At 68.1% G+C, this 47,524-nt stretch carries 36 protein-coding genes, 1 tRNA gene and 3 pseudogenes; 32 read left to right on the top strand and 8 right to left on the bottom strand.

The window, feature by feature from the left end:
* A pseudogene (locus tag MTQ12_RS14205) lies at positions 1-197 on the top strand (cytochrome ubiquinol oxidase subunit I); the annotation flags it as partial.
* On the opposite strand, the gene MTQ12_RS14200 reads toward MTQ12_RS14205, so the two are convergent.
* The gene (locus MTQ12_RS14200) at positions 143-868 is read right to left on the bottom strand and encodes a vitamin K epoxide reductase family protein (protein WP_247619143.1); all 726 of its coding nucleotides are present in this window, start codon (positions 866-868) and stop codon (positions 143-145) included. The pseudogene MTQ12_RS14205 and the gene MTQ12_RS14200 overlap by 55 nt on opposite strands.
* Positions 869-1,211: 343 nt before the next feature.
* Here MTQ12_RS14200 and MTQ12_RS14195 point away from each other — a divergent pair, with 343 nt between their 5' ends.
* The 14 genes from MTQ12_RS14195 to MTQ12_RS14130 all read left to right on the top strand — a co-directional run bounded on the left by MTQ12_RS14195 (position 1,212) and on the right by MTQ12_RS14130 (position 17,504).
* Positions 1,212-4,550 (top strand): Rne/Rng family ribonuclease, encoded by a 3,339-nt coding sequence (locus MTQ12_RS14195; RefSeq protein ID WP_247619142.1) that lies wholly within the window; start codon positions 1,212-1,214, stop codon positions 4,548-4,550.
* A 235-nt stretch (positions 4,551-4,785) separates the two neighbouring features.
* Entirely contained in the window at positions 4,786-6,360 is a 1,575-nt protein-coding gene (locus MTQ12_RS14190) for an alanine/glycine:cation symporter family protein (protein ID WP_137319463.1), read from the top strand.
* A 114-nt stretch (positions 6,361-6,474) separates the two neighbouring features.
* A complete protein-coding gene (malQ, locus tag MTQ12_RS14185; RefSeq protein ID WP_247619141.1) occupies positions 6,475-8,922 on the top strand; it encodes a 4-alpha-glucanotransferase in 2,448 nt (815 codons plus the stop codon).
* On the top strand, positions 8,912-9,217 hold the full coding sequence (locus MTQ12_RS14180) for a chorismate mutase (RefSeq protein WP_137319465.1): 306 nt from the start codon (positions 8,912-8,914) through the stop codon (positions 9,215-9,217). Before malQ ends, MTQ12_RS14180 begins: the two co-directional genes overlap by 11 nt.
* A gap of 221 nt (positions 9,218-9,438) precedes the next feature.
* The gene (gene rplU / locus MTQ12_RS14175) at positions 9,439-9,747 is read left to right on the top strand and encodes a 50S ribosomal protein L21 (RefSeq protein WP_137319466.1); all 309 of its coding nucleotides are present in this window, start codon (positions 9,439-9,441) and stop codon (positions 9,745-9,747) included.
* 36 nt (positions 9,748-9,783) lie between these two features.
* Positions 9,784-10,035, top strand: a complete 252-nt coding sequence (gene rpmA / locus MTQ12_RS14170) for a 50S ribosomal protein L27 (protein ID WP_137319467.1) — start codon at positions 9,784-9,786, stop codon at positions 10,033-10,035.
* 133 nt (positions 10,036-10,168) lie between these two features.
* Entirely contained in the window at positions 10,169-11,695 is a 1,527-nt protein-coding gene (gene obgE / locus MTQ12_RS14165) for a GTPase ObgE (protein ID WP_247619140.1), read from the top strand.
* Positions 11,692-12,852, top strand: a complete 1,161-nt coding sequence (gene proB / locus MTQ12_RS14160; protein WP_247619139.1) for a glutamate 5-kinase — start codon at positions 11,692-11,694, stop codon at positions 12,850-12,852. The genes obgE and proB overlap by 4 nt, the downstream gene beginning before the upstream one ends.
* 12 nt (positions 12,853-12,864) lie before the next feature.
* Complete coding sequence (locus MTQ12_RS14155) at positions 12,865-14,166, top strand: glutamate-5-semialdehyde dehydrogenase (protein ID WP_247619138.1); 1,302 nt, start codon at positions 12,865-12,867, stop codon at positions 14,164-14,166.
* Positions 14,167-14,276: 110 nt separating this feature from the next.
* Positions 14,277-14,435 (top strand): hypothetical protein, encoded by a 159-nt coding sequence (locus tag MTQ12_RS14150; RefSeq protein WP_247619137.1) that lies wholly within the window; start codon positions 14,277-14,279, stop codon positions 14,433-14,435.
* Position 14,436: 1 nt separating this feature from the next.
* Positions 14,437-15,042: a nicotinate-nucleotide adenylyltransferase gene (nadD, locus tag MTQ12_RS14145; RefSeq protein WP_247619136.1), complete on the top strand. Its 606-nt coding sequence runs from the start codon at positions 14,437-14,439 to the stop codon at positions 15,040-15,042.
* Positions 15,035-16,417 carry a hypothetical protein gene (locus tag MTQ12_RS14140; RefSeq protein WP_247619135.1) on the top strand — a complete coding sequence of 461 codons (1,383 nt, stop codon included), beginning with the start codon at positions 15,035-15,037 and terminating at the stop codon, positions 16,415-16,417. The genes nadD and MTQ12_RS14140 overlap by 8 nt, the downstream gene beginning before the upstream one ends.
* A gap of 55 nt (positions 16,418-16,472) precedes the next feature.
* Positions 16,473-16,880 (top strand): ribosome silencing factor, encoded by a 408-nt coding sequence (gene rsfS, locus MTQ12_RS14135; protein ID WP_137319473.1) that lies wholly within the window; start codon positions 16,473-16,475, stop codon positions 16,878-16,880.
* Between the two features lie 3 nt (positions 16,881-16,883).
* Positions 16,884-17,504, top strand: coding sequence for a histidine phosphatase family protein (locus MTQ12_RS14130; protein ID WP_247619134.1), 621 nt, complete (start codon positions 16,884-16,886; stop codon positions 17,502-17,504).
* Between the two features lie 12 nt (positions 17,505-17,516).
* Here the strand turns inward: MTQ12_RS14130 and MTQ12_RS14125 are convergent, their stop codons facing one another.
* Entirely contained in the window at positions 17,517-18,614 is a 1,098-nt protein-coding gene (locus MTQ12_RS14125) for a glycosyltransferase family 1 protein (RefSeq protein WP_247619133.1), read from the bottom strand.
* A 201-nt stretch (positions 18,615-18,815) separates the two neighbouring features.
* Here MTQ12_RS14125 and MTQ12_RS14120 point away from each other — a divergent pair, with 201 nt between their 5' ends.
* The 6 genes from MTQ12_RS14120 to MTQ12_RS14095 are packed head-to-tail and all read left to right on the top strand — an operon-like array spanning position 18,816 to position 24,843.
* Complete coding sequence (locus MTQ12_RS14120; RefSeq protein ID WP_247619132.1) at positions 18,816-21,866, top strand: DUF4040 family protein; 3,051 nt, start codon at positions 18,816-18,818, stop codon at positions 21,864-21,866.
* A complete protein-coding gene (locus MTQ12_RS14115) occupies positions 21,863-22,195 on the top strand; it encodes a cation:proton antiporter subunit C (protein ID WP_137319477.1) in 333 nt (110 codons plus the stop codon). The genes MTQ12_RS14120 and MTQ12_RS14115 overlap by 4 nt, the downstream gene beginning before the upstream one ends.
* A complete protein-coding gene (locus MTQ12_RS14110; protein ID WP_137319478.1) occupies positions 22,192-23,709 on the top strand; it encodes a monovalent cation/H+ antiporter subunit D family protein in 1,518 nt (505 codons plus the stop codon). Before MTQ12_RS14115 ends, MTQ12_RS14110 begins: the two co-directional genes overlap by 4 nt.
* Positions 23,706-24,161: a Na+/H+ antiporter subunit E gene (locus tag MTQ12_RS14105; RefSeq protein ID WP_247619131.1), complete on the top strand. Its 456-nt coding sequence runs from the start codon at positions 23,706-23,708 to the stop codon at positions 24,159-24,161. Before MTQ12_RS14110 ends, MTQ12_RS14105 begins: the two co-directional genes overlap by 4 nt.
* Positions 24,158-24,418 (top strand): transporter, encoded by a 261-nt coding sequence (locus MTQ12_RS14100; protein ID WP_137319480.1) that lies wholly within the window; start codon positions 24,158-24,160, stop codon positions 24,416-24,418. Before MTQ12_RS14105 ends, MTQ12_RS14100 begins: the two co-directional genes overlap by 4 nt.
* Before the next feature lie 11 nt (positions 24,419-24,429).
* Positions 24,430-24,843, top strand: coding sequence for a monovalent cation/H(+) antiporter subunit G (locus MTQ12_RS14095; RefSeq protein WP_247619130.1), 414 nt, complete (start codon positions 24,430-24,432; stop codon positions 24,841-24,843).
* A 63-nt stretch (positions 24,844-24,906) separates the two neighbouring features.
* Here the strand turns inward: MTQ12_RS14095 and MTQ12_RS14090 are convergent, their stop codons facing one another.
* The 3 genes from MTQ12_RS14090 to MTQ12_RS14080 all read right to left on the bottom strand — a co-directional run bounded on the left by MTQ12_RS14090 (position 24,907) and on the right by MTQ12_RS14080 (position 27,089).
* On the bottom strand, positions 24,907-25,545 hold the full coding sequence (locus tag MTQ12_RS14090) for a pyridoxal 5'-phosphate synthase (RefSeq protein ID WP_247619129.1): 639 nt from the start codon (positions 25,543-25,545) through the stop codon (positions 24,907-24,909).
* A gap of 91 nt (positions 25,546-25,636) precedes the next feature.
* Positions 25,637-26,134: a GNAT family N-acetyltransferase gene (locus MTQ12_RS14085; RefSeq protein ID WP_247619128.1), complete on the bottom strand. Its 498-nt coding sequence runs from the start codon at positions 26,132-26,134 to the stop codon at positions 25,637-25,639.
* A 31-nt stretch (positions 26,135-26,165) separates the two neighbouring features.
* Positions 26,166-27,089, bottom strand: a complete 924-nt coding sequence (locus MTQ12_RS14080; protein ID WP_247619127.1) for an alpha/beta hydrolase — start codon at positions 27,087-27,089, stop codon at positions 26,166-26,168.
* Positions 27,090-27,262: 173 nt separating this feature from the next.
* On the opposite strand from MTQ12_RS14080, the gene MTQ12_RS14075 reads away from it, so the two are divergent.
* Positions 27,263-27,335, top strand: a tRNA-Ala gene (locus MTQ12_RS14075).
* A gap of 604 nt (positions 27,336-27,939) precedes the next feature.
* Here the strand turns inward: MTQ12_RS14075 and MTQ12_RS14070 are convergent.
* Positions 27,940-28,992: pseudogene (locus MTQ12_RS14070) on the bottom strand (recombinase family protein); the annotation flags it as partial.
* A gap of 396 nt (positions 28,993-29,388) precedes the next feature.
* Here MTQ12_RS14070 and MTQ12_RS14065 point away from each other — a divergent pair.
* From MTQ12_RS14065 to MTQ12_RS14020, 10 genes and pseudogenes are all read left to right on the top strand, one after another.
* The gene (locus MTQ12_RS14065) at positions 29,389-30,087 is read left to right on the top strand and encodes a hypothetical protein (protein ID WP_247619126.1); all 699 of its coding nucleotides are present in this window, start codon (positions 29,389-29,391) and stop codon (positions 30,085-30,087) included.
* Positions 30,088-30,235: 148 nt separating this feature from the next.
* Positions 30,236-30,532: a protein-tyrosine phosphatase family protein gene (locus MTQ12_RS14060; protein WP_247619125.1), complete on the top strand. Its 297-nt coding sequence runs from the start codon at positions 30,236-30,238 to the stop codon at positions 30,530-30,532.
* Positions 30,533-30,697: 165 nt separating this feature from the next.
* Positions 30,698-34,177 (top strand): MobF family relaxase, encoded by a 3,480-nt coding sequence (gene mobF / locus MTQ12_RS14055; protein ID WP_247619124.1) that lies wholly within the window; start codon positions 30,698-30,700, stop codon positions 34,175-34,177.
* Between the two features lie 168 nt (positions 34,178-34,345).
* A pseudogene (locus tag MTQ12_RS15295) lies at positions 34,346-34,516 on the top strand (helix-turn-helix domain-containing protein); the annotation flags it as partial.
* Between the two features lie 89 nt (positions 34,517-34,605).
* A complete protein-coding gene (locus MTQ12_RS14045) occupies positions 34,606-35,250 on the top strand; it encodes an N-6 DNA methylase (protein ID WP_247619122.1) in 645 nt (214 codons plus the stop codon).
* The gene (locus MTQ12_RS14040) at positions 35,247-36,923 is read left to right on the top strand and encodes an Eco57I restriction-modification methylase domain-containing protein (protein ID WP_247619121.1); all 1,677 of its coding nucleotides are present in this window, start codon (positions 35,247-35,249) and stop codon (positions 36,921-36,923) included. The genes MTQ12_RS14045 and MTQ12_RS14040 overlap by 4 nt, the downstream gene beginning before the upstream one ends.
* Positions 36,916-39,489, top strand: coding sequence for a DEAD/DEAH box helicase family protein (locus MTQ12_RS14035; RefSeq protein ID WP_282599410.1), 2,574 nt, complete (start codon positions 36,916-36,918; stop codon positions 39,487-39,489). The genes MTQ12_RS14040 and MTQ12_RS14035 overlap by 8 nt, the downstream gene beginning before the upstream one ends.
* Complete coding sequence (locus tag MTQ12_RS14030) at positions 39,482-40,498, top strand: virulence RhuM family protein (RefSeq protein ID WP_247619119.1); 1,017 nt, start codon at positions 39,482-39,484, stop codon at positions 40,496-40,498. Before MTQ12_RS14035 ends, MTQ12_RS14030 begins: the two co-directional genes overlap by 8 nt.
* Complete coding sequence (locus MTQ12_RS14025) at positions 40,495-42,441, top strand: AAA family ATPase (protein ID WP_247619118.1); 1,947 nt, start codon at positions 40,495-40,497, stop codon at positions 42,439-42,441. The genes MTQ12_RS14030 and MTQ12_RS14025 overlap by 4 nt, the downstream gene beginning before the upstream one ends.
* Before the next feature lie 52 nt (positions 42,442-42,493).
* Entirely contained in the window at positions 42,494-45,334 is a 2,841-nt protein-coding gene (locus MTQ12_RS14020) for a TrlF family AAA-like ATPase (protein WP_247619117.1), read from the top strand.
* 69 nt (positions 45,335-45,403) lie between these two features.
* On the opposite strand, the gene MTQ12_RS14015 is transcribed toward MTQ12_RS14020, so the two are convergent.
* A complete protein-coding gene (locus MTQ12_RS14015) occupies positions 45,404-46,216 on the bottom strand; it encodes a hypothetical protein (RefSeq protein WP_247619116.1) in 813 nt (270 codons plus the stop codon).
* Positions 46,104-47,282 carry a recombinase family protein gene (locus tag MTQ12_RS14010; protein ID WP_247619115.1) on the bottom strand — a complete coding sequence of 393 codons (1,179 nt, stop codon included), beginning with the start codon at positions 47,280-47,282 and terminating at the stop codon, positions 46,104-46,106. Before MTQ12_RS14010 ends, MTQ12_RS14015 begins: the two co-directional genes overlap by 113 nt.
* Between the last annotated feature and the right edge of the window lie 242 nt (positions 47,283-47,524).

The raw sequence follows: 47,524 nt of genomic DNA, 5'->3' as shown, positions 1-47,524 counted from the left end.
GGGGCTACGGCTCCTCCCTCGAGTGGGCGACCTCGTGCCCGCCGCCGCGCCACAACTTCACCTCGCTGCCCCGGATCCGCTCCGAGCGCCCTGCGTTCGACGCGAACCACCCGGAGCTGCTCGAGCTCCTGGAGCTCTCCCGTCAGCCGACGAGCGAGCCGAAGAACACCCAGAAGCGGAACACGATGGACGCATAGACGAGGATCAGCCAGAGCACGGCGATGATGAGCGCGGTGCCGGCGATCGCCCGCACGACCCCGTTGTCGCGCAGCCCGGCGCCGAGGTTCCCGGCGATGACGTTGTAACCGGTGACCACGCAGAACAGCGGGATCGTCACGGTCCACACGACGATGCACCACGGGCAGCCGATCCCGATGACGAAGATCGAGGAGTAGTAGAGGTACATCACGAGCACGGTGCCGGCGAGCAGGCCGAGATTCAGGCCGACCATCACCCAGCCGGGGACCCGGGTGCGGGTGATGAGGAGGACACCGAGCAGGAGCGGGAAGATGAACGCCGCGATCCCGAGGAACTGATTGGGGAACCCGAAGATCTGCGACTGCTCGAACGCCATGACGCTGCCGCAGGAGAAGAACGGATTGAAGTCGCACGACAGCGTCGCCGAGGGGTTCTCGAGCAGCCGGACCTTGTCGATCGAGAGTTCGAAGGACGCGAGGAAGCCGATGACCGAGCTCACGACGAGGAAGACCCCGAGCTTGACCTCGTCCATGAACCAGGGCCCCCGGGAACGCGCCCCGGGGTCGAGGTGTCCTTCGCCGTCGTCGAACCGGGTGCCGTCGGACCCGGAATCGCCGAATTCCGCGTCGTCGTGCTCGTGGCCGGTGGTGGAGGAATGCGATGCGCTCACCCCGCCAGAATGCACCTGCTCGGTGCGCGGGCACAAGCGCGGGCATGCGGCACCCGCCGTCCCGCGGCCCGTTCGACGGTCTGCCGGGGTGCCTGTGACATAATGTTCATGGCGACCCGCCATTCACACCAAGCGGGTCTCCCGCTTCCACCGAGCCTGGCTCTCCCGCCGGCAGGTAACAAGACGAAGCGGCATGGGCCTGGCCACCGCGCCGACACTATCGCGCGAGCCGCCCCTGTACGCCACAGGTTTTTGGATCCGGGTACGCACCCGGACACCGGTCGAACCGCAGCGCAGGCGAGTCGGTGTGCCGCCCGCCGCTCGGTGTTAGGAGCAGTGCACCATGACGAACACCCCAGAGGACCAGCAGGATCCCACCGCCGGGATCCTCGCGGATCTCGAGAACCTCCGCGCAGAGCACGAATCCCGGACGGACGGATCCGGTCAGGTCGATGAGGACACCCGCGCCCGCCTCGACTCACTGGCCGATGCGGCCGGTTCGCTCCGCGAGCCCGCCGCACCGCCGGTGCGCCGCGACTCCGGGAACCCGGACGAGGCCGAGGCGCCCCGCACCGCCCGGGACGAGTCGGCACCGCGCTCGGCGCGTTCCGCCGTCGCCAACCGCGGACTGATCTTCGAGTCCGCCGTGAGCGGTGCGGACGAGTCCGACGACCATGACGATCCCGCCCCCGTACAGGCCGCCGCCCCCGCGCAGGTGGACCTCCGCAATCCCTTCGCCTTCAACCAGGCGTTCTCCGCCCCTGAGGAGCCGGTGACCTTCGAAGCCGCCCCGATCCCCACCGGCGGAGGACTGCTGTTCCAGCCGCCCCAGCCCGAGCTCGCCGAGCAGGTCGACTCGGAGTGGGACGAGGACGACGTGGACGAGTTCGACGACGACTCCGCGGACGACGACACCGACAATCGTGACGACTCCGAGGATTCCGACGACTCCGGGGACGAGGGCGACAGCGACGACGACCGCGGCCGCCGCGACGGCCGCCGCTCGCGCTCCCGCGGATCCGGCCGCCGCTCCCGCCGGCGTTCGGACGGCTCGGGGAACGGGGATTCCGGCGACGGCGATTCCGCTGACGACTCCCGGGACGATGCCCGCGACACCGACGACTCCGACGACGACTCGGACGACTCCGACTCCCAGCCGCGCCGCCGCCGGCGCGGCGGTCGCGGCCGGCGGTCGCGCAACCGCGACCAGCAGGACGACTCCGACGCGTCGAACGGGCAGGACTCCGATGACGACTCGGAGGACACCGAGGACTCCGGCAGCGGTGGCTCGAACCGGTCCCGCCGCCGCTCCGGACGCGGTTCGGGCCGCGGTTCGCAGCAGGACCAGGATCGCAGGGGCGGCCAGGACGATTCCGGCCGCGGCGATGACTCCGCCGACGACGACACCGAGGACGGCTCGAACGGCCGCCGTCGCCGCCGCACCCGCAGCCGCAGGCCCGCGGGCGGAGGGTCCGACGACAGCCAGGTCACCGGTCTCAAGGGCTCGACCCGGCTCGAGGCCAAGCGCCAGCGCCGGCGCGAGGGACGCGAGGCCGGTCGCCGTCGGCCCGTCATCACCGAGGCGGAGTTCCTCGCCCGCCGCGAATCCGTCGAGCGCACCATGCTCGTGCGCGAGACCGAGGGCCGCACACAGCTCGTCGTGCTCGAGGACGGCATCGCCGTCGAGCACTACCTCAGCGAGGCGAAGGCCCACGCCTCGATCATCGGCAACGTCTACCTCGGCAAGGTGCAGAACGTGCTCCCGAGCATGGAGGCCGCGTTCGTCGACATCGGCAAGGGCCGCAACGCGGTCCTCTACGCCGGGGAGGTCAACTGGGACGTCCTCGGGATGGAGGGCAAGCCGCGCCGCATCGAGGTCGCGCTCAACCCCGGGGATCCCGTGCTCGTCCAGGTCACCAAGGACCCGATCGGCCACAAGGGCGCCCGGCTCACCAGCCAGGTCTCGCTGCCCGGTCGCTTCCTCGTCTACGTGCCCGGCAATTCGATGACCGGGATCTCGCGCAAGCTGCCCGATACCGAGCGCCAACGGCTCAAGAAGGTGCTCAAGGAGCTCGTGCCCGGCTCGTCCGGCGTCATCGTCCGCACCGCCGCCGAGGGCGCCTCGGAGTCGGAGCTCGGGCGCGACGTCGAACGGCTGTCGAAGCGCTGGGAGTCGATCGAGAAGAAGTCGAAGTCGACCAAGGTGCAGGCCCCGCAGCTGCTCTACAGCGAGCCCGACATGACCGTCCGGATCATCCGCGACGTGTTCAACGAGGACTTCTCCGCCCTCGTCGTCGACGGCGACAAGGTGTGGGAGACCATCCGCGAGTACGTCGAGGCCGTCGCGCCCGACCTCCTCGACCGGGTGAGCCGGTACGAGGCGGACGGCGACATCTTCGAGCACTACCGGGTGGCCGAGCAGATCGAGAAGGCGCTCGATCGCAAGGTCAACCTGCCCTCGGGCGGCTCCCTCGTCATCGACCGCACCGAGGCGATGACGGTCATCGACGTCAACACGGGCAAGTTCACCGGTTCCGGGGGCAACCTCGAGGAGACGGTGACGAAGAACAACCTCGAGGCGGCCGAAGAGGTCATCCGCCAGCTGCGGCTGCGCGACATCGGCGGCATCATCGTCGTCGACTTCATCGACATGGTCCTCGAGTCGAACCGCGACCTCGTGGTCCGGCGCCTCATCGAGTGCTTGGGCCGGGACCGCACCAAGCACCAGGTCGCCGAGGTGACCTCGCTAGGACTCGTGCAGATGACCCGCAAGCGGATCGGAACCGGTCTGGCCGAGTCGCTCGCCCAGGCGGGCGAGGACTTCACCGGGCGCGGCCTGCTGCTCCCGGGCACCGAGCCGGAGCAATCCGGGCGCGGCCAGTCGCAGGGCCGCTCCTCGCGCCGCCGGAAGGGGCAGGACTCCGCCAAGGACTCCCGCCAGGACCAGCGCCGGAACGACTCCGAGCCGATCGACGAGGAGAAGCAGGACGCCTCGCGCTCGGCGGTCGCCGCGATCGCCAAGGCCACCCTCAAGAAGGACGAGGACGCGGCGGAGGCCTCGGCCGCGGACGCCGAGGAGGTGCCCGGGGACGGGACCGCGGCCGGGACACCCGCAGCGGACGAGTCCGGCGAGGGATCCCGCACGGGCGGGTCGGGTGATCCCGATCCCGGCTCGGACGGCTCCGAGGAGAAGACCGCGGGTCGCCGCTCGAGCCGCCGCGGCCGTGGCCGGGGGAGCAGGCGGGGCGGCGCACAGAGCGACGACTCCCGGAGCGAGGACACCCGGAGCGAGGACGCACCCGCGACCGCGGTGCAGTCCGAGCCCGCACGGTCCGACTCCGGCACCGAGGACTCCCAGCCTGCCGACTCCGGGGCAACCGGCACCGTGCCCGGAACTGCGCCTGCCGAGGACGCCGAGCCGGCGGAGCCGAAGCGCGCCGCCCGGAAGCCGCGTGCCAAGCGCACACCGACGAAGCCCACCGGCCCGGCGCCGCTGATGATCGGCGCGGACAGCGCGACCCGTGTCCAGCAGGCGCCGCAGGTGCAGGAGAAGCCGGAGCCGGCACCGCAGGCATCGGAGTCGAAGCCGGTCGAGAAGCCGGCGGACACCAAGCCGGCGGAGACGAAGCCTGCGGAGACGAAGGCGGCGCTGCCGGTGCTCATGATCGGCATGGACGGCTGAGCGCGCGACGCGGCTGAGATCAGCCGGATTCGGAGCGCACAGGACGTGCCAGCGGCGGCCGGGGACCTTGGGTCCCCGGCCGCCGTTGTCGTCCGTCCGACCTGGGCCGAGGCTGGGCCGAAAGGAGTGTGGTGCGCGTCACCTGCTGTGACCGAGGTAACAGTTGAGTAACCAAACCGGGCGCCACCCTGTCCTGGCTTGATTCAGGTCACATTCTCGTGGAGTTTAGTGAACCATGAGTAGAACATCGATACAGGCTGACATCCTTGCGGCCGAACTGTCCCCGATCGAGCAGCGGGTCGACTCGGTCCTGTCCCCGTTCGTCACCGCGTTCTCGAACATCATCTTCTTCCCGATCACCATCGGCGGCGTGAGCTTCCCGATCGTCGTCGCCTGGCTCATCATCGGTGCCCTGGTGTTCACGATCTACACGGGATTCATCCAGTTCCGCGGCTTCGGCGTCGCGCTCGAGGTGGTGCGCGGCAAGTACTCCTCGAAGGACGACCCGGGTGAGGTCACCCACTTCCAGGCCCTGTCCTCGGCGCTGTCCGGCACCGTCGGCCTCGGCAACATCGCCGGCGTCGGCGCCGCGATCGCCATGGGCGGCCCCGGCGCGACCTTCTGGATGATCGTCGCCGGTCTGCTCGGCATGGCGACGAAGTTCGTCGAGTGCACACTCGGCGTCAAGTACCGCACCATCGACTCCGACGGCGTCGTCCACGGCGGTCCCTTCAAGTACCTGCCCGTCGCCTTCCGCAAGTTCTCCACCCCGGTCGCCACCGTGCTCACCGGCGTGTTCGCCATCGCCATCCTCCTCTTCGGCGTCGCCGGCGGCGGCATGTTCCAGGCCAACCAGACCTTCGCGCAGCTGAAGAACGTCACCGGCGGCAGCGAGGGGGTGCTCGGCGGCCAGTGGGCCGGCCTCATCGTCGGCATCATCATCGCCGTCCTCGTCGGCCTCGTCATCATCGGCGGCATCAAGTCGATCGGTCGGGTCACCGACAAGCTCGTCCCGGGCATGGGCATCCTTTACGTCGTGTCCTGCCTCATCGTGCTCATCGGCAACTTCGGTCACATCCCGGCGGCCTTCGGCGAGATCGTCTCCGGCGCCTTCAGCCCGCAGGGCATCGCCGGCGGCTTCCTCGGCGTCATGATCGTCGGCTTCCAGCGTGCGGCCTTCTCCAACGAGGCCGGCATCGGCTCGGCTCCGATCGCCCACTCGGCGGTGAAGACCCGTCGTCCGGTCTCCGAGGGCTTCGTCGCCCTGCTCGAGCCCTTCATCGACACCGTCGTCGTGTGTACCATGACCGCGCTGACGATCATCATCGCCGACCAGGCCTCCTACTCGCAGGCGCAGCAGGACTACGCCGCGGAGGGTGTGTCGCCCGACGGCGTCACGCTGGTCTCCGACGCGTTCACCACGATCGCCGGCTGGTGGCCCATCCTGCTCGCGATCGCCGTCACCCTGTTCGCCTTCTCCACCCTCATCACCTGGGCGTACTACGGCGAGAAGGCCTGGCACTACCTGTTCGGCCGCCGCAAGGCCACGGACATCGTGTTCCGCCTCATCCTCATGGCGTTCATCATCATCGGCTGTGTCGCGACCTTCGGCCAGGTCATCAACTTCGCCGATGCCGCGCTGTTCATGTGCGCCTTCATCAACATCCTCGGCCTGTACATGCTCATGCCGGTCGTCAAGCGCGAGATGAAGAAGTACCTCGCGGACCGCAGGGCGGGCACCCTGCACGAGCTCGGTGCCGAGGACGAGCAGGAGCTCGTCGAGATCCGCCAGGAGCAGGGCAACCTGTGATCCCACGGAAGCTCTTCCGCGACTGAGCTGCACCTGCGGAGGCCGGAACCCCTGGGGTTCCGGCCTCCGTCGTGCGCGCACCGGATCGCCCCGCCGTCCGACTAAGCTGGGAGCATGGCAGAGCAGTCCTCCTCATCCGCAGCGCCCCATTTCGTCACCGACATGACCGGGCCCCTCCACCGGCTCGCACAGGCGCTCGGCGTCCAGCCCGAGTACCGCTCCGCCGAGGGCGAGACCGTGCAGATCCCCGACCGCACGCTCGCTGCCGTGCTCACCGCGCTCGGTGCGCGCTGCGAGACGCGTGCGCAGGTCGAGGACGGGCTCCGTGCCCTCGACGACGCGCGATTCGCGCGGCCCCTGCCGGCGTTCGCCCACCAGTTCGCCGGAAACTCCGCGCGGATCCCGTTCACCCTGCCGGAGGGGGAGCGCTTCGGCCTGTCGCTCATGACCGAGTCCGGCACCCGCGTCCCGCTCACCGAGGTCGGGCCGGTGACGGAGACGCGCACCGTGATGACCGAGGGCGCGCCGGTGCTGCGACAGGTGCGCACGGTGGCGATCCCCGCCGACCTGCCGCTCGGCGAGCACACGATCACCCTGACGAGCGGTCACCGCGCGGACACCATGCCGTTCATCGTCGCTCCGCGCACCGTCCCCACCGTCGAGGACGTCACCGCCGCCGCGATGGCGGCATCCGACAGCCACCGTCGCCCCTGGGGGATCACCGTGCAGCTCTACTCGCTGCGCTCGCGCATCTCGTGGGGGACCGGCGATTTCGGCGACCTCCGCGACCTCATGGCGATCAGTGCCGAACAGGGCGCGGACTTCGTGCTCATCAACCCCATCCATGCGCAGGCGCCGGTGCCGCCGGTGGAGAACTCCCCGTACCTCCCGTCGAGCCGCCAGGCGATCGACCCGATCTACATCCGGATCGAGGACGTCCCCGAGGCCGCCTACATCGACACCGACCAGCGGCTGGCGATCCAGTCGCTCGCCCGGCGCTGGGGGAAGCCGGCGATCACCGCCGATCCGATCGACCGCGACCGGATCATCGCGGACAAGATCGCCGCCCTCGAGCTCCTCTACAAGGTCCCCGTGGGCGCCGCCCGGCGGGCGAAGTTCCGCCGTTTCGTCGAGCGCGCACCGCAGGGGATGCGCGACTGGGCGGTCTTCAACGCGATCTACCGCCACGCGAGCAGCGGCGGGGCCAAGGCGAAGCGCGCCGCGAAGTCCCTGCAGAAGGACAGCGCACGCTCCGGTAAGGACACGGTGCGCATCCTCGCCACCGGCGTCGCCTGGCCGCAGGAGATGACCGGTCCGCGCGCCGAGGCGGTGCGCGAGTTCGAGGCCGAGCACGCCGGGGACATCGAGTTCTGGATGTGGACGCAGTTCATCGCCGCCGAGCAGCTGCGCCGGGCCCAGCGCACCGCGCGCGAGCTCGGGATGCGGATCGGTCTCGTCACCGACCTCGCCGTCGGCGTGTCCGCGGGCGGGGCCGACTCCTGGACCCTCGACACGTTCCTCGCCACCGACGCCACCGTCGGTGCGCCCGCCGACTTCTACAACCAGCAGGGCCAGGACTGGTCGCAGCCGCCGTGGCACCCTCGGCGTCTCGCCGACGCCGGCTACGCCCCGCTGCGCGACCTGTTCCGCACCGCCTTCACCGGTGCCGGCGGCATCCGCATCGACCACATCATGGGCCTGTTCCGACTGTGGTGGGTGCCGCGCGGCAACGCTCCCAAGGACGGCGCCTACGTCTCCTACGACTCCGAGGCGATCCTCGCCGTGCTTGCGCTCGAGGCGCACCGGGCCGGCGTGCTCGTCATCGGCGAGGACCTCGGCACCGTCGGCCCCGGGGTGCGCGAGCGGCTCACGGAGCTGGGGGTGCTCGGCACCTCGGTGCTGTGGTTCGAGCAGACCGAGTCGGGACTCACCGACCCCCGGGACTACCGCTCGCTCAGCCTGGCGACCCTCAACACCCACGACATGCATCCGACCGCCGGGTACCTCAACCTCGCCGACATCGAGCTGTCCGAGGAGCTCGGGCTGCTCGATGCCGACCCCCGCGAGGTCTACACCGGGGAGCGCAGCAACCGGCAGGACGCCCTCAAGACCATCGCGGAGGCCGGCGGCCTCGAGCCGACCGACACCATGGTGGGCACGATCGACGACGTGTGGCCGGTGACGGTGGGCCTCCACGCCTACCTCGCCCGCACCTCGGCCCAGCTCGTCGGGATCGCGCTCGCCGATGTCGTGGGGGAGACGCGGGCGCAGAACAAACCGGGCACCTCCGAGGAGTACCCCAACTGGACGCTGCCGCTCACCGACGGCACCGGCGCGCCGGTGGTGCTCGACGACCTCGACGGCGGGGACCGGCTGCCGGTCATCGCCCGGATCATGAACGCCTCCGCCCACGAGGTCGCCGCGGACCGGCCGGTGGCCCCCGCTACCATGGACGAGGAGCGGCCTGTCGGACCCGAGCCCGCAGCCGTCGCGGAGTCCGGGACGCGGCCGTCGGACGCCGCCACCACCGCCCCCGACACCGAGGACGACGATGAGCGCTGAGATCCCCGCCGAGCTCGCCCGGCTGCGCGGCAGCATCGACAACGTCGACGCCGCCCTCCTCCACATCCTCGCCGAGCGCTTCAAGCTCACCGAGCGGGTGGGCGAGCTCAAGGCGCGCCACGACCTGCCCGCCGCCGACCCGGCCCGGGAGTCACGGCAGGTCGAGCGGCTGCGGCGGCTCGCCGCGGAGGCCAACCTCGACCCCGAGTTCGCGGAGAAGTTCCTCGCGTTCATCGTCGCCGAGGTGATCCGCCATCACGAGCGGATCGCCGAAGAGCACCGCGACGGGCGCTGAGACCGCCGCCGCCGTGCCCCCTGTGCGATTTGTCCCCGGGGTCGGATCGACGGTACGATGGTGCGTCGGTGCACAAGCGCCACGGTGGGTTCTTCCTTCCAATGGGCAGCGCGGATCATGGGCAGGCGCCCGAATCCCGTTCGGCCAAGGGAGAGCTGCCGTCACAGCAGACGTGAGCAGCCCGGAGCTGTCCGCGCAGAACACATGAGAAGAGGTTCGACATGGTCTATGCCATCGTCCGTGCCGGCGGCCATCAGGAGAAGGTCAGCGTCGGCGACATCATCACCGTCAATCGTATGAAGGCGGCCGCAGGCGACACCGTCGAGCTCGCCGCTGTTCTGCACGTGGACGGCGACACCGTCACCCATGACGCCGACAAGCTCGCCCAGGTGAAGGTCTCCGCCGAGGTCGTCGACGAGCTCCGCGGTCCGAAGATCGTGATCCAGAAGTACAAGAACAAGACCGGGTACAAGAAGCGGCAGGGCCACCGTCAGGACCTCACCCGCCTCAAGATCACCGACATCAAGTAAGACCGACACCGACTTTTCTTTCGCAGGAGAATAACCATGGCAACTAAAAAGGGAGCGAGCTCGACTCGCAACGGTCGTGACTCCAACGCCAAGCGCCTCGGAGTGAAGCGTTTCGGGGGCCAGGTCGTCAGCGCCGGTGAGATCCTCGTCCGGCAGCGCGGCACCCGTTTCCACCCCGGTCAGAACGTCGGCCGCGGCGGCGACGACACCCTCTTCGCCCTCGCGGCGGGCACCGTGGAGTTCGGTGCCAAGAGCGGCCGCAAGGTCGTCAACATCATCGCCGGCTGAGACGCCGAGCGACCGGCAGCACCGGTCGGCTCGTGGGCACGCGCCCGCTGAGCACGTTCCGCACGTGGATGGGGTGAGCCCGCTGGGCTCGCCCCATTCCCGTACCCGCACCATCCGAACGCAAAGGACGGCCATGGCCACGGAGTTCATCGATCGCGTCACCCTGCACGTGTCCGCAGGCGACGGCGGCAACGGCTGCGCCTCGATCCGCCGGGAGAAGTTCAAGCCGCTCGGCGGCCCGGACGGTGCGAACGGGGGCGACGGCGGCGACGTGGTGCTCCTCGTCGACGACCAGACGACCACCCTGCTGCCCTACCACCGCAACCCGCACCGCTCCGCCCCCAACGGCGGGATCGGCAAGGGCGATCTGCACCACGGCGCCGACGGCGAGACCCTCGTGCTCCCGGTGCCGGTGGGCACCGTGGTCAAGAGCATCGCCGGCGAGGTCATCGCCGACCTCGTCGAGCCCGGCACGGAGTTCGTCGCCGCCGCCGGTGGGCGCGGGGGGCTCGGCAACGCCGCCCTCGCCTCGACCAAGCGCAAGGCCCCGGGATTCGCCCTCCTCGGCGAGCCCGGCGAGACCCGCGACCTCGTGCTCGAGCTCAAGTCCGTCGCGGACATCGCGCTCATCGGCTTCCCGTCGGCCGGGAAGTCGAGCCTCATCGCCGCGCTGTCCGCCGCCCGACCCAAGATCGCGGAGTACCCGTTCACCACGCTCGTCCCCAACCTCGGCGTCGTCGAGGCCGGGGACGTCCGCTTCACCGTCGCCGACGTCCCGGGACTCATCCCGGGCGCATCCGAGGGCCGCGGCCTGGGACTCGAGTTCCTCCGCCACGTCGAGCGCTGCGCCGCACTCGTCCACGTCATCGACATGGCGACGTGGGAGCCCGGCCGCGACCCGGTGTCCGACCTCGCGACGATCGAGGCCGAGCTCGCGCAGTACGCCGTCGACATCGCCCATGACGGCGGCGACCTGCTCCCGCTCACCGAGCGCCCCACCCTCGTCGCGCTCAACAAGATCGACATCCCTGACGGGCAGGACCTCGCCGATATCGTCCGCGCCGACCTCGAGGCCGCCGGCTACCGCGTGTTCGACGTGTCCGCCGTGTCCCACCGCGGCCTGCGCGAGCTGTCCTTCGCGATGGCCGAGCTCGTCGCCGCCGAGCGCGCCCGCCGCGAGGCCGAGCCCGCCGTGCCCGAACGGATCGTCATCCGGCCCCGGGCCGTCGACGACGCCGGCTTCCGGGTGACGGTCGAGGAGACCGCCGACGGGCCGGTGTTCCGGATCCTCGGCGACAAGCCCGAGCGCTGGATCGTGCAGACCGACTTCGCCAACGACGAGGCCGTCGGCTACCTCGGCGACCGGCTCGAGCGCCTCGGCGTCGAGGAGGAGCTGTTCAAGGCCGGTGCCGTGCCCGGCTCCACCGTGGTCATCGGCCCCGGGGCCGGCGTCGTCTTCGACTGGGACCCGACGATGGTCGGCGGGGCGGAGCTGCTCGGCCAGCGCGGGACCGACCTGCGCCTCGAGGAGACCGGGCGCGCCTCCCGCAAGGAGCGCAAGGCCGCCTTCCACGAGCGGATGGATGCCAAGGCCGAGGCGCGCGCCGTGCTCGAGGCCGAGCGCCTCGCGGAGAAGCGCGCCCGGGAGTCCGGCGCGTGACCGCTCCGGCCGGGGCGGGGGCCGATCTCGCCGCAGTGCGTACGGCGGTGTCCGGCGCCAAGCGGGTCGTTGTCAAGATCGGCTCGTCCTCGCTCACCTCCGTGGCCGGCGGGCTCGACCACGCCCACCTGCACGCGCTCACTGCGGCACTCGCCGCCCACCGCGCCGCTGGGCACGAGGTCATCCTCGTGTCCTCCGGCGCGATCGCCGCCGGGCTCGAGCCGATGGGGATCTCCCGGCGCCCCAAGGACCTCGCCACCCAGCAGGCCGCGGCGGGCGTGGGCCAGAGCCTCCTCATGGCCGCCTACACCCATGCCCTGGCCGGGCACGGGGTGGTCCCCGGCCAGGTGCTGCTCACCGCTGACGACCTCATCCGACGCTCGCACTACCGCAACGCGCAGCGGGCGGTCGACCGGCTGCTCGCACTCGGCATCATGCCGATCGTCAACGAGAACGACACCGTCGCCACCCGGGAGATCCGGTTCGGCGACAACGACCGGCTCGCCGCCCTCGTCGCCCATCTCGCCCACGCCGATGCGCTCGTCCTGCTCTCCGACGTCGATGCTCTCTACACCGCGCCGCCCGGCACCCCCGGGGCCGTCCACGTGCCCTTCGTCGCCGGATCCGACGACCTCGCGGCGGTGGGGATCGGCGGGGTCGGCGAGGCCGGCGTCGGGACCGGCGGCATGCTCACCAAGGTCCAGGCCGCGACGATGGCCGCCGACTCCGGCATCCCCACCGTCCTCACCTCCGCACCGCAGGTCGCACAAGCGCTCGCCGGCGCGGATCTCGGCACGTACTTCGGCGTCACCCACCGGCGCCGGCAGACCCGCCTGCTGTGGCTCGCCCACCTCGCGGAGACCCACGGCTCCGTCCACGTCGACGCCGGCGCGGCGCGGGCGCTGCTGCGGCGCGGCACCTCGCTGCTGGCCGCCGGCGTGACCGCGGTGAGCGGCGAGTTCGAGGCAGGGGACCCTGTCGACGTGCGCGATCCGGCCGGGGACCTCATCGCGCGCGGGATGGTGAATTTCGCCTCCCACGAGCTGCCGGGCATGTTCGGGATGTCGATCGACGCACTTGGCGACAGGTTCGGCGGCGACTACCGTAAAGAGGTCATCCATCGCAACGACCTCGTCCTCACGGATGCGGTGTTCTAGGAAAGCAACGCTATGACCGACATTCCCACGCCCACGCCCGACATCGACCAGAAGACCGTGCGCGGAGTCACCCGGACGGTGCGCGCGGCCAAGGCGGCCTCCTTCGCGCTGGCTGCCGCGTCCACGACGGACAAGAACTCCGCGCTCGAGGCGATCGCCCGCATCCTCGAGGAGAACACCGAGGACATCCGGGCGGCCAACGCCGAGGACATCGAGACCGCCCGGAAGAAGGACACCCCGGAGGCGATGATCGACCGCCTCACGCTCACCGACGAGCGGATCGCGCAGATCGCCGCCGCGGTGCGCGAGGTCGTCGCCCTGCCGGATCCGGTGGGCGACGTCGTGGTCGGTCGGACCCTGCCCAACGGCATCCTGCTGCGCCAGGAGCGCGTGCCGATGGGCGTCGTCGGCGCGATCTACGAGGCCCGCCCCAACGTCACCGTCGACATCGCGGTGCTCGCACTCAAGAGCGGCAACGCGGTGGTGCTGCGCGGCGGCTCCGCGGCGCGCTCCTCGAACACCCTGCTCATCGAGCTGCTGCGCCGCGCGGTCGCCTCGACCGGGCTGCCCGCCGACGCCGTGCAGGGGATCGACGAGTACGGCCGCGCCGGAGCCAAGGTGCTCATGCAGGCGCGCGACCACGTCGACCTGCTGATCCCGCGCGGGGGAGCGGAGCTGATCTCCGCAGTCGTGCGCGAATCGATCGTGCCGGTGATCGAGACCGGGGTGGGCAATGTCCACATGTTCCTCGATGCGAGCGCTCCCGTGGGCATGGCCGGCGACCTCGTGATCAACTCGAAGACGCAGCGGCCGAGCGTGTGCAATGCGCTCGAGACCCTGCTCGTCCACGAGAAGGCCGCCAAGAGGGTGCTGCCCCGGGTGCTCGCCCGCCTCGACGAGGCCGGGGTCGTCGTCCACGCCGACTCCGACGTCGCGCAGCACGCGCCCGAGGGCATGCGCACCAAGCGGGTGACCCGCCGCGACTGGGCCAAGGAATACCTCCAGCTCGAGCTCGCGGTGAAGATCGTCGCCGGGCTCGACGAGGCGATCGAGCACATCCGCGCCTACTCCTCGGGTCACACCGAGGTCATCGTGACCAACGAGCTCGACAAGGCGGAGCGGTTCGTCGCGGCGATCGATTCCGCGGCGGTCGGGATCAACGTGTCGACCCGCTTCACCGACGGCGGCGAGTTCGGGCTCGGGGCGGAGGTGGGGATCTCCACCCAGAAGCTCCACGCGCGCGGCCCCATGGGACTGGCCCAGCTCACCACCACCAAGTGGATCATGCGCGGCAGCGGGCAGGTCCGCGGCTGACACGATCCCCGTCCCACGGCACGTTGCGTGGGGCACCTGCGTACAATGCATGAGAAACTGTTGAGGACCATCACCCCGACCGCACGCGGTCGTGAGACAAGGAGCACTCCGTGACGACGTCCATCCTGCTGGCCCAGGCCGAAGAGGCCCATCACACCGTGGTGGACCTGCCGATGCACCCGATCTTCTTCGGCCTCATCGCGTTCGCGGCGCTCATGCTGCTGATGTTCATCACCATGTCGTGGAAGGGCATCTCGCACCGCCACTGATATGAGTCTCTCCTCACGCCGGGTCGGTGTCATGGGCGGCACCTTCGACCCGATCCATCACGGACACCTGGTCGCCGCCAGCGAGGTGGCGACCAAGTTCGCGCTCGACGAGGTGGTCTTCGTGCCGACCGGCCGCCCGTACCAGAAGAGCACGCGGGAGGTGACGCCCCCGGAGCACCGCTACCTCATGACGGTGATCGCGACGGCGTCGAACCCGCGCTTCACGGTGTCGCGCGTCGACGTCGACCGGCCGGGGGACACGTACACCATCGACACCCTGCGCGACCTCCGCGCGGAGTACGGGGAGTCCACGGAGCTGTTCTTCATCACCGGGGCCGACGCCCTGGCGCAGATCATGACGTGGAAGGACCTCGACGAGCTGTTCTCGATGGCGCACTTCGTCGGCGTCACCCGGCCCGGCCACGAGCTCGTGGTCGACGGCCTGCCGGCGGAGGGCCTGAGCCTGCTGCAGATCCCGGCCCTGGCGATCTCCTCGACGGACTGCCGGGCGCGGGTGAAGGACGATCTGCCGGTCTGGTACCTCGTGCCGGACGGCGTTGTACAGTACATCGCAAAACACGAGTTGTACAGGAGTGAGCATGGCTGAGCAGTTCATGACGCGCAAGGAACGCCGGGAGGCGGAACGGCGCGCGGCTGCTGCCGGTGCCGTACAGACGGAGTCCTCTCCCCAGCAGGGAGATCCCGCTCGGACCGAGGCCCCGACCCAGCAGCCATCGACCCAGCAGGCGCCTCCGGCCGCCCGCGCGGAGTCTGCGTCTTCGGCGCCGACCCCGCAGTCGGAGATCCCGGCCTTCGAAGACACACCGTTCGAGCCCGACCGGCACGAACGCGGACCGCTGGCGTCGGACCACCCCCAGCGAGAGGCCGCTCCGCGCGACGCAGCGAGTTCCGTCAACCTCCGGAACCTCCCGGGAGGCACGGGTCGGCCCGGCGTCGGCGCCGATGACATCCCGCACTTCGCCACTCGTGCCGAGCGGAAGCGCTACCTGCGCGAGCACGGGCTCGAGCCGCCCCCGGTCGACGCGGAGGACGGCCCCTCGAGCGGCGAGCAGGATGCCGAGCCCGCTCGGGAGGACGGTGAGCCGCGCAACGGCCCCGGTGCTGCTCCGGAGCACTCGTCCGCTGCGTCCGCACCCGCCGCACCCCCTGCGGCGCCGTCGCCGGCGCCTCCGCCCGCTTCTGCGGAAGAACCGGTCCCCGTACGCCCGGACGCTCCGGCCCGGGACACCGCGGGCCATGATCTCACCGCCCGTCGCCAGGCCGCGGCACGCCCGCAGATCAGCACCGCTACGGCGTCTGCCGCAGACCCGGCCGGACTCGACTTCGGCGGGCCGGACGACTCCGCGGCGAACGGCGCGGCGGCCTCCCGCGCCCGTCGCACCCCGGTGGTGCATCCGCCCACATCGCAGAGCATCCGGGTGGTGACCGGCGCGACCTCGCTCGCCCGCACCCAGGCCGCGATGGACGCCGCCCGCCGCGCCGAGCTCGAGGAGCAGTCCGGGTCCGCTGGGTCCGACTCCGGTCGAGACACCGCCGGGCCCGCTGCCCGGACCGCACCGAGCGGGTCCGCGAAGACGGGCGGAACGCAGACCGGAGCCGGAGCACGGCCCGCGACGTCGACGGACGAGGAGCCGATCGTCTCCCGGCCCGCCGCCGAGCACACCTCGGACGACGAGCAGGTGCGTCGGGCCGCGGCGCACCCGCCCACCCAGCCGATCTCCTCGGTCGACGCCGACGAGGACGGCGAGTCCGACGGACCGGTGTGGGATCTGCCCAACGCGGAGGTGGGCGAGGAGATCGAGAACCCTCCCGCGTCGCCGCTGAGCGCACGCAACGTCACCGGCCAGGACGGCGACATCCTCATCGGGGAGCGTCCTTCGAAGGTGCCCTACGTCCTGCTCGGGGTGTCTGCGGCGATCGCGCTCGTCCTCGTCGTCATCGCGCTCCTGCTCATCTTCTGATTCCCGACCCGCTCGCTCCCGCCCTCTGCATCCCGATGCCCCCGAAAGGACATGCGTGACGGCCACTCCCGCAGCCACCGCACTCGCCCGCACCGCCGCCGCAGCCGCCGCCGACAAGCTCGGGACCGACATCGTCGGCCTCGACGTCAGCGCCCAGCTCGCGCTCACCGACGTCTTCGTCATCGCCTCCGCGACCAACGAGCGCCAGGTCAAGGCCATCGTCGACGGCGTGGAGGAGGCGCTCCTCAAGGAGCACGACGTCAAGCGCGTGCGGCGTGAGAACGGCGACGGGAACTGGGTGCTCATCGACTTCGACGACATCGTCGTCCACGTGTTCACCGAGGAGGACCGGCAGTTCTACGCCCTCGAGCGGCTGTGGAGCGACTGCCCGGTCGTCGACCTCGACCTGCCTGCCGTCGCCGGTGCTGACGCCGCGGAGACCCGCGGCACCGCGGAGGCCTGAGCCGTGGTCGCCTCGCTCATCCTGCTGCGCCACGGGCAGACGGACTACAACGCCGAAGGACGATTCCAGGGTCAAGCGGACATCCCGCTCAACGAGCTCGGCCGCTCCCAGGCCCGCGCGGCCGCCGAGGCGCTCGCCGGCTCCGGCATCGACCGGATCGTGTCCTCCGACCTCGCCCGTGCCTACGAGACCGCCCAGGCCCTGGCGGCCCGGACCGGCGCCGGGCTCGAGGCGGACCCGCTGCTCCGCGAGATCTCCGTCGGGGAATGGCAGGGTCGCACCCGGGCGGAGATCGCGGAGATCTGGCCCGACCAGCTCGCCGCCTGGCAGTCCGGCGTGGACATGCGGCCGCCGGGCGGGGAGAGCCGCAGGGAGTCCTCGGCCCGCGTCGTCGCAGCGATCCGCGAGATCGTCGCCGGCGCCGGAGCGGAGGAGACGCTCGCCGTCGTCGCCCACGGCGCTGTGCTCCGCGGGGCCGCTGAGGAGCTCCTCGGCCTGGGCCGCGAGGGCGCCGGGTACCTCGGCGTCATGGCGAACTGCGGCTACGGCGTGCTCACCCCGCGCCGCGACATCTGGGTGCTGCGCTCCTGGGGCGCGAGCTCCGACCCCGCCGCCATCGCCTGATCCGGCGCCGGATCAGCGTCGCGTCCGCTCGGCGTGGAGGGAACGGGCGAGGTCGAGGAGCACCTCGGCGGACGATTCCCAGGAGAACTCCGCGGCCCTGACCTGCGCCGCCTGGGCGCGGGCGGCCCACACCTCGGGCACGGATAGCGCGGAGACGGCGTGCGCGATGTCGGCGGGATCGTGCGGGTCGAAGAACTCCGCGACCCCGTCGGCGAGCTCCCGGAAGATCGGCAGCTCGCTCACCGCGACCGGCACCCCGCGCGCCATCGCCTCGACGACGGGGAGCCCGAAGCCCTCATCGAGCGAGGCCGTGACGAGCGCGGTCGCCGAATCGAGGAGCGCGGCGTATTCCTCGTCGCTCACCCCGCGGTGGAACACGACGCGCGCCCGGTCGGGGACGAGCGCCCGCAGCTCCCGCTCGCGGGCCGGGGTGATCCGGCTCGGCAGGTGGAGCGTCCAGCCCGGCAGGTGCGCGAGCGCGCGGATGAGCGCCTCGACGTTCTTGTAGGGGAGGAACGCCCCCATGTAGACGAGCGAGCGGGCGTCGTGGCCGGGCGCGCGGGCAGGCAGCTCCGGCGGGGGAGCGACGGCATTGGGCACGACGTGCACCGGCCGCGAGGTGAGCGCATGCTCGGCGACGAGCCGGGCCGTCGTGCGGCTCACCACTGCGACGGCGTCCGCGCGGTCGAGCATCAGCCGCTGCGGCCAGTACGCCCGGTGGTAGAGCCGCCACGCCCCGCGCACCACCGCCGGCAGGTCCGTCGGCGGCTGCGGGTGCGCGTAGTAGATGAGGTCGTGGAGGGTGAGGACGAGCGCGTGGTCGCGGCCCCAGGAGCCCATCACCTGCATCGTCGAGAACACGACATCGGCACCCAGGGCGTCGAGCCGTTTGGCGATGGTCAGCTCGGCCGGGGACGTCGGATGGTTGAGGACGACGTACGGGGTGTCGGGCAGCAGCGCGAGCTGCGCCTCGTCGTGGATGATCGCGATGACCTCGACCTCGGTCCCGCAGGTGACCTCGAGGAGTGCGGCGAGCAGGCACGAGCCGTAGCGGGAGATCCCGTCGTGGCGATCGGTGCGGGTGAACCGGGCATCGAAGAACAGCTTCATGGTGCATCAGCCTAGAGGAGTGCGCCGCTGCCTCCTTGGGCCGAGCCGATGAGCGTTCGGACCGGTTTGTCGACTTTCCGTCGGCTCTCACCATTTTGCTGAGGATCGTACAGTTTCGCTAGGATCGACAACCATGAAGTCAATGGTCGGGACCCGGATGTCCTCGTGTGCATCGCGTGGCAGGACGGGAGCCGTCGACACATGACGATCCTCGTGACCGTGGGCATCCTCGCAGCCCTCCTCGTCCTCACCCCGCTCGTCACCGCCGGGCTCGGACGCCATGCCGGGTGGGTGCTGGGAGTCGCGTATCTGGCCGCGGCCGCGGCCTTCCTGCCCGCTGTCACCGAGGTCCTCGCCGGCGGCACCGTCGAAGCCGCCTGGGAATGGGTCCCGAGCCTCGACGTCGCCCTGGCCTTCCGGGTCGACGGGATCGGCGTGGTCTTCACCCTCATCGCCCTCGTCATCGGCGCGTTCGTGCTCTTCTACTCGACGGCCTACCTGTCGCCGGGCCCGAACCTCAGCTTCTACTGGCTCATGGCGACATTCACCTTCGCGATGGTCGTGCTCGTCCTCACCGACGACCTGCTCGTGCTCTTCATCGCGTGGGAGGTCACCTCGCTCGCGTCGTTCATGCTCATCGCCCGGTCCGGCGCCGCCGCCCACCCGGCGTCGCTGCGCACGATGTTCATCACCTTCATCGGCGGTCTCGGCCTGCTCGTGGCGATCGGCTTCATCATCGCCCGCACCGGCACGACCTCGATCCACGCCGCGCTCACCGACGAGGTGTGGGGCGCCGATCCGGCATTCACCACGACGGTCGCACTGCTCGTCGCGCTCGCCGCGATGACGAAGTCCGCGCAGTTCCCGTTCCACTCCTGGCTGCCCGACGCGATGGCCGCCGCCACCCCGGTGAGCGCCTATCTCCACGCCGCGGCGGTCGTCAAGGCCGGCATCTTCCTCCTCATCCGGTTCAGCCCGGCCTTCCACTCCACCCCGGCGTGGAATGCGGTGCTCATCGTCGCCGGACTCATCACCACCGCGATCGGCGGCTGGTTCGCCCTCAACCAGGTCGACCTCAAGAAGCTCATGGCCTACTCGACGGTGAGCCAGCTCGGCCTCATCGTCGCCGCGATCGGCGTCGGCACCGAGCTCGCGCTCTCTGCCGCCGTGCTCCACGTCATCGCCCATGCCCTGTTCAAGTCCGGCCTGTTCATGATGGTCGGCGTCGTCGACCACATCGGCCACACCCGCGACTTCGGGAAGATTCCGCAGCTCTTCCGCGTGTCCCCGCTCGCCTTCGTCGTCACGATCATCGGCACCGCCTCGATGGCCGGCATCCCGCCGCTGCTCGGCTTCGCCTCGAAGGAGACCGTGTTCATGGGACTCGGCGAGGCGCCGGGTGCGGCGTGGACCGGCTGGGCCGCGCTCATCGCCGCGGCCGCGGCCTCCGTGCTCACCTTCGCCTACTGCGCCAAGGTCGTGTTCGGCGCGTTCGTCGACGGTCCGGCCCCGGACCGGGAGCGGCTCGGACGCACCGACGGCGTCATGCTCACCTTCGCAGCGCTGCCGATCCTCGCCTCTGTGCCGCTGGCCTTCATGCTCCCGACGGTCGAGCGCCTCGTCGTCCCCGCGGCCGCTGCCGCACTGCCCGGCACCGACCCCCACCCGCACCTCGCGCTGTGGCACGGGATCTCCCCGGAGCTCATCGCCTCGATCCTCATCATCGCCGCCGGCATCGCCATCATCCTCGCCCGCCGCACGGTGTTCCCGTTCTTCATGCGTGCCCGCCTGCCGTTCGACGGCGCCGATGTCATCAGCGGCATCACCCGCGGCCTCGAGTCCGCCGGCCGCGGCGCCAGCGGACTCGTCGCCCCGGTCCGCGCCGCGCCGCACGTGCGCGCGATCCTCGGACTGCTCTCCCTCGTGATCTTCGGCGGCACCCTGGCGATCGCGCTCGGCCCCGGTCTGCCGCCGGTGCAGCCGGACCTGTCGCGCCCGATCGACCTCGTCCTCCTCGTCCTCATCGGCTTCTCCGTGCTCGCCGTGTGCTTCGCACGCTCGCGGATGACCGCGACGGTCGCGCTGTCGGCCGTCGGCATCCTCGCGACCGTGCAGATCATGGCGCTCGGCGCCCCCGACGTCACACTCACCCAGCTGCTCGTCGAGGCGATGACGATCATCGTCATCATGCTCGTCCTGCAGAAGCTCCCGCGCACCTTCTGGCGGTACCGCAAGCGCACGCAGACCCGGCGCGGGATCTTCGCCGTGTTCGTCGGCGTCGCCGTCGGCACCGCGGTGTGGGTGATGACCGGTCGCCGGGAGCGCTCCGAGATCGCGCTCTACTACCTCCACGAGGCCCCGGAGATCAGCGGCGGCTCGAACATCGTCAACACGATCCTCGTGGAGTTCCGTGCACTCGATACGCTCGGCGAGCTCACCGTGCTCGGGATGGCCGGGATCGCGATCGTCGCGGTGCTGTCCTCGGTCCGCGACAAGTTCATCGACCCGCCCGCCGCGGACATCCCCGAGGTGCCGCGCACCCCGTGGCTCAGCCTGCGACCGCGCGGCTCGGTCGCCCATCGCGCGGTCATGGTCGCCTGGCCCAACGTCATCCCGATGCAGCTCATGGTGCGCGTCCTCGGCCCGATCCTCGCGATCGCCTCCGCGCTGATCTTCTGGCGCGGCCACAACGAGCCCGGCGGCGGCTTCATCGCCGCGCTCGTCGGCTCCGCGATCGTCGGCCTGCTCTACATGTCGACCTCGAAGGACCGCGCGATCGGTCCGCCGCGCGCCCCGCTCATCCTCATCGGCGGCGGCGTCATGGTCGCCGTCCTCACCGGGTTCGTCGGCCTGATCTTCGCCGGCTCGTTCCTCGAACCGATCCACGGGTACATCTTCGGCGAGCACTTCACCACCTCGCTGCTGTTCGACGTCGGCGTGTACATGGCCGTGGTGGGACTCATCCTCGTGTCCTTCAACCTGCTCGGCACCTCGGACTCGGCGTTCACCCCGGCCGGCGACGACGTCCTCACCGACGGGCAGATGCAGCGCGACGTCGACGCGCTGCCGTTCGAGGGCACGCGCGAGCGCGCGGACGAGATGATGTACGGCGAGCTCCACGGCCCGCTCGACGCGACCCGGGGTGAGCGCCCGCAGGCCGGTGCGCTCGTCAAGCCCCAGCGGAGGAGTCGGCTCGGCGTGCGGTCGAAGCACATGTCCACCGGCGAGCAGCACCAGGAGCGTGGCGAATGATCCTCGCAGTGACCGTCGGAATCCTCGTCGCCGGAGGCGTCTACCTGCTGCTGCAGCGCTCCATGGTGCGCGCGGTGTTCGGACTCACGCTGATCTCCCACGCGGCGAACTTCGCGCTGCTCGCCTCCGGTGTGACGGCATGGCGCGGCGAGCCGCTCGAAGGGCGCACCGACCCCTCGATCGCCGCGGACCCGCTGCCCCAGGCGTTCGTGCTCACCGCGATCGTCATCACCCTCGCGATCACGATCTTCATGCTCGCGATGGCCGTGCTCGGCCACGACGACGACCAGCACACGCCGCCGAACACGGGGGAGGCCCGCGAACAGTGAACTCCGCTCTCCTCCTGCTCATCATCGCGATCCCGCTCGGCGCCTCGGCGCTGTCGACGATCGTCCGCTCCCGGCTCCTCGACCGGATCCTCCTCATCGGCATCCCCGCCCTCATCACGGCGGCGGGCCTGTACCTGCTCGCGGTGCACACCCGGGAGCCGGTGATCGCGCATTCCGTGGGCGGCTTCGTGGACGGACTGGCGATTCCGTTCGTGTCCGACACCTTCGCCGCGCTGCTGCTCACCGTCACCTCGGTCGCCGCGCTCGTGTGCTCGTGGTTCCTCATCGCCACCGGCGAGGACCAGTACCGATTCATGCCCGCGCTCATCCTCATGATGCTCACCGGTGTGTACGGTGCGATCCTCACCGGTGATCTCTTCAACCTCTTCGTCTTCGTCGAGGTCATGGTGCTGCCGTCCTACGCGCTCATCGCGGTGACCGGCACCTGGCGGCGGCTCGGGGTGGGCCGGATGTTCGTCATGGTCAACCTCCTGACCTCGACGATCCTCCTCATCGGAGTCGGCTTCGTCTACGGCTCGCTCGGCACGGTCAACCTCGCGCTCATCGCGGAGATGGAGGAGATCCCACCGGCCGGGCAGCTCGCGATCGGCGTCGTGCTCACCGCGCTGTTCGTCAAGGCCGGTGCCGCGCCGGTGCACGGCTGGCTCGTCCGCAGCTACCCGAACACCTCCGCCGGCATGATGGCGCTGTTCTCCGGTCTCCACACCAAGGTCGCGCTCTATGCGATCTACCGGGTCTACTCCTCGGTGTTCGTCGAGCCCCCGGTCTGGTCGTGGGTCGTCGCGGTCATCGTCGTCGTCACCATCCTGCTGGCGGTGCTCTCCGCGTTCGGCGAGATCCGCGTGCGCAACGTGCTCGCCTTCCAGATGGTGTCCGGTGTCGGCCACATCCTCATCGGCGTCGTCCTCATGAGTGCCGCCGCGCTGTCCGCCGGCACGTTCTACCTCACCCACCACATCATCACCATGGCGGGACTGCTGCTGACCATGGGTGCCGTCGAGCAGACCTACGGCACGGGCGCGTTCAAGAAGCTCTCCGGGGTCGCTGGGCGCGAGAAATGGGCGACCGTGCTCATGGTGGTCGGCCTGTTCTCCCTCATCGGCCTGCCCCCGACCTCCGGCGTGTGGGGCAAGATCGGGCTCATCCGGGCCTCGGCGGCGGACGAGTCCGTACTCGGCCCCGTGCTCATCGGCGCGGTGATCCTCGGGTCGCTCATCAGCATCCTCGCCCTGCAGCGGCTGTGGGCGAACTCCTTCTGGGGTGAGCCGATGACGCACTACCACCCGGACTCGCTGAGCACCGGGCGAGCCGCGCTCACCGAGCTGCCGGACTCCGTACGGATCCGCACGCGCCTGCTCCTGCCGGGCACGGTGATGATCGCGCTGTCCGTCGGTCTGTTCCTGTTCCCTGATCTGCTGTTCGCGGTGACCGAGCGGGCCGCGGAGGACCTCCTGCACACGGTCCCCTACATCGAGGCGGTGCGCACACGATGATGAATCCGTTCCGGGCGATCGGCTACAGCCTGTGGATCGGCAAGGAGATCGTCACCGGCACTGTCGATGTCCTCACGGGGATCTTCAAGGCGGGGGAGTACGGTCGGCCGATGATCGTCGAGCTCCCGCTGCGCTGCGAGACGGACGTCGAGATCACCCTCATGGCCTCCTCGATCACCATCACTCCGGGCACGCTCGTCGTCGCCTCGGCTGCGGCGGACGAGCGGTCGCGTGCGACGCTCTTCGTCCATGCGCTGTTCGGGGAGTCCGAGGCGGACGTGCTCGAGGGCCTGTACGAGATGGAGGACCGGCTGCTGCACATGACGCGCGGACGGAAGCCCGAGCCGATCAGCAGCTGGACCGCCGTCCAGAGGCCGAGCGGTGACGCCGGCTCGCCGGGAGAATCCGGGACGACCGGTGAAGCCGGATCGACGGAGAGGAGTGCCCAGTGACCATCGTGCTGTGGATCTGCATCGGCCTGCTCGCGCTGGCGATCGTGGTGGGCCTCTGCCGGGTGCTCACCGCCAAGGACATGGGCTCGCGGGCGATCGTCGGCGACCTCGTGTACTTCTCCGCGATCGGCATCCTCACGTTCATCGCGATGCTCGTCGACCTCTCGATCGTGCTCGACGTGATCTTCCTGTCGTCGATGCTCGGCATCCTCGCCACCGTGGCCCTGTCCCGCATCCAGACGAGAGGCCACCGCTGATGATCCCGGACGTGCTCGCCATCACCCTCGTCGGGGTCTTCGGGATCACCGGCAGCCTCATCGTGCTGTTCTGCGCGATCGCGATGTTCCGCGCGAACGATGCGCTGTCGCGGATCAACGTGTTCTCACCGGCGACGGGACTGGCGATGCCGCTCATCCTGCTCGCCGCCTACATCTACACGCTGTGGCACGACGGTTTCAGCCTCACCCGCCTCTTCATGGCGGTCGCCGGCTTCCTCGCGCTCATCGTCGTGTCCTCGGTCGCGTCGAACGTGCTCTCGCGCTCGACCTTCGCCGGGGGTGCTCCGGTGTGGCGTCATACCTCGCCCAACCGCCTGTCCGAGGCGCCCGGGGAGGAGGACGCCGGCCTCACCGAGTACGAGTCGACCCTCGCCGACTTCGACATCGACGACTCCGAGCACTGAGGTCACCGAGGGCCGGCGACTCCGTGCGCTGACGATTCCGAGTGCTCAGCGTCGCCCCGGCACTCAGGGCTGGAGGCGGCGCGTGGTCCAGGCGGCCGTGGGTTCCGGGCGGGAGTACTCGAGCCGCCGGTGGAGGCGGTCGGGGCTGCCGTGCCAGAACTCGATCCGCTCGGGTACGAGGACGAAGGCATGCCAGTGCTCGGGACGGGGGATCGGCGCCGCGGACTCCTCGAGCTCCCGCGCGGCCGTGGAGAGCGCGGACTCCTCGGTGAGCTCGGCGCTCTGGTAGGAGTGCGAGGAGGTGGCGCGGGCGCCTCGGGGGCGGTCCTCCCAGATCGCGTCGGAGACGGCGTCGGGGAGCGCGCGCACCACTCCCTCGACGGTGATCTGCTGGAGCGTCTCGCGCCAGTAGAAGTTGAGCGCTGCGTGCGGGTTCGCCGTGAGGTGGGCGCCCTTGCGGCTGCGCGCGGTGAAGCTCAGCTCCGGCCCGTCGTCGCCGATCCCCTTGAGGAGCACCGTGCGCAGGGCGACCCGCCCATCTGCTGCAGCGGTGGCGAGGGCGGCGGCGTGCGGCTCGCGCACATCGCGGTCCTCTGCGTCGCCGATCCACTGTCGGAGCAGGGCGAGCGGGTCCGCGGGCGGGGAGTCGAACTCCGGCAGATGCAGCGTCGCATCGCCGCTGAGCGTGCGCGGTTCCTTCATGCTCGCAGTGTAGACGACCGACTGCCGGCGGTCAGCGGGTGCCGGTGGCGCAGCGTGCGGTGTTCACGCGGGGTCTGCCGGATGTTCGTGCTCAGCGCACCAGGCGGACCTCGGCAAGGTCCTCGAGGTCGTCCTCCACCCGGTGCGCGCCGTCCCGGGCGAACCCGTTGCGGGCGTAGAAGCGCCGGGCGCGGGGATTCTCCTCAGCGACCCACAGGGAAGCCGGCGCATCGCCGATCGCCGAGTCGAGCAGCGCCTGGCCTGCTCCGGTGCCGTGGTGAGCGGCGAGGACGTAGAGCGTGAACAGCTCCAGCGGGCGCACCGGCGGGGTGTCCCGGGACGGCCCGTGGATCGCGAAACCCACCGGGCGCCCGTCGACCCGGGCGACGCGGATCCGCTCTGCGGCATCAGGGTGGGAGAGCGAGGAGCGCCACATGTCCTCCCGCTTCCGCAGGGCCTCATCGCCGAAGAACCGGGCGGGCAGGAGAGAGCTGTAGGTCTCCCGCCAGGCCTGCACGTGGATCCGGGCGAGGTCCGCCCAGTCGGAGGGACGCGGCTGTGCCACGGTGAACGGGGTCGGATCCTCCATGGAGGCACCCTATCCGGGTGCGGAGCCGCGGTCAGCGACCGGGGTGCCGGTCGGCGAAGTCCTCGAGGAGCCGGGCCGTGGGTTCGGGCCGTTCGTAGTGGACGAGGTGCCCGACGCCGTCGAACACATGCGAGCGGGCATCGGGCAGCGCGTCGACGAAGGCGCGGGTGGGAGCGGGCGGTGCGATCGAATCGGCGCCCCCGGAGATCACGAGCACGGGCATGGTGAGGGCTGGGGCCGCCTCGGCGGCGGTGTGGGACACGGACATGTCGAACGCCTGGGCGAGGGAATCCCGGTCGCTGTACGTCGAGAAGTACCGGCGGTGCTGATCGTGGATGTAGCGGCGCAGACCGGGGTCCCGGGTGGTCGCCATGACCTCGCTCATCCCGCGCACGATGAGCGGGTGCCCGAGCACGGCATCGCCGGCCCGCTCCGGCAGCCGGGCGGAGAGCGCGTAGTAGACGCGGGCGAGGTGCGAGGCGAGGCGCGACGGCCCCTCGAGCGCGGGCGAGGTGATCGGGTTGATGAGTGCGAGCGCGTCGAGCGGATGGTTCTGCCGAGCGAGGCGGTCGGCGAGGTGGGCGACGAGGATCGAGCCGAAGGAGTGACCGACGACGAGCGGCCGGGTGCCGAACCGCTGTTCGACTACGCCGAGGAGCCCGTCGAGGAAGCCGACGTAGGAGCCGAGGGTGAGTCCGCCGGGCAGGGGAGCGGTCGCCCCGAAGCCGGGGAGGTCGGGGACGACGACCGGGCGGCGGCGGACGTGGTGGGCGATGATGTCCATGCCGTGGTGATCGCCGCGGAAGCCGTGGACGAGGAGCAGCGGGCGGGCCGGTGCGCCGGTCGGATCCGCCGGCGCGGCGGTGCGTGCCGGGTGCTCCCAGACCGCGGTCGGGTGGACCCCGCCGGGTACCGGCACGTCGAGGTCCGCGCGGGAGGAATCGATCCAGCTCATGGGGGCCAGCCTAGCGAGCGCGAGCAGCTGCTCGGTGGGTGCCGGGTCGTGTCCACCTGGCCGCGTGGCGGTCCTCGCCGGGGTCCCTGCGGCGACGGCCGCGCCGATTTTGCAAACGGTCCGGGACTGAGTACTATGGTTCGAGTCGCCCGGAGTTCCGGGAGACACCTTTCGGGGGTATGGCGCAGTTGGTAGCGCGTCTCCATGGCATGGAGAAGGTCAGGGGTTCGAATCCCCTTACCTCCACCCAAAGTGTCTTACGGGAACACGCGACATCGAAAAATGTGGTGTGTTCCCGTAAGGGTTCCTCTCCCTCGTCGCTGGGGGTCTTGCTCTCGCGGATGATGGTGGCGAACGGCTCGGCCAGGCGCGGACGTAGTTGCTCGTCATCGGTGATGTCGAGGCGGGTGTAGAACGCCTGGTTCGCCAGCCGCCGGTCGGCATCACCTGAACGAGCGTAGGCACGGTGCGCGTCGGTGAGCAGCCGCAGCGAGTCGTGCAGGAACGCGCGTCCGCCGGTGTGGTGCTCATCGTGCTCGGCAAGGCGCTGGTTCACGTCGGACAGGCCCGCCCGGATGCGGTCTTGATGCCGCTTCAAGGTCGGCAGGTCAATCGCGTCGGCGAAGTGCGCGGCCAGCAGCTTGTCGCTCTCCGACTCCAACTTGGCCCGGTTCGCCATGAGGTCGGCGATCTCCTGGTCGCGGCCCGCCATGCGCTTGTCGAACGCCGCGTCCACCCGCTTGGCGAGGTCGCGGTAGGTGTCGTCGCTGATCGTGATGGAGGCGTAGGAGTCCGCGACGAGACGTTCCGCGACCGCGACCGGAACCGCCCGCCTCGTGCAGCTCGTCTTCTTGGCGGCGCGGCCGGAGCAGACGAAGTAGGCGTAGGTGGTGCCGCGCGGGTTGGTGGCGAAGTCGAGGAGCATCCGCGACCCGCAGGTGCCGCAGTACAACAGGCCTTTGAGGTGATGGGCGTGCTGCACATGCCGGGTCTGCTTCGCGGTCCGCGCTTTCAGTAGCGACTGCACCTGATCGAACAGCGCCGCTTCCACGATGGGCTCGTGCGCACCGGGATACAGGGCGCCCTTGTACCGGATCAGCCCGGCGTAGTACGGGTTCGTCAGCAGCTTGTAGAGCGTGTTCTTCCCCAGCGGCTTGCTCGGGCGCTTCGGCGTCGGCACCGTGACCAAGCCGCGTGCGGTGAGGTCGCGCAGCAGCCCGGTCACCGAGGTCTCACCCTCGGCATAATGCTCGAACGCCCACCGGATCAGCGGCGCACGCTCGGGGTCGACCTCAACGGTTCTGATTTCGCGGCCGTTCTCATCCGTCTTGCGGACGTTGAGGTAGCCGATGGGGGCGCGCATCGGGGTGCCGCCCTGGGCGATCTTCTGCGATAGGCCCTTGGACACTTCGGTGGCGAGGTTGCGGCTGTAGAACTCCGCGATGGACGACATGATGCCGTGCACGAGCATCCCCGAGGGCGTCTGGTCGATCGACTCCGTAGCCGACACCAATGTCACGCCCGCAGACAGCAGTGCTTGGTGGATGGTCACGTCGTCGGCGCGGTTGCGGGCGAGCCGGTCGAGCTTGTGCACGATGCAGAACTGCACCCGAGACGCAGCGATGAACGCCAGCATCTCTTTCAGGCCGTCACGATCCGCCGAGCGTGCCGACTCGCCTGCGTCCACGAACTCGTGCACGATCCGCGCCCCGAGTTCGTCGGCCTTGCGCTGGTTGGCCTCACGCTGGGCGGGGATCGAGAACCCCTCGTCAGTGCCGCCACGCTCGGCCTGCTCGCGCGTGGAGACACGTAGATAGGACACGGCCAGCAGCACCGGCTTGTCGCCTGTCCAGCCGTCGGTGACGCCTGCCGGGGCGAGGGCGGGAGCGGTGATGGTGCTCATGCGGTGCTCCTTCGTTGGTGCGGTTGCTCTGCTTCTACTCTGCCTCGTTCGTCTGACACCGGCCCGAGTCCATCAGGTGCCGGGAGGTCGTAGGGGTCGGGTTCCCCGGCGCGGTGCGCGTCGTAGCGGGCCTGGGTGATGTTCAGCACCCACTCCACCAATTTGCGCATGTCTGGTTCCTCCCGTCGCTCCGCCCGCAGTCGCAACTGAGGCTGATCGTTGCCCTTGCCTGTTCCGAGCGCACCCCTGCTCTGCGCCGCGCGTCGCGGCGACTCATCACTCGTGCGTCGGGGCCGGTCGCTCATCTCTATCTCACGTCGTGGCAGATACGTGAGTTATAGAGTAGCACACACATGGCGTAGCGGCCATTGCATGAGGTCATGTAGGATTGGGAGCATGATCGAGGACTTGGAAAGTGTGCCGCTGCTGGTCGCGGCGGACTTGCCTGCGGGCTGGCAGATGCCCGACGCCTCGCCCATCGACCCCGAACGCGACAGCCCCGCGATCGACGCGGCACTCAGGTATGAGCAGTGGGTCGATCCCGCGCCGGGGCTGGATCGCAGGCTGAACTCCAGCCACAACAACACCGACTCCGGGCGCTGGTTCCTCATCCAGCACACCGAGTCGTCCACTCGTGTGCTGCTGCGCCTGCAACGCCAATACCTGCTGGACGAGGAACCCAAGGGCGAGGTGCGGATCACCGGGATCGTCTACCTGCCCGAGTGGGCAGGCGATCCCGTGGCGAGCCCGATGCTCCGCAACCTGCCCACGTCGCGGATCGAGGCGGCGATCAACCGCCGCCAGTTCGCCGTCACCGGAGCCAGCCACTTCACCGGCGGCACCATGACCATGCCCTCTGGCCGCACCCTCCACGCGGGCGACGTGATGAAGCCGCTGGGCAACCCGAAGCGCACCCCCGACTTCTACGAGGTCGTCGCCCTCCAACACACCCGCCTCGTAGACGACGGCGAACCCAACCCGACCGCGCGCATGGCCGAGCTCAGCCGCGTGCCCCTCTCGACCGCCCAAGGCTGGGTCGCCCGCGCCCGCCGCAAAGGACTGCTCCCACCCGGACGCCGAGGCCGCGCCGGATAAGGCCCGCATGACGAGCTGGGCGGTTGACGACGCGGGCGTGGTGCGCCTGCCGGACGGTCGTCTGATCCGTGGCACAGGTGCGCGTCGGCCTCGCGGTCAGGCCCCGGCCCCTGAGTTCGCCGTCTACCTCCTGGGCCGCGACCCTCGCGTGGCCGACTGGCCCTACCGCTGGGTCAGGTGGCCCGACTTCCGCCTGCCTGCCTTCACCGAGGACGCCGTAGACGCGCTCAGGGAAGCTCACACGCGGGCCGCGTCCGAGCGAGTCGAGATTGCCTGCGGCGGCGGGGTCGGCAGAACCGGAACCGCCCTCGCGGTGCTCGCCGTGATGAGCGGCGTTCCAGCCGACACCGCCGTGGAGTGGGTGCGAACGAACTACCACCCCCGAGCCGTCGAGACACGCCGCCAACGCGCCTGGATCGCCACCGTCGCATCCTCCCTCTCCTGACACCAAGCCCCCGCCCCTCGCCGCACTCGCGAGCGCACCCGCTCGCCACACCCCCCAGCGCTCCCAACCGCTCGCCACACCCCCCCGGTTCTCGCCCTTATCTCAGTGAATGAACGTATCCTAAGTGCCGTAGTTGCTGATACGCTAGTTGTATCGGATGGACGGTTGGAGGCGGTCGAGATGCGTGGCGGCGTGATCCCGTTCCGGGGCACCGGGGCCGATGCGCTGCGCTATGTCGAGGCCGACCGCTCCCGCGCTGACGACTACTACCTGGGCGCGGAAGCGACCGTCGCGCAGTTCACGGCGCTCGACGGCTCGGGTGCGGTGACCGCTGAGCTTGCCCTTGACCCGGTGGCGTATGCGGGGTGGGTGGACTGGACGAACCCGCTCACGGGCGAGTCGATGGGCAGGCCGCGCCGGGCGGGGTCGGATCGGCAGGGCTCGCCGCGGTTCATGGAGATGGTCATCAACACACCCAAGTCGCTGTCGATCGCGGCAGCCTTGCACCCGGAGGTCTCCGACGCTCTCAATGCCGCCCAGCAGGACGCCCTGGCGGAGATTCGGCGGTGGCTCGCCGGGCACTCGGTGACTCGTGTGGGGTCGTTGGGTGCGCAGGAGGTCGTGCCCATCGAGCAGATGCAGGTCGTCGGAATCACGCACAGGACGAGCCGGGCGGGTGACCCGCACCGGCATATTCATATGCAGATCGGCACCCGCGTGTTCGCGGCCGGGAAGTGGCGGGGCCTGTTCACCGCCGCCCTGTTCCGGCAGCAAGGCGCAATCCGCGCCCTCGGCACGGCCGTGATCGCCGCCAGCCCCGAGCTGGCCGCCGTGCTCGACCGGCACGGCCTGACCCTCGACCCCGCAACCGGCGAGGTCACGGAGTTGCAGCCCTACAACGCCGTGATGAGCAAGCGGGGCGGGCAGGTGCGCCGCAACCTCGAACGCCTCGAAGCCGCCTGGGATGCCGCGCACCCCGGCGAGAGCATGGGGCCAGTCGTCGCCACCAGACTGCGAGCCGAGGCGTGGGCGCATGAACGGCCCGCGAAGAAGCCGACCACACTGGCCGAGGAAGCCGGATGGGTGACGGAGCTGCGCGAGGCCGGATACGACCCCGCCACCCTGCGACGCGCGGCGCAGCGCGCATCGGTGACGCTGGACGACCTGAGCGTGCAGGAGGTTGCCTCTCGCGCACTGGATCGTTGCGCGGCGGGGGCGTCGGCGTGGACGGCGCACACGGTGGCCGAGCACGCAACCCGGATCATGACCGAGTACGGCGTGCGCGCCGCTCCCGGCGAGGTACGCGACTTCATCATGGTGGCATCGCGGTTGGCGTTGGAGGACTGCTTCACGATCCTCCCGCCCGACGCACCACGGCCTGAGCATGTGGCGCATCTGACGAGCGTGCGGGTCATGCAGACCGAGACGGAGCTACGCGATCTGATCGCAGAGCAGGTGCCCGCCGATGAGTCGGCGGTGCCGGACGTGCGCCAGTTGGCGCAGGCCGCCGGCCTCGACACGGGCCAGGCGGAGGCCGCCGCAGCGGTCGCCTCGACCGATCCGCTCGTGATCGTGGAAGGCGCGGCAGGGTCGGGCAAGACGACCATGCTCGCCACCGCGATCACCGCCGCAGAGCAGAAGGGCCGACCGACACGAGTGGTGGCGCCGACGAAGAAGGCGGCCGCCGTCGCACACCAGGCCCTCGGCGTCTCGGCTGATTCGGTGGCCGCGCTCGTCCACGCTCACGGCTACAGGTGGAACTCTGACGGGGTATGGACGCGCCTCGCGCTCGGCGACCTTGACCCTGAGACGGGCCGTACCTATACCGGCCCGCCCGAGACGGCACGACTCCAGGTTGGGGAGCGGATCGTGGTGGACGAGGCCGGGATGCTCGACCAAGACAGCGCCCTCGCCCTGTTCACCGTCGCCACAGAGACGGGCGCGACGCTCGCGCTCGTGGGTGACCGGGCGCAACTGCCCGCCGTCGGACGCGGCGGGGTGCTGGACATGGCCGCGCAGATTCGGGGCCGCACCATCGACATGGCCGAGGTACACAGGTTCACCGACCCCGCCTACGCCGACCTCACCGTGCGGTTGCGTGACCGCGACGACCCCGGCGCGATCTTCGACCAACTCCACACGCTCGGCTTGATCCGCCTGCACGCCGACACCCAGCAGTTGCACGAGCGCATCGCCCAGCATCGCAACGACGGGGAGGCGGTGACGGTTGCCACCAACGATGAGGCGACCCGGCTGAACGCGCGTATCCGCGATGAGCGCGTGCGCGCCGGGGCCGTGGACGATCAGGCGACCGTGACAGGCAGCGACGGTCTCCCCATCGGGTGCGGTGACCTGATCCAGACCCGTAAGAACGACACCGGCCTGGGGGTGGCGAACCGGCAACTGTGGGTCGTGCAGCACGTCGCCAACGACGGGGCGCTGTGGGCGGTCGAAGCGGGCAGAGACAGGAAGCGCGAGCACACCGTGCGGCTGCCCGCCGCCTATGTCACCGAGCACGCGCACCTGGCTTACGCCTCCACCGCCTACGGCGTGCAAGGCATCACCGCACCGGCATCGCACACGATCCTCTCCGACGCCATGAGCGGCGCAGCGGTCTACGTCGGCATGACCAGAGGCACCGACGAGAACCAGTTGCATATCGTTGCCGAGAACACCGCTGATGCCCGGCGGCAGTTCATCGACGCTGCGGAGCGCGACCGCGCCGACCGAGGACTCACCGACGCCACCCAGCAAGCGGCGGACGCGGTGCGGGGTCTGGTCGACGACGGCCCCGTGAAGATCGTGAACACCGAGGTAGCCGCGCTCACCCAGCAGGCCGAGCACGCCGAACAGCGGGCGGCCCTCTGGCAGCAGGCAGCCGACGCACTGACCGAGCTTCATGCGCGGCAGCGCGACGCACGCGACCAAGCAGCGCAGATCGCAGACAGCGCAGCCCGCCAGCTCGAGCGGGTGCGCGCGGAGGTCGCCGTCCCGCTCACCGAGCAGGCATCGGCGGCGCTGGGCGAATGGCAGGACGCGGACACCGCACAGCAGACCGCACGCGATCGTCTGCGTACGGTCGGCAGGTTCGGCAAGCGCCGCGCCACCACCGAGCACAACACCGCCCAGGCCCTCGCCCACGACGCCGCGCAGCGGTTGACGAGAGACTGGGGCGAGCCGCCCCACTGGAACGAGAACAGCGCATCATGGGTCGAGCGCGTCACCCGGCCCCGGATCGACACCGACCCCGGCGTGATCGAAGCGACCGAGCAGCAGGAACCCGCAGCAAGAGCGGTGCGCAAGACGCTGGAACCCGACCCGTGGCCACGCCTACGCATCTACGCCCGCATCTTCGGGGCCGAGGCGGTGGCAAAGCACCGTGCTGTCTACCTCGACGCCCGCCCCCACGCCAACGCCGAGAACCAGTCCCGCAGCGCCAAGCGCGCCCGCGCCGAAATAGAAGCACTACGCGCACTCACCCCCGCCGAGGCGGTCGAGCGGATCGAGCAGACCCGCGCCACGGAGCAGGCGCAGCGCGAGGCCGCCGAACGTGCTCTGAACGAGCGCCAACGACAGCTCGATCCCTCCCGCTCGCACGCGCACGACAGCGGCCCTCTGCACCGCGGGCCCCCATTAGATTGGTGACCGGGCAGCTTGCCGCGAGGCGCGTGCCAACTGCGTAGGGGACTCAGCAGTGCGGGCACGGAGGATCCGGCGAAGGTGCTGTCCGGCTTCGCCAGCATACAACGGCTCTCCTCAGAGTAAGATGGCTGTAACCCGGTCATATCCGGTTTATTCCGCCCGGAGGTCTGTGTGCCTGAACCTTGGCTGTCTGCTGACGACATCGCCACCCATCTCGGCGTGACCAAAGACACCGTGTACGCCTGGATCGCTGAGAAGGGCATGCCTGCCCACAAGATCGGTCGTCTCTGGAAGTTCCAGGTCAGCGAGATCGATGACTGGGTACGGCTAGGCGGTGCTTCAGGCGGTGACCACGAGCCTCCTACTGCACCCCAGACCGATGTCGGTGGTCACCCATACGCTCACGACAACGAAGACCGGGAGGGCCGAGGATGACGCTGAGTGACGCCCAGCGCTTGGTGAAGTCCAAGCAGCGTGTCGCTGACCACGGTGAAGTGTTCACGCCCGGCTGGATGGTCGAAGGCATGCTGGACCTCGTCAAACATGAGTCCGAACGGATCGACTCTCGCGTCCTCGAACCCGCCTGCGGCTCCGGGAACTTCCTCGTCCCCGTCCTGGCCCGCAAGCTCGTCACGGTCCAGCTCCGCCACGGCAGGAGCGAGTTCGAGAAGCGCCACTACGCCCTGTTTGCACTCATGTGCACCTACGGCATCGAACTCCTCGAAGACAACGCCGAAGAGTGTCGTGACAACCTGGCCGAAGTCTTCAACACCTTCTTGGGCATCGACGAGCACGACGAGTGGGCCCACGCGGCCCGCGCAGTCCTCGCGGTGAACATCGTGCAAGGCGATGCGTTGACCATGACCGTTCCCAGCGGGAAGCCGATCACCTTCCCCGAGTGGGGATACCTGGGCAAGGGCAAGTACCAGCGACGTGACTTCCGCTACGACGACCTCACCCAGCGTGCCTCCTACGAAGGAACGCTGTTCGGCGAACTCGATGACGACGACCTCTTCGTGCCAGCCCATACCTACCCGGCGATGACCGCACGCCAGATCGCCGAGGCCGCCGCGTGACTCTTGCACCATTCACCCTCCGAGGACACAACCCAGATGTCCTGACCTGCATCGCGAACCTCTCCAACGACGAGGTCTTCACCCCGCCGGAGTTCGCGAACCAGATGCTCGACACGCTCGCGGCCGCTTGGGCAGACGCCAACGACGGCGCGGACATCTGGGCCGACCCGAACGTCACGTTCCTCGACCCGTTCACCAAGTCCGGCGTCTTCCTCCGCGAGATTGTCCGCCGGCTCACGGACGGCCTGATCCTTGAGATTCCTGACTTGGCGGACCGCGTCGATCACATCCTCACCCGGCAGGTCTTCGGCATAGGGATAACGCAGCTCACCGCGCTGCTGGCACGCCGGAGCGTGTACTGCTCGAAGTTCGCCAACGGCCCTTACTCCATTGCCAAGTCCTTCACCACCGAAGATGGCAACATCTGGTTCGAGCGCACCGAACACACTTGGGGCGGCGGTAAACGCGAATTCCGGACCGACCCGCTCACCAGCCAAGAGATCACTGTCTACACCAATCGCAAGTGTGTCGACTGCGGTGCCAGCGAAGACAGTTATGCACGCGGCGACGACCTGGAGACCCACGCCTACGCCTTCATCCACACCGACGACATCAAAGCTCGCATTGCGGAGCTGTTCGGAGACAACATGCAGTTCGACGTCATCATCGGTAACCCGCCTTACCAGTTGGGAGATGGAGGTGGCGGTGGAGGCGCGTCCGCCACACCCATCTACAACCTATTCGTCGAGAAGGCGCTCGCGCTCGACCCTCGTTACGCCGTAATGATTACGCCGTCTCGCTGGTTCTCGGGAGGCAAAGGCCTATATGAGTTCCGCGACCGGATGCTCGCTGATCACAGATTTGCGAGTTTGATCGACTACCCGCAGCTGTACGACGTCTTTCCCGGTGTGAAGATTCGGGGCGGCGTGTCCTACTGGCTATGGAGCCGCGACTACGAGGGTCCCTGCGAAGTCACCACGAAGATCGGAGACGAGGTCGTCGGCGAACCCGCCTTTCGGATGCTTGACGCCTACGACGTGCTTGTGCGTCGCAACGAAGGCGTGCGGATTCTGGACAAGGTGATGGCACACAGGGTCGACGGTAAGCCGGAACCTCTGTTGGGCGAGGTGGTGTCCGCGAGGAAGCCGTTCGGGCTGACGAACCAGAGAGGCAAGGCGACTCCGGCTGGACTAAGCGATCCCGTCCTGGTCTATGGGAACCAGACACAGTCGTACATGGAGCGATCCGCGATCACAAGCAACGTCGGATGGATAGACAAGTGGAAGGTTCTACTGGTTAAGGCGCACGGAACGAGCGGACGCGACGACGTTACGATTCTGGGTGAGCCGGTCGTGGCAGGCCCGGGAACTGCTTGCACTGAGACCTACCTGGTGATCAGCGTCCTGGACTCTGAGGCAGAAGCACGGAATCTCGCCGGTTACATGCGGACGCGATTCGTCCGCTTTCTCGTCTCGTTGCGCAAGATCACTCAAAACATCACTCGCGACTCGTACCTGTTTGTCCCCAGGCTTCCCTTGGATCGAGCCTGGACCGACAGCGCTCTCTACGAGCGGTATGGGATCGACGATGAGCAGGTTTCGTTCATAGAGTCGTTGATTGCGGAGCGTCCCAGTAACGAAGTTTCCAGCTCCGGCGAGGACAGTGATGAGTAGGGACATTGACGCTCTCCTCCCTGAGAAACCCAAGGCGCGGCTGCGCATCTATGCCTGGTCCCCGAATGATCCGCCGGCTGGGTATGCGGGGTTGCTCAAGGTTGGGCAGACGACGAAGCCGGATGTGAACGCGCGCATCCGTGAGTCGCAGGGGCAGATGCAGCAGGCGTACACGCTGCATGTCGATGAGCTTGCTGAGCGTGACGATGGGTCGGTGTTCCGTGATTCCGATGTGCGGCAGCGGCTGATCGACAAGGGTTTCGAGAACCCGATCTTCGGCTCTGCCCGTGAGTGGATGCGGTGCTCGCCAGATGACGTGCGCACAGCGATCACCGAGTTGCGGACGGGCGTGAAGCTCAGTGGGACCCATCACGAGACGTTCCCGATGCGTCCGGAGCAGGTCGCCGCCGTGACGAAGGCCGAGGGATACTTCGAGTCGATCTGGGCGGAGGACGCCCACGCTGTGCCGCGATTCCTGTGGAACGCGAAGATGCGGTTCGGGAAGACTTTCGCGTCCTACCAGCTTGCGAAACGGCTCGGCGCCAAGCGTGTGCTCGTGGTGACGTTCAAGCCCGCGGTCGAGGACGCTTGGCAGACTGATCTGGAGTCTCACGCCGACTTCGACGGCTGGCAGTACCTCTCCTCGGCCACGGGAGGCAATCCCGACCAGGCCGACAAGGCGCGGCCGCTGGTGTACTTCGGCTCGTTCCAGGACCTGCTCGGCCGCGACCGGAAGACCGGGCTCATCAAGGCGAAGAACGAGTGGGTCCACACGACCAACTGGGACCTGGTGATCTTCGACGAGTATCACTTCGGCGCCTGGCGCGAGTCCGCCAAGGAACTGTTCGAGGGCGAGGACGAGAAGGTCAAGGCCAAGGAGATCGCCACCGAGTACAACGATGGCCTCGTGGCCTTCGACGAGGAGCTCGACGAGCTCGGCAACGACGAGGACGACTTCCTGCCGATCACTACGCGCGCGTACCTGTACCTGTCGGGCACCCCGTTCAAGGCACTCGCGACCGGGGAGTTCATCGAGGAGCAAATCTTCAACTGGACCTACACCGACGAGCAGCGCGCTAAGGCCGCCTACGCCGCAGCGCACCCGGACGCCTGGAACCCCTACGGTGCGCTGCCGGAGATGCGCCTGTTCACCTATCAGATGCCCGACGAGCTCATCGCCGTCGCCAACGCTGGCGAGTTCGACGAGTTCGACCTCAACGCGTTCTTCGAGGCCACCGGCCGGGGCAATGACGCGGAGTTCGTCCACAAGACGGACGTGCAGAAATGGCTGGACATCCTTCGCGGCGCTCACCTGCCAACCCAGGTCGACGCGATGCGGATGGGCACCCGTCCGCCGTTCCCGTACTCCGACGTGCGGCTCCTGCCGTACCTCCAGCACTCGTTCTGGTTCCTGCCCAACGTCGCAGCCTGCGACGCGATGGCCAACTTGCTGGCCGAGAAGCACAACGTGTTCTGGCACGACTACAAGGTTCTCGTCGTCGCCGGCCCGAGCGCCGGGATCGGGCTGGATGCGCTCCCGCCGGTGAGGACGGCCATCGGCGACGGTCACGACACCAAGACGATCACGCTGTCGTGCGGCAAGCTCACCACCGGAGTGACCGTCAAGCAGTGGTCCTCGATCTTGATGCTGCGCAACCTGAACTCGCCGGAGACGTACTTCCAGGCCGCGTTCCGTGTCCAGTCTCCGTGGTCGATCAAGAATCCCGACGGCAACGACCCGAACGCCGAGGCTGTCCTCAAGCCGGTCTGCTTCGTCTTCGACTTCGCACCCACCCGGGCGCTACGCCAGATCGCCGACTACGGCGCGGGACTCTCGCCGGAGACCCCGAACCCGGAGCAGGCTGTCGAGGAGCTGGTGAAGTTCTTGCCGGTCCTGGCGTACGACGGGTCGAACATGACCCAGGTCGATGCCGGCGGCATCCTCGACATCGCGATGTCGGGCACCTCGGCGACGCTCCTGGCGCGTAAGTGGGAGTCCGCGATCCTCGTCAACGTCGACAACGACACGCTTCGCAAGATCATGAGTGATCCAGCAGCGCTCGATGCGGTGATGAACATCGAGGGCTTCCGCGCGCTCGGCAACGACATCTTCGAGACCGTCGTAAACAAGAGCGAGGCCGTGAAGAAGGCCAAGAAGGAGAAGGGCGAGGACGCTGCCCCAGCCGAGAAGAAGGAACTGACCGACGAGGAGAAGGAGTACAAGTCCAAGCGGAAGCAGATTCAGGACAAGCTGGTCAAGTTCGCCACCCGCATCCCGGCGTTCATGTACCTGACCGACTTCCGCGAGAACACGCTCCAAGACGTCATTACCAAGCTCGAACCTGGACTGTTCCGCACCGTCACGGGCCTGACCGTCGAGGACTTCCACCTCCTGGTGAAGCTCGGCGTCTTCAACGCCACCCACATGAACCAGGCGGTGTTCGCGTTCCGCCGCTACGAAGACTCATCCCTGTCCTACACCGGCATCGAGTCCCATAAGGGGCTGCGCCGCTACGGCCTCTACGACACGGTGGTCGCTTGGGAAGGGGCGGATACCGATGTCTGATGCATCTTCGAGCGAGATTCTTCTCTATCAGCGCGACGATGGGCGGACGGCGATTGAGGTACGTCTCGACGGTGAGACCGTATGGGTGACGCAGGCGCAGCTTGTGGAGTTATTTCAGTCCTCAAAAGCCAACATCAGCGAGCACATCAGCAACATCTTCGATGAAGGCGAGGTCGACCCATCGGCAACTGTTCGGGAATTCCGAACAGTTCGACAGGAGGGCTCGCGTCAGGTCACTCGCACCCTGACCTACTACAACCTCGACGTGATTCTCTCGGTCGGCTACCGGGTCAGAAGCAAGGTCGCTACACAGTTCCGCATCTGGGCAACGGAGCGTCTTCGCGAGTACCTCGTCAAGGGCTTCACGATGGACGACGCCAAGCTCAAGAGCCTCGGCGGCGGCAATTACTGGCGCGAACTGCTGGACCGCATCCGTGACATTCGGTCCAGCGAGAAGGTCCTCTACCGGCAGATTCTCGATCTCTACGCCACCAGCGTCGACTACGACCCCCGTGCCGAGGAGACCATCGAGTTCTTCAAGATCGTGCAGAACAAGCTCCACTTCGCCGCCCACGGCCGAACCGCAGCGGAGGTCATCGCTTCTCGTGCCGACGCCACCCAGCCAAACATGGGACTCACTTCGTTCGCTGGCCAGCGACCAATCAAGGCCGAGGTCACTATTGCCAAGAACTACCTCAGCGAGAACGAACTCAAGAAACTGAACACGCTCGTGTCGGCCTACTTCGACGCAGCCGAGTTCCGGGCACAGAACCACGAGCCCACCTACATGCGCGACTGGCTCGCCCACCTCGACCGGCTCATCACCGCGATGGAAGCACCCACCTTGCAAGGTGCCGGCTCCGTTAGCCACAAGCAAGCGGTCGCCAAGGCCGAGGGCGAGTACGAGAAGTACCGCGCCCAACTCGACGCCGCACCATCTGATGTCGAGGCCGCCTACCTTGAGTCCGTGAAACGTACCCAACGTGAGATCGAGGGCAAGCAGCCATGAGACTTACCAAGGCAGAGTTCTGGGGCTTCGGTCGTCTTGCGCAGGCGCAGATCAACCTCGACCACAAGGTCGTGGCCATCGTCGGACCGAACGAAGCGGGCAAGACCACCCTGCTACGCGCGCTGGCCTACGTCGACAATGGGGAGTCCCTCACAGTCGCTCAACGTTCCCGTGGGCTCGGCAGAGACATCTCCGACAGCGATGTCGTAGTACGCGTGCAGTACCTACTGAACAAGGAAGACCAGGAAGCGGTGGCGGAGTTCGATCTGTACAAGAAGCCGACCGAATTCTGGCTGTCGAGGACCGCAGGATCGGGGGACGCTGGTCGCGAGGTTCTCCCTGCGCCACACAAGAACCTCGCCGCTCTTACCTTGACCCTGGACGCGCTGAAAGCATCGCTCACTGACACGGGTCTCGAAGCACTCAAGCCTCCCGAACTTGACGAGGACGAGGAAGCAGAAGAGCCGGATGAGCGACACACGTCGTTTGCCGCGCGCCTGAAGGAGGCAGTGGACGCCGTCGTCACGACCGAGGATTCCACGGTCGAGCAGGTCGCGACCGCACTCGACCCAGCGACTTGGATCGCCGAGTTTGACGAGCATGGCCTTAGCGGCGAAATTCGTGCCGCTCTTGAGCAGGTGCAAGCGTGGATCGAGAAACCCGACCCGACGGAAGAGGTCGCCAAGGTGCTCTACGACCGATCACCGGACATCTTGCTCTTTTCCGATGAGGACCGCGTCCTTGCCTCCAGCTACGAGATGACCGAGGAGAGCGTCAACAACCCGCCTGCCGCCCTGCGCAACATCTCCACAATGGCCGAGCTGCCCCTGGGCGAGTTGTGGAAAACGATCAACAACGGCGACGAGGGCGCACGCGAGACCCTCATCGAGCAGGCCAACCAGACGCTCCAGACCAAGTTCAATCAGGTCTGGAACCAGTCGAACATCTCGGCGCACCTGAAGATCAACGGTGCAAGCCTGGAAATCCGCATCAAGCAGGACGGGCGCACGATCACGCAGTTCCACGAGCGCAGCGCGGGCGTGCAGATGTTTGTTGCCCTGGTTGCATTTCTGACGGTGAAGGGGCAGACGGTGCCGCCGATCCTCCTGATTGACGAAGCCGAGACGCATCTTCACATCGATGCCCAGGCCGACCTGGTCAACGAGTTCATGACCCAGACCCGTGCCGCGAAGGTTATCTACACCACTCATTCGCCTGCCTGCCTGCCACCCGACCTCGGCACTAACATCCGCGCCGTTATACCGGACCCGGCGAACGGCCAGCGCAGCCTGATCGAAGGAAGTTTCTGGCGCAACAGTGTGGGCTTCTCGCCCCTCATGCTGGCGATGGGAGCCAGCGCTGCCGCGTTCTCTGCGGCCCGCAAAGTAGTGCTTGCCGAGGGTGCTACCGAGATGCTGATGCTGCCGTCGCTAATCAAGAAGGCGGTGGAGGTCGACGACCTCGATTACCAGGTGACCGGCGGGCTGTCTGAAGCACCGGTCGAGATGTATCCCGAACTCGACCTGGAGGGTGCCCGGGTTGCTTTCCTCGTCGACGGCGACGGGGGAGGCCGGGAGCTTCGCGACAAGCTGGTCGCTGCCGGTGTGCCAGAAGACAGGATCGCCACGCTCGGGACCTTGACCCTCGAACACCTCCTCGATCCTGACTCCTACAAGCAGGTCGTTATCACCTTCATCGCTGAGTCTGGTGTGGAAGGTCTCACCGTTGTTGACGTACCAGACCTGCCGACTGACGGCACCGCTCTCTGGCCGAAGGTTGTTGCGGACTGGGCCAAGGACAAGGGCTACTCGTTGCCAGGCAAGCGTGTTATCGCGAGTCGCCTCGTCGAGGAAGGACTGGCTATCCCGAGCCCCGCGGGAACTGAAGTCCTCAAGGCGGTGCACGCCGCATTGACAAGAGTGCTTGACGGAGCCGAGGCATGACGGTCTTGCGATTCGAGTGCATCCCCGTTGTCGTGTCGTGCTGGAGGAGATCATGAAGGACGAACTCATGCGAGCGGTCGCGCTGCAGGACAGAGGAGGTCACTTCTACCGGGCCGACTTTCAGGTCCACACGCCGAGAGATACTCAATGGGATGGGGCAAGGCCGGCGTTCGCTGACAGGGAGACGTGGGCAAGCTCGTTCGTAGCCGCTGCGCGCGAAAAGGGCCTCGAAGCGGTCGCGATCTCGGACCACCACGACTTCACCTTCTTCCCCTACATCAAGCGCGCCGCAGCGGCAGAAGTATTCCCGGACGGTACGAAGGTTCCGGAGGCGCGGCAACTCGTCGTCTTCCCGGCGCTGGAGCTGACCTTCAGTGTGCCGTGCCAGGCGATCATGATCTTGGACGCGGACTTCCCCGAGGATCGACTGAATGACGTGCTGAAGGCGCTGCACTTCGATCCGGTGGACTCGAACCTCGATGCGCTCCCACAGACCACCGTCCTTCAGGACTCGGGGGATATCAACGAGATCCACGCGAAGCTGGACAAGAACGATTGGCTTCGCGGTCGATACATTATCCTTCCGAACGTCACTCCGTCAGGGCATAAGACCTTACTCCGCACTTCGTTCCAGGCGAAGTACCGGGACATGGTGGCGGTCGGCGGCTACCTCGATGGATCGATCGCAAGTCTCGACAAGGCGAAGCACGTCGGAGAGAAGCGCATCCTGGAAGGTGGCGATGCAACTTGGGGGTCGAAGCGGCTGGCGCTGTTCCAGACGTCCGACGCCCGCAAGGGCGACTTTTCGACGCTCGGAGAGCACACCACCTGGGTCAAGTGGGCGACACCTACTGCTGAGGCCCTCCGTCAAGCATGTCTCGCGCAGGAGTCTCGACTCGCCCAAACCGAGCCCTCGTTGCCCAACGTGTGGATCTCCAGAATCGTGGTGTCTAACAGCAAGTTTATGGGGCGGGTTGACGTCGCGCTCAACCCGCAATACTCAGCACTGATCGGGGGGCGTGGCACCGGGAAGTCCACGATCCTTGACTACCTGCGATGGGCACTGTGCGACCAACCGGCGAAGTCGACAGAGGACGACGAGGTTGCTGATCCACGTGTGCGGCAGCGGCGGCTGATTGATGCGACACTCAAGCCGCAGGAAGCGCACGTTGAGGTTCATTGCGTGATCAACGGCATCACGCACGTGGTGCGCAGGTACGCCGTCGATGGGACAGTCCAGCTCAAGGTGGCCGACGGGGAGTTCGAGAAGGTCCGCGAGACTGTGATTCAGAGTCTCCTGCCCATCCAGGCGTATAGCCAGAAGCAGCTCAGCAGCGTCGCGATACGCGTTGATGAGCTGCTCCGATTCGTGACTGCCCCTATCCAGCGTGACCTGGAGGAGATCGACCGGAAGCAGCAGGAGATTGCTGGGCGGCTGCGAGAGAACTACGGGACTCTCCAACGACACCGGGACCTGACAACCGAGGTCGAAAGATCCGAACTGCGCGTCCGCTCGCTCGCAGAGCAGGCACAGGCGCTCCGTGATGGGTTGTCCGGACTTTCCGAGGAGGACCGCAAGGTACTCGATGGAAAGGCCGCTCACGACCGAGTTCGTGAAGCCCAATCGGCCTGGGAGCAATACCTCGGAGCAACACGGGCCGAACTGGCTGAGGCGGTCGCGGGGATCGACGAGTCGCTGGAGGACTTCGCCAAGCCAGATGGTGTCCCGTCCGACCTCAACACCGAGGTGGACGCATTCCTCGGTAGCTCGGAGACGGCGCTCTCCGCGTTGCGCTCCTCGATTGCTGAAGCGGTCGAGAACTTCGGACGCACTCTTGCTGAGGGCGGTACGGTCGCATCATCACTCAATGCGTTGGTCTCGAAACTTGAGGCATACGACAAGACCTACGCTGCAGTGAAGACACGATCGTCCGCGCACGAAGCAAAGCTAGAAGAGCTGGCCCGGCTGGAAGCGCAGCAGAAGTCCGCAGGAGAACTCGCGCAGAAGCAGCGCAAGGAGCGCGATGGGCTCGGGAAGCCTGACGGCCGGCACAGCGAGCTTCGGAAGGACCTCACCGGAGCGCGAAAGGAGAGGACCGCAGCGCTGGGAGCGCAGTGCGCTGGCCTATCGGCGTCGTCCGAAGGCATGATTCGCGCGACGCTCTCAGCGAGCAGGGGCTTCGATGCCGCGCAGGCGAAGTTCAAGGCACTCATCACCGGCTCCAACGTGCGGAGTAACAGGATTGAAGGCTTCTTCGAGGAACTGGCGAAGGAGACCGATCCGGCGGCGACCTGGGAGCTGGTCCTGAATGAACTTGAGTCGTTGATGTTGCTTGAGACGGACGCGGACGTGAAGTCAGAGCAAACGCCGACCCTTTCGCGCCTGGGTCTTCCGGTTGCCGACCAGAAGAAGCTGGCACCCAAACTCACCCCGGACGGCTGGCTCGACCTGTCCCTGACTGGCCTCGACGACTTCCCCGAGTTTGAATACAAGGCGAAAGAGGACGAGTACATCCCATTCGACTCGGCCTCCGCAGGACAGCAAGCCTCGGCCCTCCTAGCGACGTTGCTTTCCCAGGGTGGGACGCCCTTGATCATCGATCAGCCGGAGGATGACCTCGATAGCGACACGGTGCAGGAGATCGTGACGAAGATCTGGACATCGAAGAGCGGCAGGCAACTGATCTTCTCAAGCCACAATGCGAACCTCGTCGTCAACGGCGACGCTGATCTGGTTCTGGTCTGTGCATATCTGAATGCCGGTGATCAATCCGCAGGTCACATCAAGGAGCAGGGCGCGATCGATGTCGCTGCGGTGCGAGATCAGATCACTTCTGTGATGGAGGGTGGCGAAAAGGCCTTCCGCCTCCGCAAGGAGAAGTACGGCTTCTGATCTTTTAGTCGAGCCGCCTCTTGCGAAGCAAGGTCGTGACGATGCGTGCGGGACAGGTGTTGAGGTTGATCAGGCGAGTCGCGTCTTCGCCCACACCGTGCCCCGGTGAACTCCGAACTGGCGCGCCAGCGTGTTCACGCCGACGCCGTGCGCGCGGGCTGTTCGCATAGCGTCCACTTCCTCGTCCGTGAGGCGTGTTCGAGATCGTTTCTTTGGTTCTGACGACGCACCGATCAGCGGGTCATCGGCCCCGCCCTCGGGGTCGGCGTCCCCGCAAGGTCCTTGATTCCATGCGGAAACAAGCCTCTCAACCCGAGGTCGCCTGTTCCCGCAACGCTCCATTGCTTCCACCAGATTGGATGTATTAGAACACCTGACATCGGTTGATGTGGGTGCGAGGGCGGCGAACGGCTCGTTGAGCTGGATCGCCGCTTTTTCGTCTTCGGTGATGAGGATGCGCTGGTAGAAGGCCTGATTGGCGAGCCGTTTGCCCAAGTCGTCGGTGCGCTCATACATGGTGGCGCAGTCGGCGAGGAGTCGTAGGGCGGTGGCGAGGTGTTGGCGGGGTCCTTCGTGGTCGTGCCGCTCGGCTTCCAGCCGTTTGGTGACGTCAGCCAGTGCGATGCGGATTCGGTCTTGGTGGCGTTTCAGGGTGGGGAGGTCGATGGCGTCGGCGAAGTGGGCTTCGAGGAGCTTGTCTGCTTCGGCTTCCAGCCGCTGCTTGGTGGTGGCGAGGTCGTCGATGGCCTGGGACCGCTCAGCCAGACGCTCATCGAACGCCGCTTCGACCCGCTGTGCGAGCTGCGCGTAGCTGCGCGTAGGTGTGCTCGGTGATGGCGATCTGTTGGTAGCAGTCGGCGACGAGTTGCTCAGCAACGCCAACGGGCACGGCCTTCCTGGTACAGGAGGTGCGTTTCGTGGCTCGTCCGGTGCAGATGTAGTAGGCGTAGCGGATGCCTTGTTTGTTGCGGGCGTAGTCGAGCTGCAACCGCGACATGCAGGTGCCGCAGTACAGGGTGCCCTTGAGGTAGTGATCGTGCTTGCGGCGGCGTTCCCCAGCGGTGGCGCGGGTGTCCAGGAGGATCTGGACCCGCTGCCAGGTCTGCGGGTCGACGATGGGTTCGTGGGCGCCGGGGTGGAGGGCGCCTTGGTAGCGGACCTGCCCGATGTAGTACGGGTTGCGCAAGATTTTGAAGAACGTGGAACGCCCCACCGGCCCGGACGGGCGTTTCGGGGTGGGGGCCGTGGTGAGGCCGCGGGCGGTGGCTTCGGCGAGGAGGTCGGGGACGGTGTGCTCGCCTTTGGCGTAGGTGTCGAAGACCCAGCGGATGAGGGGCGCACGGTCGGGGTCGATCTCAACGGTGCGGTACTCCCTGCCCTGGTCATCGGTGCGCCGGATGTTGAGGTAGCCGATGGGTGCCCGGGATGGGGTGCCGCCTGCGGCGACTTTCTGGGTCATGCCTTTGGTGACTTCGGCGGCGAGGTTGCGGGAGTAGAACTCCGCGATGGAGGACATGATGCCGTGGAGCAGCATCCCGGAGGGGGTGTCGTCGATGTTCTCGGTGGCGGAGACGAGTTGGACGCCGGCGTCGATGAGGTGGCGGTGGATGTCGACGTCATCGAGCCGGTTCCGTGCCAGCCGGTCGACCTTGTGCACGATGCAGTAGGTGACCTGATGGGTCGCGATGTAATCCAGTAGCTGCTGCAACCCCGGCCGTTTCGCCGACCTGGCTGACTCGCCGGCGTCGACGAACTCCGCGACCACCTGGGCGCCGAGGGTTTCGGCTTTGCGGCGGTTCGCCTCACGCTGGGCCGGGATGGAGAATCCTTCGTCGCGGCCGCCGGTGGTGGCTTGTTCCTTGGTGGAGACCCGTTGATAGGTCACCGCCGTCACCCGCCCCTCACCCGGGACGGTGGTCAGGGTCTTCGTGTCGGCGGTCGTCGTCATGGTTGGTGGTCCTCGTCGTCGAGTCGGCTACAGGTGCGGTCTGGTCGTGGAGGCGGTCGGCGAGGTGCTGAATCGCCCCGGGGATAATGGAGGCAGGGAGATTGGACGAAGGAGATTCTCTCATGCCAGTGAAGTACACCGACGAGCTCAGGGCTCGTGCAGTAGAGCTCGTCATTCACGCTCAGGCCGATCCCGCGACTGCCAACGGCTCGATTACTCGGGTCGCGAAAGAGCTCGGGTTG

It is taken from the genome of Brevibacterium sp. R8603A2, assembly GCF_023072605.1.
GTDB classification, from domain to species: domain Bacteria; phylum Actinomycetota; class Actinomycetes; order Actinomycetales; family Brevibacteriaceae; genus Brevibacterium; species Brevibacterium pityocampae.
The sequence above is the reverse complement of the archived record's forward strand: the minus strand, read 5'-3'. Positions and strand labels throughout refer to the sequence as shown.

What these genes read in the sequence shown, in the direction of transcription:
- MTQ12_RS14195 (WP_247619142.1), top strand. Translation starts at nt 1,212, where the DNA reads ATGACGAACACCCCAGAGGACCAGCAGGATCCCACCGCCGGGATCCTC.
- MTQ12_RS14190 (WP_137319463.1), top strand. Translation starts at nt 4,786, where the DNA reads ATGAGTAGAACATCGATACAGGCTGACATCCTTGCGGCCGAACTGTCC.
- malQ (WP_247619141.1), top strand. Translation starts at nt 6,475, where the DNA reads ATGGCAGAGCAGTCCTCCTCATCCGCAGCGCCCCATTTCGTCACCGAC.
- MTQ12_RS14180 (WP_137319465.1), top strand. Translation starts at nt 8,912, where the DNA reads ATGAGCGCTGAGATCCCCGCCGAGCTCGCCCGGCTGCGCGGCAGCATC.
- rplU (WP_137319466.1), top strand. Translation starts at nt 9,439, where the DNA reads ATGGTCTATGCCATCGTCCGTGCCGGCGGCCATCAGGAGAAGGTCAGC.
- rpmA (WP_137319467.1), top strand. Translation starts at nt 9,784, where the DNA reads ATGGCAACTAAAAAGGGAGCGAGCTCGACTCGCAACGGTCGTGACTCC.
- obgE (WP_247619140.1), top strand. Translation starts at nt 10,169, where the DNA reads ATGGCCACGGAGTTCATCGATCGCGTCACCCTGCACGTGTCCGCAGGC.
- MTQ12_RS14155 (WP_247619138.1), top strand. Translation starts at nt 12,865, where the DNA reads ATGACCGACATTCCCACGCCCACGCCCGACATCGACCAGAAGACCGTG.
- nadD (WP_247619136.1), top strand. Translation starts at nt 14,437, where the DNA reads ATGAGTCTCTCCTCACGCCGGGTCGGTGTCATGGGCGGCACCTTCGAC.
- MTQ12_RS14140 (WP_247619135.1), top strand. Translation starts at nt 15,035, where the DNA reads ATGGCTGAGCAGTTCATGACGCGCAAGGAACGCCGGGAGGCGGAACGG.
- MTQ12_RS14125 (WP_247619133.1), bottom strand. Translation starts at nt 18,614, where the DNA reads ATGAAGCTGTTCTTCGATGCCCGGTTCACCCGCACCGATCGCCACGAC.
- MTQ12_RS14120 (WP_247619132.1), top strand. Translation starts at nt 18,816, where the DNA reads ATGACGATCCTCGTGACCGTGGGCATCCTCGCAGCCCTCCTCGTCCTC.
- MTQ12_RS14115 (WP_137319477.1), top strand. Translation starts at nt 21,863, where the DNA reads ATGATCCTCGCAGTGACCGTCGGAATCCTCGTCGCCGGAGGCGTCTAC.
- MTQ12_RS14105 (WP_247619131.1), top strand. Translation starts at nt 23,706, where the DNA reads ATGATGAATCCGTTCCGGGCGATCGGCTACAGCCTGTGGATCGGCAAG.
- MTQ12_RS14090 (WP_247619129.1), bottom strand. Translation starts at nt 25,545, where the DNA reads ATGAAGGAACCGCGCACGCTCAGCGGCGATGCGACGCTGCATCTGCCG.
- MTQ12_RS14085 (WP_247619128.1), bottom strand. Translation starts at nt 26,134, where the DNA reads ATGGAGGATCCGACCCCGTTCACCGTGGCACAGCCGCGTCCCTCCGAC.
- MTQ12_RS14080 (WP_247619127.1), bottom strand. Translation starts at nt 27,089, where the DNA reads ATGAGCTGGATCGATTCCTCCCGCGCGGACCTCGACGTGCCGGTACCC.
- MTQ12_RS14065 (WP_247619126.1), top strand. Translation starts at nt 29,389, where the DNA reads ATGATCGAGGACTTGGAAAGTGTGCCGCTGCTGGTCGCGGCGGACTTG.
- MTQ12_RS14045 (WP_247619122.1), top strand. Translation starts at nt 34,606, where the DNA reads ATGACGCTGAGTGACGCCCAGCGCTTGGTGAAGTCCAAGCAGCGTGTC.
- MTQ12_RS14035 (WP_282599410.1), top strand. Translation starts at nt 36,916, where the DNA reads ATGAGTAGGGACATTGACGCTCTCCTCCCTGAGAAACCCAAGGCGCGG.
- MTQ12_RS14030 (WP_247619119.1), top strand. Translation starts at nt 39,482, where the DNA reads ATGTCTGATGCATCTTCGAGCGAGATTCTTCTCTATCAGCGCGACGAT.
- MTQ12_RS14025 (WP_247619118.1), top strand. Translation starts at nt 40,495, where the DNA reads ATGAGACTTACCAAGGCAGAGTTCTGGGGCTTCGGTCGTCTTGCGCAG.
- MTQ12_RS14020 (WP_247619117.1), top strand. Translation starts at nt 42,494, where the DNA reads ATGAAGGACGAACTCATGCGAGCGGTCGCGCTGCAGGACAGAGGAGGT.
- MTQ12_RS14010 (WP_247619115.1), bottom strand. Translation starts at nt 47,282, where the DNA reads ATGACGACGACCGCCGACACGAAGACCCTGACCACCGTCCCGGGTGAG.